This window comes from Pseudomonas sp. W2Aug9, assembly GCF_023127755.1.
GTDB classification, from domain to species: Bacteria; Pseudomonadota; Gammaproteobacteria; order Pseudomonadales; family Pseudomonadaceae; genus Aquipseudomonas; species Aquipseudomonas synxantha_A.
In genome coordinates this window covers 355528-413198 of record NZ_SPKL01000010.1, presented here as the reverse complement: position 1 = coordinate 413198, position 57671 = coordinate 355528, and the positions used below count along the sequence as shown (strand labels likewise).

Here is a 57671-nt window from a genome sequence, read left to right as displayed (position 1 = left end):
TTGGCCAGGCCCGGGATCTGCGCCTGGGCCTTGTGCGGGGCGATCACGCATTGGATATCGACCTTGGCCGAACCCACGCCGTCGATGCCCTCAATGGCCATTTGGAGCATCTGCGCCCAGCCGCGTTTGAACAAGCCTGCGGCATAGCCCAGTTGCATCTGTACCGACACCTGGTCGCCCTGGACCTCGATGCTGCGCACACAACCGGCACTGACCGGGTCCTGGTTCAAATAAGGGTCGGTGTACTGGCGAAGAACGGCTTCCACCGCTGCGCGATTGACGGCGCTCATGGGCTACTCCCGAAAAAAGACTGACTGAAACAGGCGGCTATCCTAACCGTTCCGGCGGTTGAACGGCACGCTTTCGAGGTTCCGGAAGATTCTGAAACAGCGTCACGGGGTGAAATAAATTTCCCGGCGCTTTATAGTGGCCGACCTCCGTTTCATCAAGTAGCCGAGCCCCATGTCCGAGCCACGCAAGATCCTCGTCACCAGCGCCCTGCCCTATGCCAATGGTTCCATCCATCTTGGCCATATGCTTGAGTACATCCAGACCGATATGTGGGTGCGCTTCCAGAAGCATCGCGGCAATCAATGCATTTATGTCTGCGCGGACGACGCCCACGGTTCGGCCATCATGTTGCGCGCCGAAAAGGAAGGTATCACCCCGGAACAACTGATCGCCAACGTGCAGGCTGAACACAGCGCCGACTTTGCCGAGTTCCTGGTGGACTTCGACAACTTCCATTCGACCCACTCCGACGAAAACCGCGAGTTGTCGAGCCAGATCTACCTGCGGTTGAAGGAAGCCGGGCACATCGACCAACGTTCGGTGACCCAGTATTTCGACCCGGAAAAGAAGATGTTCCTGGCCGACCGCTTCATCAAGGGCACCTGCCCCAAATGCGGCACCGAAGACCAGTACGGCGACAACTGCGAAAAATGCGGCGCGACCTACGCACCGACCGACCTGAAGGATCCCAAGTCGGCGATCTCCGGTGCCACTCCGGTGCTCAAGGACTCGCAGCACTTCTTCTTCAAGCTCCCGGATTTCCAGCAAATGCTGCAAACCTGGACGCGCAGCGGTACCTTGCAGGACGCCGTGGCCAACAAACTCTCCGAATGGCTCGACAGTGGCCTGCAGCAGTGGGACATCTCCCGCGACGCGCCATACTTCGGCTTCGAGATCCCGGGCGAGCCGGGCAAGTACTTCTATGTATGGCTGGACGCGCCGATCGGCTACATGGCCAGCTTCAAGAACCTGTGCGACCGCACCCCGGAGCTGGACTTCGACGCGTTCTGGGGCAAGGACTCCACTGCCGAGCTGTACCACTTCATCGGCAAGGACATCGTCAACTTCCACGCGCTGTTCTGGCCGGCGATGCTTGAAGGCTCGGGCTACCGCAAGCCGACCGGCATTGCCGTGCACGGCTACCTGACGGTGAACGGGCAGAAAATGTCCAAGTCCCGTGGCACCTTTATCAAGGCGCGCACCTACCTGGACCACCTGTCGCCTGAATACCTGCGCTACTACTACGCATCCAAGCTGGGCCGGGGTGTCGACGACCTGGACCTGAACCTGGAAGACTTCGTACAGAAGGTCAACTCGGATCTGGTGGGTAAAGTCGTCAACATCGCCAGCCGTTGCGCCGGTTTTATCCACAAGGGCAACGCCGGTGTACTGGTAGCCGAGAACGCCGCACCGGAACTGACCGACGCCTTCCTGGCCGCCGCACCAAGCATCGCCGACGCCTATGAGGCCCGCGACTTCGCCCGCGCCATGCGCGAAATCATGAGCCTGGCCGACCGTGCCAACGCCTGGATCGCCGACAAGGCCCCGTGGTCGCTGAACAAGCAGGAAGGCAAGGAAGCTGAGGTTCAGGCTATCTGCGCCACCGGCGTCAATCTGTTCCGCCAGTTGGTGATCTTCCTCAAGCCGGTGCTGCCATTGCTGGCCGCCGATGCCGAGGCGTTCCTGAATGTGGCGCCGCTGACCTGGAACGATCACGCCACCTTGCTCGGTAATCATCAGTTGAACGCGTTCAAGCCCTTGATGACCCGCATTGACCCGGTGAAAGTCCAGGCCATGACCGATGCTTCGAAGGAAGACCTGGTCGCCAGCCAGACCGATACCGGCCAATCTGCGCCTGCGGGCAATGGCGAACTGGCCAAGGACCCGATTTCTCCGGAAATCGATTTCGACGCCTTTGCCGCCGTGGACCTGCGCGTAGCACTGATTATCAAGGCCGAAGCCGTGGAGGGCGCCGACAAGTTGCTGCGCCTGACATTGGATATCGGTGACGAACAGCGCAACGTGTTCTCCGGGATCAAGAGCGCTTACCCGGACCCGTCCAAGCTCGATGGGCGCCTGACCATGATGATCGCCAACCTCAAGCCACGGAAAATGAAGTTTGGCATTTCCGAAGGCATGGTGATGGCGGCGGGCCCTGGCGGCGAAGAAATCTACCTGCTGAGCCCCGACAGCGGCGCCAAGCCGGGCCAACGCATCAAGTAATTCCTGCAAAATGCCCCGCTGTTGCCACGGCGGGGCTTTTCAGCTTGCCCACCTCCCTGGGCCGGGCGTTAACGCTATGATCACAGCATGAACCTCATTCAACGTATCGACGCGCTGCTGCCGCAGACTCAATGCGGCAAGTGCGGGCACCCGGGTTGCAAGCCTTATGCAGAAGGCATCGCCAGGGGCGAGGCCATCAACAAGTGCCCGCCCGGTGGGCAGGAAACTATCGCCGGGCTTGCGCAACTGCTACACCTGCCAGTGCTGGACTTGGACACCAGCCGCGGGGAAGCGCCCGCGCAGATTGCCTATATCCGTGAGGCCGAATGCATCGGTTGTACCAAATGCATCCAGGCTTGCCCGGTGGACGCCATTGTGGGCGCCGCCAAGCTGATGCACACCGTGATTACCGACGAGTGCACCGGTTGCGACCTCTGTGTCGCCCCCTGCCCCGTCGACTGTATCGAGATGCGTGCGCTCGCTGACGTACTGCCTATCGTGGGCGGCTTGGCAGGCACCGATGACGAGCGGCGTGAACGCGACCTCAAACGTGATCGGGCGCGACGGCGTTTCGAACAACGCAACGCCCGCCTGCAACGTGAGGAAGCCTGCAAGCTCGCCGAACGCCTGACACGGGCCAAACGCGCAGCTGCGGTGGAAACGACACAGGTCAATAATCATCAGGCCGCTCAGGACGCCGCGATCAAGCAGGCCAAAATCAGCGTCACCATGAGTCGCGCTCAATTGCACAAATCGTTGAAGGCGTTTGGGCATCCCCCGACCTTTGAGCAACAGTCGCAATTGATTATGCTGCAACGGCAGTTCGAGGCTTGCGAACAGGCGCTTGCCGCGCTGGAGGCCAACAGTGCGCCGCCGACAACGCCCCCCAAGAGCGCCGACCTCAAGCGTGCAAAAATCCAACTGGCCATGCGCCGAGCCGAGTTGAAAAAGGCCCAGGCCGAGCAGGCTGGCGAGCAGCAACTGGCAGCCTTGAGCGCTGCGTTGAACGCCGCCGAGCAGACGCTGCAGGATGCCGAGGCCAACACCGACGCCTGAACCTGCGCTTTGCATTGCTAACATCACGTCGACCGCCAGCAAGGAAACGTCCGCCCCTATGAATGCCGCAAAACGCCTGGAAATCTTCCGCAGGTTTCATGAAGACAATCCGGAACCGAAAACCGAACTGGCCTACTCCTCCCCTTTCGAATTACTGATTGCGGTGATCCTGTCAGCCCAATCCACGGACGTCGGTGTCAACAAGGCCACGGCGAAGCTGTATCCCGTGGCCAATACCCCGGCCGCGATTTACGCCCTGGGTGTGGAAGGTTTGTCCGAGTACATCAAGACCATCGGCCTGTATAACAGCAAGGCCAAGAATGTGATCGAAACGTGCCGCCTGCTGGTAGAGCTGCATGGTGGTGAAGTCCCGAAAACGCGCGAAGCCCTGGAAGCCTTGCCAGGGGTGGGCCGCAAAACGGCCAACGTGGTACTCAATACCGCATTCCGGCAGTTGACCATGGCTGTGGATACGCACATCTTCCGGGTCAGTAACCGAACCGGCATTGCGCGGGGCAAAAATGTGGTCGAGGTGGAAAAGCAACTGATGAAGTTCGTGCCCAAGCCGTATTTGCTCGACTCCCATCATTGGCTGATCCTGCATGGGCGCTACGTTTGCCAGGCTCGCAAGCCCCGCTGCGGCAGCTGTCGCATCGAAGATCTGTGTGAATACAAGGACAAGACGTCCGACGATTGAGCGACCATTGATTTTTTTGATCAGTCGATTGAAAAAATCTTTTTTACCCGTTCGCAGATTATCGCTATAAGGAGCCCCAATGGCAGTCTTAGCCCGGAGTTAATCTTATGAGCGCTGGCAAAGAACAACTGGAAGTGGAAGACGACCTCGCTGAGTCGGATGAGGACGCGGTAGAGACACCTGTAGAGGTAGCCAAGACCAATTTGAGCAAACGTCGCACTATCGACAATCTTCTGGAAGAGCGACGCTTGCAAAAACAGCTGGCCGATTACGACTTCGATCTGTGATCGATGCGTGAACGACCGGAAGCCTCCCTGACGGAGGCTTTTTTCTGCCGGATACACGGGTTTTGAGCGGTGCAACGTCCTCCTACACCAAGCCGTTGCGCTGGGCCAACTCGATCAGGTCCACAAGGGAGCGGGCATTGAGCTTGAGTAGCAGGCGAGTCTTGTAGGTACTGACGGTTTTGTTACTGAGGAACATGCCGTCGGCAATCTCCTTGTTGGTTTTGCCACGTGCCAGTTGCTGCAGCACCATCATCTCTCGCCCCGACAAGCGTTCAACCATTTCAGCTTCGCTGGCGTTGCCCATGGTTGAACGCACTGAATTGAGCGCCTGGTTCGGGAAGTAGCTGTAGCCGGAGAGCACCGCCTTGATGGCGCTCAACAACTCGGTAAGATCCTGCTGCTTGCAGACATAGCCGGCCGCCCCTGCCTGCATGCAGCGCATGGAAAAATGGCCAGGGGCCTGGGACGTCAGCACCAGCACCTTGAACGATATGGCTTGCTTGGTTGAAGCCAACCGGCAAATCACCTCCAGGCCGTCGAGCTTGGGGATTCCGATATCCAGTATCACAATATCCGGCATGTGTTCCCGTGCAAGTTGCAACGCATCGACACCGTTATCGGTCTCGGCAACGACCTCATAACCATGACGCTCCATTAGCATGCGCACAGCAAGACGAATGACGGGATGATCATCCACGATCAGCACTTTATTCATGAGAAAGTCCAATTTCGCTGTTCGAATTATTTAGAGCAAACACAATAGCCTAGTCGATTACTAGTTGGCATAGCATTCCACCCCGAGCAACGGCAGGGAGAGACCCAACCCACAGGAAGATAGGAATTAGCCTACAAAAAATCGCAAACTTAGATGTATAGGGCTTTATGGATGCTTTCAGACTTTTCTCGACGCGCACATATTTTGAGTGAAATGTCCTTGGCATAAGCCTATGAAGGTAAACGCACCGCACAAGACTTTCAGGAAATACCCCTTGCCTGGAGCCTGGCTGCACGCAGAACGACAAGGAAAGCCCGTCTGTATTAGTTCCATTTAACATATTTATAGATTTCCATAATTCCTACAGAAGATTCAACGAATAACCTCGCTATTGCAGTTACATGAGTGAATTTTCTGTCAGACATAGTTCCTCAGCAGATGTAAAAAATCATTCAGCGTTAAAAACAAAGCGCAAAAAAGTAAAACAACCAGTAAAGTTTCAGAAAAAACACACTCAAGCACCCGCTAAACACTGATAAACATCATTGCCCTATTTATGTTCATCCAATAATAAACAAGCAAAAAAAATGGCCCCTTGGATAAGGGGCCATTTTTCACAACCGAGGCAACACTCAGAACAACGAGCGCCCCTTGTTGGCAGCAATCCGCATACGCAGGGCGTTCAGCTTGATGAAGCCCGCCGCATCCGCCTGGTTATAGGCGCCACCGTCTTCTTCAAACGTCGCAATGTTGGAGTCGAACAGCGACTCATCGGATTTACGACCCGTGACGATCACGTTGCCCTTGTAGAGTTTCAGGCGCACAACGCCGTTCACGTGGGCCTGGGAGGCGTCGATCATCTGTTGCAGCATCAGACGCTCAGGGCTCCACCAGTAACCGGTGTAGATCAGGCTGGCGTACTTGGGCATCAGCTCGTCTTTAAGGTGGGCGACTTCACGGTCCAGGGTGATGGATTCGATGGCACGGTGAGCACGCAGCATGATGGTGCCGCCCGGGGTTTCATAGCAGCCGCGGGACTTCATGCCCACATAGCGGTTCTCGACGATGTCGAGACGGCCGATACCATGCTGGCCACCGATACGGTTGAGGGTCGCCAGCACGGTGGCCGGAGACATTTCAACGCCGTCCAACGCGACGATGTCGCCGTTGCGGTAAGTCAGTTCCAGATACTGTGGCTTGTCTGGAGCGTTCTCCGGGGAGACGGTCCATTTCCACATGTCTTCTTCGTGCTCGGTCCAGGTGTCTTCCAGCACGCCGCCCTCATAGGAGATGTGCAGCAGGTTGGCGTCCATCGAGTACGGCGACTTCTTCTTGCCATGACGCTCGATCGGGATCGCGTGCTTTTCAGCGTAATCCATCAGCTTTTCACGGGAGAGCAGGTCCCATTCACGCCAAGGGGCGATCACTTTTACCCCTGGCTTGAGTGCATAGGCACCCAGTTCGAAACGCACCTGGTCGTTGCCCTTGCCAGTGGCGCCGTGGGAAATGGCATCAGCGCCGGTTTCGTTGGCGATCTCGATCAGACGTTTGGCGATCAGCGGACGTGCGATGGAGGTACCCAGCAGGTACTCACCTTCGTAGACAGTGTTGGCGCGAAACATCGGGAATACGAAATCGCGGACGAACTCTTCGCGCAGGTCGTCAATGTAGATCTCTTTCACGCCCATGGCTTGCGCCTTGGCACGTGCAGGTTCGACCTCTTCGCCCTGACCCAGGTCAGCGGTGAAGGTCACCACCTCACAGTTATAAGTATCCTGCAGCCACTTGAGGATCACCGAAGTGTCCAGGCCGCCGGAATACGCGAGAACGACCTTGTTTACGTCGGCCATGCCATCACTCCACGGGGTTGTACGGAAAGGCAACGATTCTACCGATCAAAACCGCGAAATTACAGGGGCGCGACAGCAAATGAAGATAAAGCGACAGATTATGTCGAGTGGGCGACCGATGGTCGCACCTACGAGGTAGCCGCCGGGTTGCTCGGTACCGTGGCTTGGGATGCCGGTTTCTCGGGGGCAGCGACCCGCTCAAGCTGGATATTCACACGGCGGTTGCGGGCGCGGTTGGCGGCACTGGTGTTGGGTGCCAGAGGGTAGCTCTCGCCGTGGAAACGCAGGGTGATCTGCGATTCCTGAATGCCATTGGCCTTGAAGTAATCCATCACCGCCAGGGCGCGGCGGCGCGAGACGTCGCGATTGGTCAGGCGATTGCCACTGTTATCCGAGTGGCCGTTCAACTCGACATGATTGACGGTAGGGTCGGCCTTCATGAACGCAAGAATCACAGACAGCTTCTTCCTGGCGGCAGCGTCCAGCTCAATGCCGCCACCGGGGAATCCGACTTCAGTCTGCTTGACCTGATCGTAATTCATGGGCAACAGCTTGGCAGTGCACGACTGATAGTCGCTGTAAGCCTTGCTGAACCTCACCGGCAGCAGACGCACCTCCGAGTACCCGCCCTCGCGCGCGTAATGCCGTACGGTCGGGCTGCGCCCCTCAAGCAATCCAGTGAACAGGCGCCCGGCCTGGGCCTGGGAGCTATTGAACAGTACGTCGCCACTGCCGACACGTACCGCCCCGAGGTTGATATCGCCTCGGCCCGGCTGCCAGGGCGCAGCGGCGGCCAACAAGGTTGCCGAGCCTGCGCCAAACGCACCGTTGTAGGCTTTCAGGCGAAACGTCGCCTGCTCGCCGGCCCGGCGCACGAACTCCCCGGAACCAAAGTCGGTGATCGGCTGCGTCAGGCGGCACTCGAACTGGTCGCCCTCTACCTTCCACTCAATATTCTCCAGACGGGTCTGGAACGTGAGGGCCATAGCGGGCAGGCTGGCGAACACACTGAGCAGGGCTAGATAATGCTGGCGCACGGGAGGCTCCACTGGTTTCTACAACACTTCAAAGCGTCATACATCGTTAGGGCATACCCGGGGATATCGGTCGCATCCGGCAAAACTTGATAGCGAGTGCCTGCAAGAGTCTTTTCCGGTAGCATTCCCACCAGATTGACCCGCCTGGAATCCCCAATGTCCGACCGCCTGACCCTGCTGCGTCCCGACGACTGGCATATTCATCTTCGCGATGGTGCTGCGTTACCCCAAACCGTGGCCGATGTGGCGCGCACGTTTGGCCGTGCCATCATCATGCCTAACCTGGTACCTCCGGTGCGCAATGCCGCAGAAGCCGACGCCTATCGCCAGCGTATTCTCGCTGCACGACCGGCCGGCAGCCGCTTTGAACCGTTGATGGTGCTCTACCTGACCGACCGCACCCAGCCTGAAGAGATTCGCCAGGCCAAGGCTAGCGGCTTCGTACACGCTGCCAAGCTCTATCCGGCCGGCGCGACCACCAACTCTGATTCCGGCGTGACCAGTATCGACAAGATCCTGCCGGCGATCGAAGCCATGGCCGAAGTTGGTATGCCGTTGCTGATCCATGGGGAAGTGACCCGTGGCGATGTGGACGTGTTCGATCGCGAGAAAATCTTTATCGACGAACACATGCGTCGTGTGGTCGAGTTGTTCCCGACTTTAAAGGTAGTGTTCGAGCACATCACCACCGCCGATGCCGTGCAGTTCGTCACCGAAGCTTCGGCTAACGTTGGCGCGACCATCACCGCTCACCACCTGCTCTACAACCGCAACCACATGTTGGTGGGCGGAATTCGGCCGCACTTCTATTGCCTGCCGATCCTCAAGCGCAACACTCACCAGGTGGCACTGCTGGATGCCGCCACCAGCGGCAGCCCGAAGTTCTTCCTGGGCACCGACTCGGCGCCCCACGCCCAGCACGCCAAGGAAGCCGCATGCGGTTGTGCCGGATGCTACACGGCGTTTGCCGCCATCGAGCTGTATGCCGAAGCATTCGAACAGCGCAATGCCCTGGACAAACTCGAAGGTTTTGCCAGCCTCAATGGTCCGCGTTTCTACGGCCTGCCGACGAATACCGACCGCATTACCCTGGTCCGTGAAGATTGGACCGCCCCCGCCAGCCTGCCGTTTGGCGAGCTGACCGTTATCCCGCTGCGCGCCGGTGAAACACTGCGCTGGCGCCTGCTGGAGGAAAGCAAGTGAGTGAAGACCATTACGATGACGAACAAGAGCACAGTGGCGGCGGCTCGCGCCACCCGATGGCCGAGCGTTTTCGCGGTTATCTGCCGGTTGTCATCGACGTAGAAACCGGTGGCTTCAACTGCGCCACCGACGCCCTGCTGGAAATCGCCGCAACCACCATCGGCATGGACGAACAGGGTTTCGTGTTCCCGGAACACACCCACTTCTTCCGTGTCGAGCCGTTCGAAGGCGCCAATATCGAAGCCGCGGCCCTGGAGTTCACCGGGATCAAGCTCGACCACCCGCTGCGCATGGCCGTCAGTGAAGAAGCAGCACTGACCGATATCTTCCGTGGCGTGCGCAAGGCGCTGAAGGCCAATGGCTGCAAACGCGCGATCCTGGTCGGCCATAACAGCAGCTTCGACCTGGGCTTCCTGAATGCCGCCGTGGCGCGCCTGGACATGAAGCGCAACCCGTTTCACCCGTTCTCAAGCTTCGACACTGCCACCCTTGCAGGCCTGGCGTATGGCCAGACCGTACTGGCCAAAGCCTGCCAGGCAGCGGGTATCGACTTTGATGGTCGTGAAGCCCACTCGGCGCGCTACGACACCGAAAAGACCGCCGACCTGTTCTGTGGCATCGTCAACCGCTGGAAACAGATGGGTGGCTGGGAAGACTTCAACGACTGAGCCTGCACCGCCCCTCCCATAAAAAAACCGGCCTTTTCAGGCCGGTTTTTTTGTACCTCGACGCAGGCTTACAGCTTGCCGGCGTTCTCGGTCAGGTAAGCGGCAACGCCTTCTGGCGAAGCGTTCATGCCTTTGTCGCCTTTTTTCCAGTTGGCAGGGCAGACTTCACCGTGCTCTTCGTGGAATTGCAGGGCGTCAACCAGGCGGATCAGCTCTTCCATGTTACGGCCCAGCGGCAGGTCGTTGATGATCTGCGAACGCACGACGCCCTTGTCGTCGATCAGGAACGCGCCACGGAAAGCGACGCCGCCTTCAGACTCAACGTCGTAGGCCTTGGCGATGTCGTGCTTCATGTCGGCAGCCATGGTGTATTTGACTTTGCCGATGCCGCCGTCGTTGATGGCGGTGTTGCGCCAGGCGTTGTGGGTGAAATGGGAGTCGATGGACACGGCAACCACTTCTACGTTGCGCGCCTTGAAATCGTCCATGCGGTGGTCCAGGGCGATCAGCTCCGAAGGGCAGACGAAAGTGAAGTCCAGCGGGTAGAAGAATACCAGGCCGTATTTGCCTTTGATGGCTTCAGACAGTTTGAAGCTGTCTACGATTTCGCCATTGCCGAGGACGGCTGGAACGTCAAAATCCGGGGCTTGTTTACCGACGAGTACGCTCATTGGATATCTCCTGATATAGGGGGTGACGATTGAAGTAAAAGGACCGGTCGAGTCTGCCTGTGGAAGCAGACAGAAATATGACGCAATCACGCTTCGTGAAGACCGACCATCATACACCGAAAAAACCGTTCGTCAGCGCACGGGCAATTCCTCTCGGATTGCTGCTGAAACTATTTTGACAATCATTCTCGTTAACATTAAGATCCATCGCACTTAAGCCATAAACCCGCGACGGTTCTCACTTATGTATGTCTGCCTCTGCACTGGCGTCACCGACGGACAAATCCGCGAAGCGATCTACGAAGGTTGCTGCAGCTACAAAGAAGTGCGTGAAACCACGGGCGTTGCCAGCCAGTGCGGCAAATGCGCCTGCCTCGCCAAGCAAGTGGTACGGGAAACCCTGACGCAGCTGCAAACAGCCCAGGCCGCGATCCCCTACTCGACAGAATTTACACACGCCTGATAGACATGTTTTAAAGAGCCGGACCTTGTGTCCGGTTTTTTTATGCCTGTAATTCAATTAGTTAGCGCCAAGACGCGGAACACAAACATTCTTATTCCGATTAATTTTCATTTATTATTCAATAACTTAGGTTTGACACTGGGATTTTCACCGCTCAGACTCCCCCTTATACACAGCTATTACAGGGCAGGACCCCAGTCATGAAAGGCGACATCTCAGTCATCCAGCAACTCAACAAAATCCTTGCCAATGAACTGGTCGCGATCAATCAGTACTTCCTGCATGCGCGCATGTACGACGATTGGGGCCTGGAAAAGCTCGGCAAGCGTGAATACAAAGAATCGATCAAGGCCATGAAGGACGCCGACGCGCTGATCAAGCGCATCCTGTTCCTGGAAGGTCTGCCGAACGTGCAGGACCTGGGCAAGCTGAACATCGGCGAGCACACTCAGGAAATGATCGGCAGTGACCTGGGCTTTGAGCGCAAAAGCCACAGCGACATCAAGGCAGCGATTGCCCACTGTGAGACCAAAGGCGATTTCGGCAGCCGTGAGCTGCTGGAAGACATCCTGGAAGACCAGGAAGAGCATATCGACTGGCTGGAAACCCAGTTGGGCCTGATAGACAAGGTCAGCCTGGAGAACTACCTGCAATCGCAGATGGGTGAATAACCCCTACATACAAAAAAGCCCCGCTCTCGTCAGAGAAGCGGGGCTTTTTATTGCAGGTCAATCAAGCTTCAGTCTTGGCTGCCGCTTTTTCCGCTGCGTCTTTGATCAGCGCTTGCAGCGAACCATCGGCTGCCATTTCAGTGATGATATCGCTGCCGCCAACCAGCTCACCGGCTACCCACAGTTGCGGGAAAGTCGGCCAGTTAGCGTATTTAGGCAGGTTGGCGCGAATTTCCGGATTCTGCAGGATATCCACGTAGGCGAACTTCTCGCCACACGCCATGATGGCCTGGGAGGCTTTTGCGGAAAAACCGCACTGAGGAGCGTTAGGCGCGCCCTTCATGTAGAGCAGAATGGTGTTGTTGGCAATCTGGTCTTTGATCGTTTCGATGATATCCATGGAACACCTCGGCTGGAACTTTGCGACTCACAGGTCGGCACGGTGGCGCATTGTAACGCAAAATCCCAGCGCAGTGCTCGGGCACCTCACGCAGCCGCCACTTGCACCGGCACCCCATTGAGCGCCGCATTACCCGATAACTCATCCAGTTGCCGCTCGTCGGTCAAGTCATTCGCACTCGCACCCGGCTGGCCGCTTGCGATGCTCATCTGCACGCCCGGACGATCATGGCCCCAACCGTGAGGCAGGCTGACCACACCCGGCATCATGTCCGTGCTGGCCACGACTTCCACTTCGATCATGCCGATGCGCGAACTCACTCGCACTCGCTGGCCATCGCTCAACTGCCGACTGGCCAGATCGTCGGGGTGCATCAACAGTTGATGGCGCGGCTTGCCCTTCACCAGCCGGTGATAGTTATGCATCCACGAATTATTGCTGCGCACATGACGGCGACCAATCAGCAGCAGTTCGTCCACCGCAGGCACCGGTTGCGCGGCAAAACGCGACAGGTCCGCCAGGATCACCGGCGGTGCCGCCTGCACCTTGCCATCGGCGGTTTTCAGCCGCGCGCCCAGGTTTGGCTGGAGCGGGCCCAGGTCTACGCCGTGGGGGTGATCGGCCAGCATCGCCACCGACAGCTTATGTACAGACGCATCACCATAAGTGCCGGCGCGCAGCCCGAAATCGATCATTTGCGCGGGCGGCATTGTGGGTTTGAGTGACACGCCGGTCTGCGCCGCAAAGGCTTTGGCCAAGCCGACGAAAATTTCCCAATCGTGCAGCGCGCCTGCGGGTTTTGGCAGGATCGCGCGGTTGAAGCGCGTGACGTTGCGCACCGCGAACATGTTGAAGGTGGTGTCGTAGTGGTCATTTTCCAATGCCGATGTGGACGGCAGGATCAGGTCGGCATAACGCGTGGTTTCGTTGATGTAGAGATCGACACTGACCATGAACTCCAACCCATCCAGCGCCTGCTCCAGTTGACGGCCATTGGGCGTCGACAGGACCGGGTTGCCGGCCACCGTCACCAGGGCACGGATTTGCCCTTCACCTTCGGTGAGCATTTCTTCGGCCAAGGCTGACACCGGCAGTTCCCCGCCGTACTCGGGACGCCCGGACACACGGCTCTGCCAGCGATTGAAATGCCCGCCGCCAGTCGACGCCACCAGGTCCACCGCTGGTGTGGTGCACAACGCACCTCCCACCCGATCCAGGTTGCCGGTCACCAGGTTGATCAACTGCACCAGCCAATGACACAACGTGCCGAACGCCTGGGTCGAGACGCCCATGCGTCCGTAGCACACCGCTTTATCGGCGGCCGCAAAATCTCGCGCCAATTGACGGATCTGCTCGGCAGGCACTGCACATTGGCGGCTCATGGCCTCGGCGCTAAAGTTGGCGATCTCCCGGCGTACGTCGTCCAGGCCTTCAACCGGCAAATGGCTGGCGCGGGTCAGCCCTTCAGCAAACAGGGTGTTGAGCACCCCGAACAACAACGCCGCATCACCGCCGGGGCGTACGAACAAATGCTGATCGGCAATCGCCGCCGTCTCGCTGCGTCGAGGGTCGACCACCACCACTTTACCGCCCCGTGCCTGGATGGCTTTGAGGCGTTTCTCCACATCGGGCACGGTCATGATGCTGCCATTGGACGCCAGCGGGTTGCCACCCAGAATCAGCATGAAGTCGGTGTGGTCGATGTCCGGGATCGGCAGCAGCAAGCCATGGCCGTACATCAGGTGACTGGTCAGATGGTGGGGCAACTGGTCGACGGAGGTTGCAGAGAACCGGTTGCGCGTCTTCAAAAGGCCAAGAAAATAATTGCTGTGCGTCATCAGCCCATAGTTGTGCACGCTGGGGTTGCCTTGGTAAACCGCCACCGCGTTCTGGCCATGCCGGGCCTGGATACCCGCAAGGCGTTCGGCTACAAGCGCAAAGGCACTTTCCCATGAGATCGGCTGCCATTCGTTACCAACCCGCAGCATGGGCTGGTGGAGGCGGTCCGGGTCATTCTGGATATCCTGCAGCGCTACCGCCTTGGGGCAGATGTGTCCGCGGCTGAAGCTGTCCAGGGGGTCGCCCTTGATCGAGGTGATCGCCAGGCGACCGTCTTCGGCTTGAGTCGTTTCCAGGGTCAGGCCGCAGATGGCTTCGCACAGGTGGCAGGCACGGTGATGGAGAGTCTTGGTCATGGCCAGTCTCTTTATAAGGGCTTTGGCCAACTATGGCCCGCGACCGCCCAGGGCGCCAGCAACCTTCGCGCTGTGAATCGACGGGCATAGGCAAAGGCATGGCTAACCATGAGCAAATGTTTCAGAAGCCTCCCGCGCACCGACTAAAACCGACACAACCTGGCCTGGGCCCGCCCCCGCGCATTGCAAAAGGTCTCGGCGCCAGTGTACAAATGGCCCGCTGCTGTCAGGAAATCGTCTTCAAACGCGCGTCAGCGCCCTGCTTGAACACTCTTAAAAACCGTAGCCCTATTGGTAAGACGCGACATTTAATGTCAATATCGCGCCTTCCCCTATTTCGTCGCCCCGTGCGGCTTTCGCCGCAGGTCTCGCCCGTTGTCACAATAAACAAGGCTTTGAGTATCTGCGGTCTGTTGCAAAAAGGTAGTTAATGATGAGCGCAAGGCACTTTCTCTCCCTGATGGATTGCACGCCCGAAGAGCTGGTCAGCGTGATCCGTCGAGGCATTGAGCTTAAAGACCTGCGTAACCGCGGCGTACTGTTTGAGCCCTTGAAAAACCGTGTACTGGGGATGATCTTCGAGAAGTCTTCGACTCGTACACGCCTGTCTTTCGAAGCCGGCATGATCCAGCTGGGTGGCCAGGCGATCTTCCTGTCCCCGCGTGATACCCAACTGGGCCGTGGCGAGCCGATCAGCGATTGCGCCATCGTTATGTCGCGGATGCTCGATGCCGTAATGATCCGTACCTTCGCCCACAGCACCCTGACCGAATTTGCCGCCAACTCGCGCGTGCCGGTGATCAACGGGCTGTCCGACGACCTGCACCCCTGCCAGTTGCTGGCCGACATGCAAACCTTCCTCGAACACCGCGGTTCGATCCAGGGCAAGACCGTGGCCTGGATCGGTGACGGCAACAACATGTGCAACAGCTATATAGAAGCGGCGATCCAGTTCGACTTCCACCTGCGTATCGCTTGCCCTGAAGGCTACGAGCCGAGCGCCGAGTTCATGGCCAAGGCCGATGGCCGCGTGCAGTTGCTGCGTGATCCGAAGGATGCGGTGGTCGGCGCACACCTGGTCAGCACCGACGTCTGGACCTCTATGGGCCAGGAAGACGAAACGGCCAAGCGCCTGGCCCAGTTCGCACCTTTCCAGGTGACACGTGCCCTGCTCGATACCGCAGCGCCGGACGTACTGTTCATGCACTGCCTGCCTGCTCACCGAGGTGAGGAAATCAGCCTCGACCTGCTCGATGACCCACGCTCTGTCGCCTGGGACCAGGCCGAAAACCGCCTGCATGCGCAAAAAGCCTTGCTCGAGTTTCTCGTCCCACCGTCGTACCACCACGCATGAGCCAGCCATTACTGCTGAACCTGCGCAATCTGGCATGCGGCTATCAAGATCAACGGGTGGTGCAGAACCTCAACCTGCACCTCAATGCTGGCGACATCGGTTGCCTGCTTGGCTCGTCCGGTTGCGGCAAGACCACCACCTTGCGCGCCATTGCCGGCTTTGAACCGGTACACGAAGGCGAAATCAGCTTGGCGGGCGAAGTCATCTCCAGTGCAGGTTTTACCCTGGCACCGGAGAAACGGCGTATTGGCATGGTGTTCCAGGACTACGCACTGTTCCCGCATTTGAGCGTGGCAGACAACATCGTCTTTGGTATTCGCAAACATCCGCAAAAGGATCGTGTGGTCGCCGAGCTGCTGGAACTGGTCAACCTCAAGAATCTGGGCAAGCGCTTCCCTCATGAGCTTTCCGGTGGCCAGCAACAACGCGTCGCCCTCGCCCGCGCCCTGGCGCCAGAGCCGCAACTGTTGCTATTGGATGAACCCTTTTCCAACCTCGATGGCGAATTGCGCCGCAAGCTCAGCCATGAAGTGCGCGACATCCTCAAGGCACGCGGCACCAGTGCGATCCTGGTGACCCACGACCAGGAAGAAGCCTTCGCGGTCAGCGACCATGTCGGCGTGTTCAAGGAAGGTCGTCTGGAGCAATGGGACACGCCCTACAACCTTTACCACGAACCGCAGACGCCCTATGTCGCCAGCTTTATCGGGCAGGGTTACTTCATTCGAGGTCGCTTGAACTCACCGGAGTCAGTGAGCACCGAACTGGGAGACCTGCGCGGCAATCGCGCCTATACCTGGCCCACAGGTGGCGCGGTGGATGTATTGCTACGCCCGGACGACATCGTCTACGCACCGGACAGCGCATTGAAAGCCCGGATCGTCGGCAAGACGTTCCAGGGCGCCTCGACCTTGTACCGGTTGCAACTGCCAACGGGCGCTCAGCTGGAATCGATTTTCCCCAGCCATGTTGATCAACAGGTGGGGACGGACGTGGGGATTCGAGTGGCGGCCGAGCATCTGGTGCTGTTCCAGGCGTAAGCGGTTATACATGTGGGAGTGGGCAAGCCCCCTCCCCCATTAGATCTCCACACGGCTGATCATCAGGCCCGGCCGATGGCCGCGAATTTGGCTTGGGTATGTTCAGCCAGCACCGCGGCGGGCAATTCCACCTCCAGCCCTCGCCTCCCGGCACTGACAAAAATCGTTGCAAAGGGTTGCGCAGTTTCGTCGATAAACGTGCGCAAGCGCTTCTTCTGCCCCAGCGGGCTGATACCGCCCAACAGATAGCCAGTAGACCGCTGCGCTGCCGCCGGGTCTGCCATTTCGACCTTTTTTACGCCAGCCGCATGGGCAAGCGCCTTCAAGTCCAAACTTCCGACGACCGGCACCACCGCCACCAACAATTCGCCCTTCTCGCTGCTCGCCAATAACGTCTTGAACACCTGCGCCGGGTCGAGGCCCAATTTCTCCGCAGCTTCCAGACCATACGACGCCGCCTTGGGGTCATGTTCATAACTGTGAATGCGATGTTCGGCGCGAACTTTTTTCAACAAATCCAGTGCGGGCGTCATGGCGTCTCCGGCAGTGAAAACAGGTGCCCAATTCTAGGCCAAGCGCCGGCAAAACGCTCTAGTCCAAGCACTGCTGGGGCACAAGCTCGGTATAAAGGGCGTGATCATTCACCAGACCAATAGTTCGAAAGTGACCAATGGTTCACTTTCGACCTTTGACAGCGGTCATTCTTGTCTATATTTTTTCGTTTCCGAATACTGTAGGAATAGTCCATCAGTGCTCCAGCAGTAAGCCGCGGCTAAGGATGGGGATCCTCGTCACGGTGAAAATCGCGCAACCGCCCGTTGAGGCAGTGCGCCAGACAAGAACAACAACTGAGGTTTTCCATGACAACTGCTCTTCAACAGCCTTCACTTTCGAGCCAATGCATGGCCGAGTTCCTGGGCACTGCGCTGCTGATCTTCTTCGGTACCGGTTGCGTCGCTGCGCTCAAGGTCGCGGGTGCGAGCTTTGGGTTATGGGAAATCAGCATCATCTGGGGGATCGGTGTCAGCATGGCGATCTACCTGAGTGCCGGTATATCCGGGGCTCACCTCAACCCGGCGGTAAGTATCGCCCTGTGCCTTTTTGCCGACTTCGAAAAACGCAAACTGCCCTTCTATATTCTCGCCCAGGTCGCCGGCGCATTCTGCTCCGCCGCACTGGTGTACACGCTCTACAGCAATCTTTTTTTCGATTACGAACAAACCCACCAGATGGTCCGTGGCTCCCAGGCCAGCCTGGAACTGGCGTCGGTGTTCTCCACCTACCCCCATGCATTGCTGAGCACGGCCCAGGCATTCCTGGTGGAAATGGTCATCACCGCAATATTGATGGGCGTGATCATGGCCCTCACCGACGACAACAACGGCCTGCCTCGCGGCCCACTGGCCCCGCTGCTGATCGGTTTATTGATCGCCGTGATTGGTAGCGCCATGGGCCCGCTGACCGGCTTTGCGATGAACCCGGCACGGGACTTCGGGCCCAAGCTGATGACCTTTTTCGCCGGTTGGGGTGAAATGGCCTTTACTGGCGGTCGCGATATTCCTTACTTCCTGGTACCGATATTCGCCCCGATTGTCGGTGCTTGCCTCGGTGCTGCCGCCTATCGCGGGCTGATCGCTCGCCACCTGCCGAGCGCAGCACCTGCTATAGCTGAAACACCTGACACGGCTGTCGACGGCAAGACTCGTATTTCCTGAAAGCGCCAGCCTGGTCCCCTGCCCTTCACGGCCCAGGCTGATTTCTGACTTCCTTATTTCGTTCAAGGCAATTGACATGACCGACCTTCAGAATAAGAACTACATCATTGCCCTCGATCAGGGCACCACCAGTTCGCGGGCGATCATCTTCGATCGCGACGCCAACGTGGTGTGCACCGCGCAACGTGAATTCGTCCAACACTACCCGCAGGCCGGCTGGGTTGAGCATGACCCGATGGAAATCTTCGCCACCCAAAGCGCGGTGATGGTAGAGGCGCTGGCCCAGGCCGGTTTGCACCATGATCAGGTTGCCGCCATCGGTATCACCAACCAGCGTGAAACCACCGTGGTCTGGGATAAAATCACCGGTCGCCCGATCTACAACGCCATCGTCTGGCAGTGCCGACGCAGCACCGAAATTTGCCAGCAACTCAAGCGAGACGGCCATGAGCAGTACATCAGCGACACTACCGGTCTGGTTACCGACCCGTACTTCTCCGGCACCAAGCTCAAGTGGATCCTCGACAACGTCGAAGGCAGCCGCGAACGTGCGCGCAATGGCGAGCTGTTGTTCGGCACCGTCGACAGTTGGCTGATCTGGAAATTTACCGGCGGCAAGACCCACGTCACCGACTACACCAACGCGTCGCGCACCATGCTCTTTAACATCCACACGCTGGAGTGGGATGCGAAGATGCTGGAGATTCTCGACATCCCGCGGGAAATGCTCCCCGAAGTGAAGTCGTCCTCCGAAATCTACGGCCGCACCAAAAGTGGCATCGCCATTGGCGGTATTGCCGGTGACCAACAGGCCGCGCTGTTCGGCCAGATGTGCGTCGAAGCCGGCCAGGCCAAGAACACCTATGGCACCGGTTGCTTCCTGCTGATGAACACCGGCGACAAGGCGGTGAAATCCAAGCACGGCATGCTCACCACCATCGCCTGCGGCCCCCGCGGTGAAGTGGCTTACGCTCTGGAAGGCGCGGTATTCAATGGTGGTTCCACTGTGCAATGGCTGCGTGACGAACTGAAAATCATCAACGACGCCCACGACACCGAATACTTCGCCGGCAAGGTCAAGGACAGCAACGGCGTGTATCTGGTACCCGCCTTTACCGGTCTGGGCGCACCGTACTGGGACCCGTATGCCCGTGGCGCGCTGTTCGGCCTGACACGAGGCGTACGCGTAGACCACATCATTCGTGCGGCGCTGGAGTCGATTGCCTACCAGACCCGCGATGTACTCGATGCCATGCAGCAGGACTCTGGCGAACGCCTCAAGGCCCTGCGCGTGGACGGTGGTGCGGTCGCCAACAACTTCCTGATGCAATTTCAGGCCGACATCCTCGGCACTCAGGTCGAACGCCCACAAATGCGCGAGACCACTGCCCTCGGCGCCGCCTACCTGGCGGGCCTGGCGTGTGGCTTCTGGGGCAGCCTGGAGGAGTTGCGTGGCAAGGCGGTGATCGAGCGCGAGTTCGAACCACAGCTGGATGAAGCGGCCAAAGAGAAACTCTACGCCGGCTGGCAAAAAGCGGTGAGCCGCACCCGTGACTGGGAACCGCACGAAGGCGCTGAATAAGGTTGTAACTGGCAGGGAGCGGATTCCTGCGTCATCATGGGCCACTTTTGTATGGCAGCCCAAAGGACGCCCCATGAATCTGCCTCCACGCCAACAACAAATCCTCGAACTGGTCCGCGAACGCGGCTACGTCAGTATCGAGGAAATGGCGCAGCTATTCGTTGTCACCCCGCAAACCATCCGCCGCGATATCAACCAACTGGCGGACGCCAATCTGCTGCGCCGCTACCACGGCGGCGCGGCCTATGACTCCAGTGTCGAGAACACCGCGTACGCCATGCGGGCCGATCAGATGCGTGACGAGAAGCAACGCATCGGCGAAGCCATCGCCGCTCAGATTCCCGATCATGCCTCGCTGTTCATCAACATCGGCACCACCACCGAATCCATCGCTCGTGCGCTGCTCAATCACAGCCACCTGAAAATCATCACCAATAACCTCAACGTCGCCACCATGCTCAGTGCCAAGGACGACTTCGATGTGTTGCTGACCGGCGGCAACGTGCGCCGCGATGGCGGCGTGGTGGGCCAGGCCAGTGTCGATTTCATCAATCAGTTCAAGGTCGACTTTGCCCTGGTCGGTATTAGCGGGATCGACGAGGACGGCAGCCTGCTGGACTTCGATTACCAGGAGGTGCGGGTTTCCCAGGCCATCATTGCCAATGCGCGGCAGGTGATCCTGGCGGCGGACTCCAGCAAATTCGGGCGCAATGCCATGATTCGCCTGGGGCCGATCAGCCTTGTGGATTGCCTGGTGACTGATCAACAGCCAGTGCCCGCATTGGTGCAAGTGTTGAATGAGCATAAGGTGCGGCTCGAGGTCGTGTAGCGCCTGCACTGCCGCCATCGGGAGCAAGCCCCCTCCCACATTTTGAGCTGTGAACACATACCAAAGTGGGAGGGGGCTTGCTCCCGATGGCGATCTATCCAGCACTCAACCTCTTGAGTCTTCCCCCGACTCATGTTCACAAATTTTCCTTTTCCTGCCCTTCGATGAGTTTTTTCAATCGAAGTCAGCTGGCTGTGCCCGCATTTATCAGCTACCATTTTCGCAAATGAACATTAATGTTCGAATTCCAAGACGAAAAGATCGCGAGGCTAGCCGATGAACCCTTCCACCTTGCCTGCTCCACCGCTTGCCGAAGTCTATGACGTTGCCGTGATTGGCGGCGGGATCAACGGCGTCGGCATTGCAGCAGACGCAGCCGGGCGCGGTTTGTCGGTATTCCTTTGCGAAAAGGATGACTTGGCCAGCCACACGTCTTCGGCCAGCAGCAAGCTGATCCACGGTGGCCTGCGTTATCTGGAACATTACGAATTCCGCCTGGTGCGGGAAGCCCTCGCCGAGCGTGAAGTACTGCTGGCCAAGGCCCCGCACATCGTCAAGCAAATGCGCTTCGTACTGCCACACCGCCCGCACCTGCGCCCGGCGTGGATGATTCGTGCCGGTCTGTTCCTTTATGACCACTTGGGCAAGCGCGAAAAGCTGGCAGGTTCCAAAAGCCTCAAGTTCGGCGCCGACAGCCCGCTCAAAAGCGAAATCACCAAGGGCTTTGAATACTCCGACTGCTGGGTCGACGACGCCCGCCTGGTGGTACTCAACGCCATGGCTGCCCGCGAAAAAGGCGCGCACATCCACACGCAGACCCGTTGCGTCAGCGCCAAGCGCAACAACGGCATGTGGGAAATGAACATGGAACGTGCCGACGGCAGCCTGTTCTCGATCCGCGCACGCGCGCTGGTGAATGCCGCCGGCCCGTGGGTAGCCAAATTCATCAGGGACGACCTGAAGCTGGATTCGCCTTACGGCATCCGCTTGATCCAGGGCAGCCACCTGATCGTGCCAAGACTGTACGAGGGCGCCCACGCGCATATCCTGCAGAACGAAGACCAACGCATCGTCTTCACCATTCCGTACCTGAACCACCTGACCATCATCGGCACCACCGACCGCGAATACACGGGCGACCCGGCTAAAGTAGCGATTACCGAAGGTGAAACCGACTACATGCTCAAAGTGGTCAACGCGCACTTCAAGAAGCAGCTGAGCCGCGAGGATATCGTCCACACGTATTCCGGCGTGCGCCCACTGTGCAATGACGAGTCGGACAACCCATCGGCCATTACGCGTGACTACACCCTGTCGCTGTCCGGCGGCTCCGGCGAAGCGCCGATCCTGTCGGTATTCGGCGGCAAGCTGACCACCTATCGCAAGCTGGCCGAATCGGCCATGGCCCAACTGGCGCCGTACTTTACCCAGATGCGCCCAAGCTGGACCGCCACCGCCAGCCTGCCCGGCGGCGAAAACATGAGCACGCCTGAAGCGCTGGCCGAAGCCATCCGCAACAAGTTCGACTGGGTGCCGAGCGAGATCGCCCGTCGCTGGTCCACCACTTATGGCAGCCGCACCTGGCGCCTATTGGAAGGCGTGCAATCGCTGGCCGACCTCGGTGACCACCTGGGTGGCGGCCTGTATACCCGCGAAGTCGACTACCTGTGCGCCGAAGAGTGGGTGACCCAACCGCAGGACGTGCTGTGGCGCCGTACCAAGCTTGGCCTGTTCACCACACCTCAGGAGCAGGAAAACCTGCAGCGTTACCTGTCCAAGGTCGAGCAGAGCCGCAGCAAGATCGAAGCGGCCTGACCGCCCAATTGTAGGAGCGAGCTTGCTCGCGAAAAACCTGAGAGCGCCGCGTTTATTCAGCATAAACGCGGCGTTTTTGCGTTTTTCGCGAGCAAGCTCGCCCCTACGGACTATTCGGTTTTCCGAACACACCCCTCCACCCTATTCGGTTTGCCGGACCTCCGCCTGAAAATATCGCCGAAACAAAAAGTTAATCTCCATATAAATCATGTAGTTACCCTTTTATTTTCGGTATGGCACGACTCATGCTCTACACTCTCTGACGATTACCTGAGGCGCCTTAGGAGCCGTCACGGGCATTCGCTATACAAGAGAGCCGTTCACCTGGCTTCATAAAAAAAACAAATGTCGAGGAAGTATTGATGCGTATCGTTCCCCATATCCTGGGCGCAGCTATCGCTGCTGCTCTGATCAGCACTCCAGTTTTCGCCGCAGAACTCACCGGCACGCTGAAGAAAATCAACGACTCCGGCACCATCACTCTCGCTCACCGCGACAGCTCTATTCCGTTTTCCTACATTGCGGATGGTTCGGGCAAACCCGTGGGCTACTCCCACGACATTCAGTTGGCCGTCGTTGAACAACTGAAAAAAGACCTGAACAAACCCGACCTGAAAGCCAAATACAACCTGGTGACCTCGCAAACCCGTATCCCGTTGATCCAGAACGGCACCGCGGATCTGGAGTGCGGCTCCACCACCAACAACGCCGAACGCGCCCAGCAAGTCGACTTCACCGTCAACATCTTCGAAATCGGCACCCGCCTGCTGGTCAAGAAAGACAAGGAAGGCAAGCCGTCCTACGCTGACTTTGCCGACCTCAAAGGCAAGAACGTCGTGACCACCGCCGGCACCACGTCCGAGCGCATCATCAAGGCGATGAACGCCGACAAGCAGATGGGCATGAACGTTATCTCCGCCAAAGACCACGGCGAATCCTTCCAGATGCTCGAAAGCGGCCGTGCCGTTGCGTTCATGATGGACGACGCGCTGCTGGCCGGTGAAGAAGCCAAGGCCAAGAAGCCGGATGACTGGGTTATCACCGGCACTCCGCAGTCCTTCGAAGCCTATGCTTGCATGGTTCGCAAAGGCGACCCGGACTTCAAGAAAGCCGTGGATGACGCCATTGTCGCCCTGTACAAGTCCGGCGAGATCAACAAGATCTACGCCAAATGGTTCGAAAGCCCAATCCCACCGAAGGGCCTGAACCTGAACTTCCCGATGAGCGACAAGGTCAAGGAGCTGATCGCCAACCCAAGCGACAAACCAGCGCCAGAAGTAAAAATCTGATACCTGACTAAGCTTATCTCCTGAGGGAGCCAACCCTCCCTCAGGCGTCTGTAATTACCTGCTAGCTTCAACTTGGAACACTCGACCTGGCGGTTTTCGAGCCGATCGCGTGTGCCTGGCATTCATTGTCGGGCGGAAAAGGATCTTCCCAAGCGGGTGCTTGTACATCGATCGATCTCGAGGGGAGACCCTAATGAATTACAACTGGGACTGGGGCGTGTTCTTCAAGTCCACCGGCGTGGGCAGCGAGACTTATCTCGACTGGTACCTCTCCGGGCTGGGCTGGACCATCGCCATCGCCATCGTGGCATGGATTATCGCCTTGCTGCTGGGCTCCATTCTGGGGGTCATGCGCACGGTGCCAAACCGCCTCGTGTCGGGCATTGCGACCTGCTACGTAGAACTGTTTCGTAACGTGCCGCTGCTGGTTCAGCTGTTCATCTGGTACTTCCTGGTACCGGACATGCTGCCGCAAAACCTGCAGGACTGGTACAAACAAGACCTGAACCCGACCACCTCGGCCTACCTGAGCGTTGTGGTGTGCCTGGGCCTGTTCACCGCCGCCCGTGTGTGTGAGCAAGTACGTACAGGCATCCAGGCGCTGCCACGTGGCCAGGAATCCGCCGCGCGCGCCATGGGCTTCAAGCTGCCGCAGATCTACTGGAACGTGCTGCTGCCCCAGGCGTATCGCATCATCATTCCACCGCTTACCTCCGAATTCCTCAACGTGTTCAAGAACTCCTCCGTGGCGTCCTTGATCGGCTTGATGGAACTGCTGGCGCAAACCAAACAGACCGCCGAGTTTTCGGCCAACCTGTTTGAAGCCTTCACCCTGGCCACGCTGATCTACTTCACCCTGAACATGAGCCTGATGCTGCTGATGCGCGTAGTGGAGAAGAAAGTCGCAGTGCCCGGCCTGATCTCCGTGGGGGGTAAATAATGGACTTCGATTTCAGCGGCATCATCCCCGCCATCCCGGGCCTGTGGAACGGCATGGTCATGACCTTGAAGCTGATGGTCATGGGCGTGGTTGGCGGCATCATCATCGGGACCATCCTGGCCCTGATGCGCTTGTCGTCCAATAAACTGCTGTCGCGTGTGGCCGGCGCCTATGTGAACTACTTCCGCTCGATCCCGCTGCTGCTGGTGATCACCTGGTTCTACCTGGCGGTGCCGTTCGTACTGCGCTGGATCACCGGCGAAGACACGCCGATCGGTGCGTTCACTTCCTGCGTCGTGGCGTTCATGATGTTCGAGGCTGCGTACTTCTGCGAAATCGTGCGGGCCGGCGTGCAGTCGATCCCCAAGGGCCAGATGGCAGCGGCACAAGCGATGGGCATGACCTACGGCCAGACCATGCGCCTGATCATCCTGCCCCAGGCGTTCCGCAAGATGACGCCGTTGCTGCTGCAACAGTCGATCATCCTGTTCCAGGACACCTCCCTGGTCTACACCGTGGGCCTGGTGGACTTCCTCAACTCCGCCCGCTCCAACGGCGACATCATCGGCCGCTCCAATGAGTTCCTGATCTTTGCCGGTGTCGTCTACTTCATCATCAGCTTTTCCGCCTCGCTGCTGGTCAAGCGTCTGCAAAAAAGGTTTGCCGTATGATCTCTATCAAGAACATCAACAAGTGGTATGGCGACTTCCAGGTGCTGACCGATTGCAGCACCGAGGTTAAAAAAGGCGAAGTGATCGTGGTGTGCGGGCCCTCCGGCTCGGGCAAGTCCACCCTGATCAAGTGCGTCAACGCGCTGGAACCGTTCCAGAAGGGCGACATTGTGGTCGATGGCACCTCCATCGCCGACCCGAAGACCAACCTGCCAAAACTGCGTTCACGCGTTGGCATGGTGTTCCAGCACTTCGAGCTGTTCCCGCACCTGACTATCACTGAAAACCTGACCATCGCGCAGATCAAGGTGCTGGGCCGCAGCAAGGAAGAAGCCACCAAGAAGGGCCTGCAACTGCTCGACCGCGTGGGCTTGTCGGCACACGCCCACAAGCACCCTGGCCAGCTCTCCGGCGGCCAGCAGCAACGTGTGGCGATTGCCCGCGCCCTGGCCATGGACCCGATCGTCATGCTGTTCGACGAGCCGACCTCGGCGCTGGACCCGGAAATGGTCAACGAAGTGCTCGACGTGATGGTGCAACTGGCCCATGAAGGCATGACCATGATGTGCGTGACCCACGAAATGGGCTTCGCCCGCAAAGTGGCCGACCGCGTGATCTTCATGGACGCCGGCAAGATCATCGAAGACTGCCCGAAAGAAGAGTTCTTCGGCGACATCAGCGCACGCTCCGAACGTGCGCAGCACTTCCTTGAGAAAATCCTGCAGCACTAAGTACTAAACAGCTCCCACTGTAGGAATATGGCCAATGTGGGAGGGGGCTTGCCCCCGATAGCGGTGGATCAGTGACAGATGTATCGACTGACACACTGCTATCGGGGGCAAGCCCCCTCCCACACTGGATCGCACAGGCTGGCAGCTCTGGTTGACCCAAGGCATCTGTGATGAAATGCGACCCCAATCAATATCGCGCCGCGCCGCCATCACTTGCCGTGAAGCCTCGTCTGATACGCCAACTGTTCCTTCCGCCGTTGATCATCGCCCTGATGATCGGCCTGGGTTATATCGGCTTTTGGGTCAGCGAGTACTATGGCATCCGCACCCTCAGCGACAACGGCGAACGCCAGTTGGAGTTGCACGCCCGCACCGTCGAAAGTGAACTGAGCAAATACACCTATCTGCCCAGCCTGCTGGAGTTGGAGTCCAGCGTGTCGCAATTGCTGGCCGAGCCGAACCAGGAAACCCGCAAAACGGTCAACGACTACCTTGAGGGCCTGAATCGTCGCAGTCGCAGCCGAGCCATCTATGTGATGGACACCACCGGCCGCGTGCTGGCCACCAGTAACTGGCGCGATGCCGACAGTTACCAGGGTGAGGACCTGTCTTTTCGCGCCTATTTCCAGAATGCCGTACGCGGCCAGCCCGGCCGTTTCTACGGTATCGGCAGCACCAACGGCGAACCCGGCTATTACCTGGCCCATGGCCTGGAAGAGCACGGCAAGATCATCGGCGTCGCCGTGGTCAAGGTGCGCCTCGAAGCCCTCGAAGAACGCTGGCAGCGCGCCCGTCTCGAGGCGTTCGTGAGCGACGAGAATGGCATCATCATTCTGTCCAGTGACCCGGCGCGCCGCCTCAAGGCTGTACGCCCGCTGAGCGATGACACCAAGGATCGCCTGGCCCACAGCCTGCAATATTACTGGGCGACGCTCAATGAACTGCAACCCCTGGCCCGCGAGCGCCTGAACGAAGGCACCGAGAAACTGACCTTCCCGGCCAATTCGGAAGTGGTCAACGACCAGCACGCCGTCAGCTACCTGGCGCAAACCCGACCGCTCAACGACACGCCGTGGAATTTCACCCTGCTCACCCCGCTCAATGATCTGCGCCGTGCCGCGATCAATCAGGGCATCCTGGTGGCAGTTGCCTTCGGCCTTGTCGCCTTCCTGCTGATTGCCTGGAACGAGCGACGCAAGGTCATCGCCACCCGCCTCGCCGCTCGGGAAGCCCTGCAGGAAGCCAACAGCCAACTGGAGCGGCGGATCGCCGAACGCACCGCCGACCTGCGCGCCAGTAACGAACGGCTCAAGGGCCAGATCCGCGAACGGCGCCAGGCCGAAGAGACCCTGCGCCGCGCCCAGGACGAACTGGTGCAGGCCGGCAAACTCGCCGCCATCGGCCAGATGTCCACCAGCATCGCCCACGAGTTGAACCAGCCGCTGGCCGCGCTGCGCACCCTGTCCGGCAATACCGTGCGCTTCCTTGAGCGCGGCGCCCTGGACACCGCCAGCACCAACCTCAAGACCATCAACGAACTGATCGACCGCATGGGCCGTATCACCGCCAGCCTGCGCTCGTTCGCCCGGCGCGGCGATGACCAGGGCGAAGCCAGCCTGGGCAAGGCCGTGGACGCTGCGTTCCAGGTGCTGGGCGCACGCCTGGACGGTTTGCCACTGACCTTGCACCGCGACTTCGCACCCGCCCAGTTGCAGATCGACCAGACACGCCTGGAACAGATTCTGGTCAACCTGATCGGTAATGCTCTGGACGCGATGCAGACGCAACCGGCGCCGCAATTGTGGTTGGAGGGCCAGAGTACCGAGGGCAAATACCGCCTGCTGGTACGCGACAATGGTCACGGCATCGCCCCTGAGGCACGCAAGCATTTGTTCGAACCCTTCTTCACCACCAAGCCCGGCGAACAAGGCCTGGGCCTGGGCCTGACCCTGTCCGCGAGCCTCGCAGCCGCGACCGGTGGCAGCCTGGCCGTGGAACACCCGGCCGGTGGTGGTACTGCCTTTGTCCTTAACCTGCCGCTGGCGGGCGCTAAAAAAGTTGAGTCGACATGAATACTGATCCCCAAGAACTGACCGTGCTGATCGTCGAAGATGATCCCCACGTGCTGCTCGGTTGCCAACAGGCCCTGGCGCTGGAAGACATCCACAGCGTCGGCGTGGGCAGCGCCGAAGAAGCGCTCAAACGTATCGGCGAAAACTTTGCCGGCATCGTCATCAGCGATATTCGCCTGCCGGGCATCGATGGTCTGGAGCTGCTGACCCGCCTCAAGGCGTTGGATAAAAGCCTGCCGGTGGTCCTGATTACCGGGCATGGCGATATTTCCATGGCCGTCGGCGCCATGCGCAACGGCGCCTACGATTTCATGGAAAAACCCTTCTCTCCCGAGCGCCTGGTCGATGTTGCCCGTCGCGCCCTGGAGCAGCGTGGGCTGGCGCGAGAGGTCTGGTCACTGCGCCGCCAGTTGGCCGAGCGTGATTCGCTGGAAGGCCGCATCATTGGCCGCTCGCCAGCGATGCAGAACCTGCGCGAGCTGATCGCCAACGTCGCCGACACGTCGGCCAACGTGCTGATCGAAGGTGAGACTGGCACTGGCAAGGAGCTGGTTGCCCGTTGCCTGCATGATTTCAGCCGACGCCACTCCCATCAGTTCGTCGCCTTGAACTGCGGGGGCCTGCCGGAAAACCTGTTCGAAAGCGAAATTTTCGGCCACGAGGCCAATGCCTTCACCGGCGCCGGCAAACGCCGCATCGGCAAGATCGAACACGCCCACCAAGGCACGCTGTTCCTCGATGAAGTGGAAAGTATGCCGATCAACCTGCAGATCAAACTGCTGCGGGTGCTGCAGGAACGCACCCTGGAGCGCCTGGGTTCGAACCAGAGCGTGGCAGTGGATTGCCGGGTAATCGCTGCCACCAAGTCCGACCTCGACGAACTGAGCCGCGCCAACCAGTTCCGCAGCGACCTGTACTACCGCCTCAACGTGGTCACCCTGGAACTGCCGCCTTTGCGCGAGCGGCGCGAAGACATCCTGCAACTGTTCGAACACTTCCTGCAGCAATCGTCGCTGCGCTTCGACCGGGCGGTGCCGGAGCTGGACAACCAGACCTTGTCGAGCCTGATGAGCCACGACTGGCCGGGCAACGTGCGTGAACTGCGCAACGTCGCCGAACGTTTTGCCCTGGGGCTGCCCGCCTTCAAGAAAAGCGGCGCCAGCAGCGGCAACCATGGCCTGGCCTTTACCGAAGCGGTAGAAGCCTTTGAGCGCAACCTGCTGGTGGACGCCCTGCAGCGTAGCGGCGGCAACCTGACCCAGGCCAGCCAGGAATTGGGCATGGCCAAGACCACGCTGTTCGACAAGGTCAAGAAATACGGGTTGAGCCACTGATGGATCTGTTCTTGAAGGCCGCACTTGGCGCGGCGGTGGTGCTGATCCTGGCGGCACTGGCCAAGACCAAAAACTATTACATCGCAGGCTTGGTGCCACTGTTTCCGACCTTCGCGCTGATCGCCCACTACATCGTCGGCAAAGGGCGTTCGGTGGAGGATTTGAAGACCACCATCGTGTTCGGGATGTGGTCGATCATTCCGTACTTTGTGTACCTGGCAACCTTGTATGTGATGGTCGATCGGATGCGGCTGGAAGCGTCCCTGGCAGTGGCCGCCGTGGCCTGGTTGATGGCCGCCTCGATCCTTGTCAGCATCTGGGTTCGCCTCCACTCCTGACTCAACTCGGTAAGAAATGTGGGAGGGGGCTTGCTCCCGATAGCGGTGGATCAGGGAAATATGTACTGACTGACACACCGTTATCGGGAGCAAGCCCCCTCCCACATTTTTTAGCTACGCAGCATCAGCGGACTATTTTGTCGACCTGAATGCCCAGTTTCTTCAGTCGATACCAGAAACTGCGTTCGGAAATGCCGATCCGCTGCGCCGCCGCGGCCTGCACCCCGTTGCTCTCCTGCAACGCCGCCAGAATGTAGGCTTTCTCCACCTCGGCCAGCGCCGCATCCAGATCCTGCGGCACGCCCGGGCCGTCGCTGAGGATCGCCGTCACATCGCCCTCGCTCGGTTTTGAAGCAAACAGATAACCCGGCAAATCAATATCCTCGATCACCGGCGACGCTGCCACGATGGTCGCGCGCTCCACGCAGTTTTGCAGCTCGCGGATATTGCCCGGCCAGTGATACGCCGCCATCGCCTGCAATGCCTCGGGGCTGAAGCCGGTAATGCGCTTACCGGCGGTGGCGCTCAAGGTCTGGGCGAAATGCCGGGCCAGGGGCGCGATATCTTCCACGCGCTCACGCAGGGCCGGCAATGGAATCGGGAAGACGTTGAGGCGGTAGTAGAGGTCTTCGCGAAACTCTTTGTTCGCCACTGCGTCCAGCAGGTTCTTGTTGGTGGCGGCAATGACCCGCACATCCACCTTGCGCTCGCGTGGATCGCCCACCGGCTCGATGACCCGCTCTTGCAAGGCGCGCAAAATCTTGGCCTGCAACGCCAGGGGCATGTCCCCCACTTCATCGAGGAACAGCGTGCCCTTGTCGGCCTGCATGAAGCGCCCTACCCGGTCGGCCACGGCGCCGGTGAAGGCGCCTTTGCGATGGCCGAACATCTCGCTTTCCAGCAAACCTTCGGGAATCGCCGCGCAGTTGACGGCCACAAAGGGTTTGTCGGCGCGGCTGCCATGCTTGTGGATGGCGCGGGCGACCATTTCCTTGCCGGTGCCGCTTTCGCCGGTCAGCAGGATGGTTGCGCTGCTGTCACGCACCGAGTCCACGGCTTGCAGCACCTTGCGAAACGCCGGGCTGTCGCCCACCAGGCTGTCGAACTGCGCATGTTCATCCAGCTCGGCGCGCATCCGCGCGTTATCGCGCATGATGTCGCGAAATTGCAGGGCCTTGGCCACGGTGATGTCCAGCTCGTCGATATCGAACGGCTTGGCGATGTAGTCATAGGCACCGTTGCGCATCGACTGCACGGCATTTTTTACCGTGCTGTAGGCGGTCATCACAATCACCGGCACCTGTGGATAGCGCACCTTGATCTCGGCCAGCAATGCCGGCCCGTCCATGCCCGGCATACGCCAGTCGCTGATCACCAGGTCGATGTCCTCCTCGCCCAGCACCTTGAGCGCATGCAGGCCGTTGCCCGCGCTGAACACCTGGATACCGTTCTGGCTCAGGGCCTGGGTCAGCAAATCACAGAGCTTGGGCTCGTCGTCCACCACCAATACGTTATGCGTCATGCCCGTCCTCATCCTCGCCGTCGTCTTCACCGTTAGCCGGAATGTACAGGCTGAAGGTGGCGCCGGCATCTTTCTCACTGGCGCATTCGATGCTGCCGTCGTGACTTTCCATGATCGAATAGACTTTGGCCAGGCCCAGTCCGGTGCCCGATGCCTTGGTGGTGACAAACGGCGTGAAGATACGCTCGACCATATCCGCCGGGATACCCTGGCCCGTATCGGCGATGCTGATCACCGTGTTGTCGCCCACGTTGCGGATGCCCAGGGTCAGGCGCCCGCCTTCGGGCATCGCGTCGATGGCGTTGAGTATCAGATTGAGGCAAGCCTGCTTGAGCTGCTTGGCATCGGCATAGATCGTGGCGTCGGGCGCCTGATCGTCAATCTGTGCATCAATATTGTGAGTGCTCAGCTCCGGGCCGCAGAAACCGAGGATTTCTTCCACCAGGGCACGTGCCGGCTGCAGCACGCGTATCGGTGGATTGGGCTTGGCGAAATCGAGGAACTCGGTAATCAGCTCGTTGATGCGGCTGACCTCGCTGATGACGTACTCCAGGTGACGCTTATCGGTTTCCGCGAGGTCGGCCCGCCGATGCAACAATTGGGTGGCGGTCTTGATGATGCCCAGCGGGTTGCGGATTTCATGGGCCAGGCCCATGGCGACTTCACCCAGGGCATGCAGCCGATCACGCCGGCGTAGTCGGGCTTCCAGGTGGTGCAGTTCGCCGAGGCGCTCGGTCATGTGGTTGAAGGTGCTGCTCAACTGCGCCAGTTCATCACCGCCACTGACCACCACGCGATGCGCGTAACTACCGGAGATCACCGCGTTCACACCTTGGGACAAGTCGCGCAGCGGTTTGGTCAGGCGCTGCGACACCAGCACCCCGGCCGCCAGTGACAGCGCCGAGCTGAGCAGGAAGATCAGCACGAACAGGTTGCTCTGGTTCACCAGCCCTACCAGGCTGGTGTGACGCAACAGGCCGCTGAATATAACGCCTTGCAGTTCGCCGGCATCATTGAAGATCGGCCAGTACAAACCGCTGTACTGGTTAGTGAATTGCTCGCTGGGCTGCTTGGTGCTGCGCAGCGCGGCCTCGACGTTCTTCGGGATGCGCGAAGGGTGATTCTCGAAACGCTGGGTGGAAAATATCTCTGAAAAACCCGCCGGGTTGGCCAGGTACAAACGCAGGTCCAGGGAGTGCACATCGGCCACGCTGGTGAGGAAACTGCTGTCCAGGTAGGTCGCCACCAACAACAGGTAATCAACGCCATCGCGGCTGGTCTCGAAGGTTGACACCACCAGCCCCGTGCTCACCCCCGCGACTTGCACGGTCTGCAGCACGGCATTGCTGGTCAGGTTGATCTGCCTGACGATGTCATCGGCGGCTGTGCTGAACACCACTTTGTGGTCGCTGGTGCGAATCAGCGCGACCACGTCGATATCGGTGGCATCGGCAATGTCGGCGGTCAGCCGGTCATGCTTGGCCGCCTGTTTGGACGACGGTGGGCTGGTATAGCGCAAGAACAGCTTGGCCATGCGCGCGTTGTCATGAAGGATGTCACCGATCTCATCCTTGACGATCTTGGTCGATTCTTGCAGCCAGATACGCACGTTGCTGTCGAAAATCTGCGACAGCGTGGTGGCGGCCAGCTCAGCGGCAATCATGGTCGGAATAACGCTGACCAGCCAGAACGCCAGCACCAGCTTGCGCTGGACGCTCCAACGCGAAATGGCAAAGGGGCGGGCTTTCTGGCGGGTCTTGGTGATCATCAGGTTTCGCTTATCGCAGCAGCCATGGCAGGGTCGGAACGATCCGGTCGAATAAACAGTTTTACAAGCTTGAGCAGGCCGTTGACCAGCCGGTTGCGGTGGCGGAAGAACAGGCTGTTGCCCTCGAACTCGCACCCCAGCCGCAGTTTACTGGCATACCCGGCCTGGCCGCACTCGTACACCGGGATATTGTGCTCAATACAATAGTCGACATTGGTCAGCCAACTGCGAAAGTACAGGTTGTACTCACGGCTGAATTCGATGTCGTGGCCAAAGAACTTATCCACCAGCCGCTGCTCATCCAGCAGGATCAGGTTGAACGCCACCAGGCGTTCGTCCACCCAGTAAAGAACACAGACCGCCCGTTCGTGAAGGTGTTCAAGCACGCCGGTGAAGTAAGCGGCAGGCAGGCGCTCGAACTGTAGATCTGCGCGCGCAAGCGTGGCCTCGTACAGGCGCATGATCTGGGGCAGCACATCATCGACGTTGTGCCGCCACTCGATGCGCGGCCCGGGTGCCCGTAGCTTGCGACGCAGGTCCTTGCGCGTGGATTTGCCCAGCGAGCCCAGGTACGCATCCACCGACCCATAGGGCAACGGCAACACCCCGGTCGGCAAGCTCGGCATGGTCTGAAAGCCGGCCGCACGACAACTGTCGGCCCAATGCGGGTCGTTGGTCGGCGCGTCCTTGACCGCCACCAGCCCAATACCGAAATGGTCGGCATCCCGACGCGCAGCCGCCAGTAACTGGCGCAACAACAACGCGCGGCGGGCCTCGGGCACATGGCTGGCGACCCCCGCATCACAACGCTCAGCCACCGGCGAACCAATGGCGTACAGCGCCAATTGCAAAGCCTGCGGCCACAGGCGAGCCAGGCGTTCGGTCACGCGCTTGCCCGCCCCCGACACCGTGGTGTCGAGGCGATAATGGGTAATGAACGCAGCAGCCACAGCCACTAACGTTTCATCTTCGTAGACCGCCAGGTAACGCCACTGAAAATCATCGATAGCGGCGTTTTCTACAGCCAGGTAATAGTCCCAATCCTCCAGGGCACCGGGAAAACAGTCATTCCAGGCGTCACGCTGGATCGCCCGGATGGTCGGGAAGGCTTGGGTGGTTATCACAGATTGCCCTTATTTCTATGGCGAACGCCGATCAAATGTGAGAGCTGGCTTGCCGGCGATGCAGGCCCCTCGGTGCGTCAGGCAGACCGCAGTGATGCCATCGCCGGCAAGCCAGCTCCCACCTTGACCGGCGTTGACCTGAAGGCTGTGTGCTGCTCGACAAACTCGGCACTCAGCTCGATTACCCGTCGGTATTGCAGGTCGACCGTGATCATGTGGTAGCAGTTATCCAGCAAAATCTTGGTCACCGGGCCGCCGAGGTGGCGTTCCACGTAGTCGGCGTTCCAGCGGCTGGTGATGTCGTCTTCGATCGAATGCAGCACCAGCGCCGGCACCTTGATGTCGGGCATGCGCTTTTTGACCACCGCGTTCATGCGGTGCAATTCGCGCACGGTAATGCCTTCCATGGTCAGTAAACCGGCCTCGCTGCTTTCGCCTTCCTTCATCTGTCGCTCGACGATGGCCCGCAGGCGCTCATTCTTGATGCCGTAGGGCGGCTTTTCTTCGAAGCTGCAAACGTGCACGCCGAATGGAATCTTCATCAGCAACGGCGTGAGGAACGCCAGCTTGTTGATGCTCCAGCCGTCGTACTTCAGGGTGGTGGAGTACATCAGCAGCCCGGCGACCTGGCCTGGGTGTTCGGCGGCCACATACATGGACATCACCGCGCCCATGGACAAGCCGCCGACAAACACCTGCCCGTGGCGTTGCTTGACCTGCAGGAAGGTCTTGCGTACGCCTTCGTACCAGTCACGCCAGCCGGTAGCCTGCAAGTCGCTGTTATCGCCGCAGTGCCCGGCCAACGTGGGCACATACACCGTGCAATTGCCTGTCTTGGCCAGGCCCTTGGCGACCTGGCGCAACTCGGTCGGTGTGCCGGTCAGGCCGTGGATCAACAGGATCCCGACCGGACCTTCACCGAGAACGAAGCCGGCGGTACCTTCACCGAGGTCGATCCCTTGCGCATTCACCGATTGGTCGCTCGCACCAGCAGTTGCTCAAGCAGCTTGAGACCCAATTCGATTTCCGGGTAGCTGATTTCCAGGGACGGTGCCAGGGTGATCACGTTCTTGTAGTAACCGCCCACGTCGAGGATCAGACCCAGCTTCTGGCCGTCCACCACCATGTCGCCTTTCATGCCTTCCTCGACCATGTAATCCAGGGTCGCCTTGTCTGGGGTGAAGCCGTCCGGGCCGCAGATTTCGCAGCGCAGCGCCAGGCCAAGGCCGTCGACATCGCCGATGATCGGGAAGCGTTTTTGCAGGTCCTGCAAGCCTTCCAGGAAGAACTTGCCCTTGGCCATGACCATCGCGCCGTAATCGACTTCGTTGGTCATCTTGAACATTTCCAGGCCGACGGCGGTGCCCAACGGGTTGGAGGCGAAGGTGGAGTGAGTCGAACCTGGCGGAAACACCTTCGGGTTGATCAACTCTTCACGGGCCCAGATACCGCCCAATGGGTTGAGGCCATTGGTCAGGGCCTTGCCGAACACAATCACGTCCGGCTGCACATCGAAGTGCTCGATCGACCAGAGCTTGCCGGTGCGGTAGAAGCCCATCTGGATTTCGTCGGACACCATCAGGATGCCGTGCTGGTCCAGGACGTGCTTGAGCTCGCGGTAGAAGTTCATCGGTGGGATCACGTAGCCGCCGGTGCCCTGGATCGGCTCGACATAGAAAGCTGCGTATTCGCACTGGTTGGTTTTGGGGTCCCAGACGCCGTTGTATTCGGTCTCGAACAAACGGGCGAACTGCTGCACGCAATGGCTGCCATATTCTTCCTTGGTCATGCCCTTCGGGCCACGGAAGTGGTAAGGGAATGGGATGAAGTTGGCGCGTTCACCAAAGTGGCCGTAGCGACGACGATAGCGGAAGCTGGAGGTGATCGACGAGGCGCCGAGGGTGCGGCCGTGGTAGCCGCCTTCAAAGGCGAACATCAGGCTTTTGCCGTTGCTGGCGTTGCGTACCACCTTCAACGAGTCTTCGATGGACTGCGAACCGCCGACGTTGAAGTGCACGCGGCCGTCGAGACCGAACTTCTTCTTGGCATCGACCGCGATCATTTCCGAGAGCTCGATCTTGCCTTTGTGCAGGTACTGGCTGGCAATTTGCGGCAGGGTGTCGATCTGTTGTTTCAGCGCATTGTTCAGACGCGGGTTGGCGTAGCCGAAGTTGACCGCCGAGTACCACATTTGCAGGTCGAGGTAAGCCTGGTCTTCGGTGTCCCACACGTAGGAGCCTTCGCAACGGCTGAAAATACGCGGAGGCTCGATGTAGTGAACGGTGTCGCCGTAGGAGCAATACTTGGCTTCTTTATCCAGAAGGATCTGGTCTTCGGCGGTAGCGATACGGATATCAGACATGATGGAAGAGTTCCTGAGTGTCAGAAGAGGTGTTGAAGGTGGTGGCGTTGGCGGCGATGCCTTGGGGCAGCTTGGCCAGCAGTGCGGTCACTTGCGCAAAGGTGTCGAAGCGCGCGTGAGGAATGTGGTTGGCGACGCAGTACTCGGCGAGGCTGCCCTTGGCGAACACGAAGTCGGCGGTGGAAGCCACGCACATGTCGGACTTGCCGTCACCGATCACCAGTACACGCTTGTTGCGCGGGGTGGATTTGCACTTGCAGTTGCCGGAAGCGGCGCGGCAAGCATCGCTGGCGTAGGGGAAGTCGATACGCCAGCTGTTCTGGTCGATCTGGCGCAGGCGGTTGGCGAGGATCGGCAACAAGGTCACGTAATTGCGCGACAGGATGCGCGCGATGCCCTGCTCGATGCCGTCGCTGACCACCTCGATAGAGGCGCCCAGGTCCATGACGTGATCAACGAAATCCGGGAAGTCCGGGTCGATCTCGACGCTGTCGAAATACGCCAGCAGTTCGCTTGGGGTGGCCTTGATCAGCGCCAGTTGGCGGCTCAGGCATTCGCGTGAACCGATATGCCCGTCCAGCCATTGCTGTTCAATGGTTTCCCACTCGGGGCCGGCGAAGCGTTGGAGGACGTTGTCGATGACATCCGCGGGGGTAATGGTCCCATCGAAGTCACACACGATATGCCAGTGGATCATCTACCTGTACCTGAGAGAGCGCGCTGTATGCGCTTGCAACAGGGATAGAGCAGGGAGTGTGCCAACTAGTCAAAACCCAGTGGGGCTGGGGGTTTGCCGGCAGAGTCGCAGTGATAGGCGTGCTGCAAGCTACAATTTTTGTAGCTTGCTACAAACAACATGAGTGCTTGCGCAGGCGCGAGGGTTTGCGCGTTCATGCGCGCCTGTCACCTCAGGAACGTACACCATGACCAACATCACTTCTGCCGTATTCGCAGGTTTGCTCGGCCTATGGGGCTGCTCCAGTGCCGCCTGGGCAGACGGCATCAGCGGCGACGTGGGCGCGGGCCTGAGCTATCAGCCCCATGACCCCACCGGCAGCCGCTACGAAACCCGGCCCGTGCCCTACCTGGACCTGGATTGGGGCGACGTCAGCCTGAGCACCGACGACGGCTTGACCTGGAGCGCGCTGAACACCCACGGCATCACCGCCGGCCCCTATATCAATTACCTGGCAGGGCGTACCTCCAACGGTGAGTTGCAGGGCTTGCGCAATGTGTCGGACATGGCTGAGGTCGGCGGTTTCATCCAGTACGCCCCGGCCAACTTCTGGCGGGTCTACGCGCAACTGGGCCAGGCCGTGGGCGGCGGGCACTCCCAGAGCGGCACCCTGGGTAAGATCGGCGGCGAACTGGGCTACCCGTTGGGCGGCGGGATTATCGGCAGCAGTGGGCTGGTGGCGCATTTTGCCGATGCACGCCAGGCCAATACCTTCTTTGGCGTAGACAACAACGAAGCCGCCGCCACCGGCTTTCGGCCCTACAACGCCAGCGGCGGCTTCCAGAACGTGATGTTGAGCCAAAGCTTCGCCTTTCCCCTGGCGCCCCACTGGTCGCTGCTGACCAGCGCAAGCTGGGTGCATCTGGTTGGCTCGGCGGCCCGAAGCAGCATCGTCAAGCAGGCCGGCGAGGTGAATCAGGGGCAGGTGCAGACGGCGATCAGCTACACCTTCGATTAGAACCCGATGCAGTTCTGCCTTAAGTAAGCACATCCAAAATGTGGGAGGGGCAAGTCGCATCGTCGCACCGCCCCTCCCACATTTTGCCTGTGATTCGCAGCACAGTTTTCAGTGCTCTTCGCCCTCAGCCAAAAGCGCGATACCACCGATAATCACCCCCACCCCCACCCAATGCAACAGGCTGATGTGCTCACCCAACCCCAACCACGACCCCAGCAGCACCGCCACAAACACCAGTGAACTCAGGGGAAACGCCAGCGACAAACTGCTGCGCCGCAAGATCAGCATCCACACAAAAAACGCCCCCAGGTAACTGGCAATCGCCGCCAGGATCCCCGGGTTACGCGCCACGTCGGCCAGCCACTGCCAAGTGAAATCCATCTGCCCCAATTGATCACCGGCCACCTTGGTAAACAATTGCCCGGCGCTTTCGGTGGCAATCAGCAGCGCCCACAGCACCAGGGTGCCCAGGCGCCCATGTAACCAACCGCTATCGACTGTCTGCGTCGTCATGCCTGGCTCCCCGCAATCGCGACCAACATCACACCCAAGGTAATCACCAGCGTGCCCAACCAACGCCTTGGGCTGACCCTTTCCTTGAGCACCACCCTGCCCGCCAGAACCACCAGGCAATAGGCCAAAGCCGCCAACGGAAACAGCAGACTCAATGGCGCACGGGACAGGGCTTCGAGCCAGACGAAAAACTCGATGACATAGGCGCCCACACCGGCCCAGAGCAACGGTGCATTGAACACCTGGCCCCAGAATGCGCGCAGGCTGAACCCGCCATCGAGTTGCGGTAAGCGGTCCACGCCCAGTTTGAAACACAGCTGGCCAATCACATCGAGAACAATGGAAAACGCCAGCAGCAACACCACGGTCAGGGTCACGGGAACAGCTCCTCAAACAGGTTGATCAAGGCCTCATTGGTCGCGGCATTGCGCTGCAAATCTTGCACGCTCCAGCGCTGCGGCGGCGGCTGGTCGGACTTGGCTTCCCAGCGCTTGAACGCGTTGCTGAACTCCGGCGTGGCGAACTCACCGCACACGTCGATGCCAATGATGCGTTTGTGCGCCGCCAACGCCCGCAGGGCCTGGAGCAGATGGGTCAGGCGCATACCGCCCTGATCCCAATTGGTGGCGGCGTCTTCGCTGGCCAGCACATCCTTGTCGATGGTGATCCAGATCGCTTCGGTGGGCAGGCTGGCGATCATCTGGTCGAGGAATTTCGCCCAATCGAGCTCTGCCAGGTTGCGCCAGTGCAGGTGGTTTTCCTGCTGCTGGTGACCCGCTCCATCACCGACCCGACCCCAGACCTTCGACGGCGGGTGCTGCCAGGGAAACAGCTGCAATTGCCCGCGTTTGAGCGCGCCAAGGTTGCCGCCACGCAGTTGTGGGTTATGCAGGTCATCGCTGCACGGGCCGAGGGTGACGATGCGCTTGATCGCCGGCATCTTCAGTGCGCGGTTGACCCAAGAACCACAGTGGCGCTTGGGCGCAAAGCGTACCCAGTCGGGGTGGTTGTCGAAGTGGATCAGGCTGACGGGCTCTTTCAAATCAGCCAAAAAGGCCGGCGTAAGGTGGTGATAGTCACCGGAGCCGACAAACAGGATTTCCGGGCGCGCATCCCTGGGCCGAGGCCGTTGGGCCAGGCGTTCGGTGAATCGTTTCCAGGTTTTTTCTGTGGACCACAGGCGCAGTTTCGGCCCCAGATCGAGCAGGTCCAGACGCGTGGCCCGGCCGTTGGCCAACCGTCGGGCAATGGGTGCCTGGCCGGTAAGGCTGTGGTCGAGGTCAAGTATGTTCAAGGTAGTGTTTCACCCCTAATGGCAGCGCCCAACCGCAGGCCGGCCGGGCTTTAGGGGGGTAATGCAAGGGATGGGCCAGCGTTTGGATGAGCGCCGTTTTTGAAAACAATGAGTATCAAGTGTGGGAGCTGGCAAGCCAGCTCCCACATTAGAGCGGCGTCAGGATCGCGCTTCGGCAATGATCTGGCGAATCGCGCCCACAAAGGCTTCAGCCGGCTGGCCGCCGCTGACAGCGTACTGGTCGTTGAACACTATGGTCGGCACCGAGGTCACTCCGCGGGTGATCCACAGTTTTTCCTGCTCGCGCACTTCGGCGGCATATTCATCAGAGGCGAGAATTTCGGCGGCGCGCTTCAAGTCCAGGCCGACGCTTTCGGCAATGATCGCCAGGGTCGCGTGGTCGGACGGGTCCTGGCCATCGCTGAAGTACGCCTTGAAGAGTGCTTCCTTGAGGTTGTACTGCAAGCCTTCCAACCCGGCCCAATGCAACAGGCGATGCGCATCGAAGGTGTTGTAGATGCGGCTCTGGCCGTCGGTGCGAAAAGCGAAGCCCAACGCTGCGCCCATGTCGCGGATGCGCGCACGGTTGGCCTGGGATTCTTCGGCGGTGGAGCCGTATTTTTCAGTGATGTGCTCGACGATGTTCTGACCTTCGGCGGGCATGTTCGGGTTCAGCTCGAACGGCTGGAAATGAATCTCGGCCTGCACCTCGGCACCAAGCTGGTCGAGGGCTTCGGTCAGGCCGCGCAGGCCGATGATGCACCAGGGGCAGGACACGTCGCTGACGAAATCGATTTTCAGGGGAGTACTCATGGTAGGCAACCTCGCTGGCTTGAATGCGCCGCAAAGGTTGCACGATACACCAACTTCACAACACCTTCGAAGGCTCACCCAAGTCGATCTGCGCCCAGTGCGCGGTATCTTCACGATGAGACTGCAGGTAGGGCAACACCGCCGCCAGCAACGGCGCCTTGAACGCTTCCTGGAAACGGTGGGCCAGGCCGGGTATCAGTTTCAACTGGCTACCCTGGATATGCGCGGCCAGGTGCACGCCGTGCATCACCGGCAACAACGGATCGGCCGTGCCGTGCACCACCAGGGTCGGCACGCGCAGTTGGTTGAGCAACGGCACGCGGCTGGGCTCGGCGAGGATCGCCATGATCTGGCGCTTGACGCCCTCGGGGTTGAACGCACGGTCGTAGGACAGCGCCGCCTGATGCAGCAACGCTTGACGATCATCCTTCACATTCGGGCTGCCCAGCGCCGCAAGCAAATCGGCTTGCTGCTCCAGGGCCACCTCACGATTGGGCGCGCTGCGCCGTGACAATAATTGCACCAGCGCCGCGTTCGGGGCGGGCAGGCCCTCGGCGCCGGAGCTGGTCATGATCAACGTGAGGCTTTCCACCCGCTGCGGCGCCATTGCCGCCAGGTGCTGGGCGATCATGCCGCCCATGCTTGCGCCAAGGACATGGAATTGCTGCACCTGCAACGCATCCATCAAGCCCAGCGCGTCGTCGGCCATGTCGGTCAATGTATACGGCGCAGCCACCGGCAAACCGAGCTTGTAGCGCAGCACCTCGAAGGTCAGGTTGGCACTGGCCGGCGCTTGCCGCCAGGTGGACAGGCCGACGTCACGGTTGTCGTAACGGATCACCCGAAACCCTTGCTCGCACAGGGCGACCACCACTTCATCCGGCCAATGGATCAACTGCCCACCCAGGCCCATCACCAGCAGCAAGGCAGGGTCCGACGCCCGCCCGATACTTTGGTAGGCGATGCTCACCTGTTCCAGGTCGACGGTTTGGGTCGGGACATTGACATCACATCGAGAAGCCGCAAAGGACGGCAGGCCGAATAGCAGAGCGGCCAGTAAAAGCAACACACGCATGAAAAACACCGAAACGCAGAACCCCAGTAGAGCGCGAGTCTGATGAAGTTTGTTCAAGCGCGCTGCCACAGTTGCGTGACAATTTGATGAATGACGCCGAGCGGTCATCGGCCTCTAACTATGTAGGCCACAACCTTCCTCTTGCTCAACGTTAATGAGGCTCTCTTTTTTCGTGAGCACCGTCCCCTTTGGGTCGCCAGCGAATAAAGCTTGTTCACTTCAGCACAGTCCGCAACGTAGCGGCCTGTGCGCTCCAACGCCCTACTTCAAGGATTGAAACCATGACCCACACTACAGGCCCCACCGATTTCGGCGTCTGGTCTCCACTGCCGCTACCGAGCATTGACGAAGACCTGTTGGTCGACGCCACCCAACGCTGGCAAGACTGCCGCCGCGATATGCTCACGCTGATGGCCGGCATTCCGACGGTTCGCAGTTCGATCAACCGCCTGCTCCAAACCGATCTGCAACTGGACGGCGAGCGCGTGATGCTGCAATTCCCCGCTACCGAACAACGCAGCCGCAGCCTGATCAGCCTGACCGATGCCTGCCTCTACCTGCAACAACACCCAAACCTGGACACGACGCAAATACCGGAATGCAACCTGCTTTACCTGCCGGCGCAACCGCCCCTGGCGCAACACACCGTTGCCCAACTGCTCGATGAGCTTAAAACCCTGGATCTGGAGCAAGCGATCGAGGACAACTGGTTGCGCTATTGGCGCACGGAGCGGGCCCCCAATACGCCTCTGACCTGCCTCAACCGGGCGATCGAACTCTACCGGATCCACTTCGAAGCCAGTGGTGAACACTTGCTGGCCGAAAAAAAGATCCATCCCGAAGTGCTCACACCGTTGTTCTCGCTGATCAACCCGGTAGCGCCCACGGCCGACGCGCCAAAATTCTGCGCCGAGCAGCTGTTGCTCAAGCGCACCGGGGCCAATGCCATCGCGCTGCCCGGCGCCTGGGTCCTGACCCTGGATACAGAACAACCGGTCAGCCAACTGGTGTACCTGCCGACACAGGCGCCTGCCTGGCATACCTTTAGCCGGCGCCTGGACCTGGAACGTTGGTTGCTCGACCGGCAAACCACATTGTTCGCAGCCAGCGACATCGATCCCCTGGCCAGTATCGAGTACAAGATCAACAACAACCCGCTGGAAGCCGGCCTCAACCTTTGGCTCAAGCAGTTGGCCAACCAGCAATACCAGGACGCGATCAAGCCGTTGGCCCACGTCAAGATCCACAATGCCTACCAGGCCAGCCAGCATATTGACCAACGCGATGTTCAGCGCCGGGCCCAGGCACTCTTTGCGCAAGCGCCCGACCAACCGGGGACGACCGTCGATGCACAAGTCGACAGCAACCTGCCACAGTTCGGCCTGCTGCATAACGGCATGCACGCCAGCCAACGCAAGGTCCTGATAAGACAGCACCGCCGCGCCCTGGAAAAACTGTTCGGCAGCAACACCCCGACGAGCCCAGCCTGGCAATCGTTCAAACAGCAACTGGACAACCTGAAAGTGCAGCAACGCGCCGCTGAAGACGCGGCACGCGCCATGCTGAACCGTAGACACTTGGATTTCGCCGCACTCAACACCCACTACTCCGCGCTCTACCAGGCGCGCCTGCAGGGGCTGCGGATCGAGGCGAACATTCAGCGGGCTCTGGACCAGATCACCGAAGCCGAACTGCTACAGATCACCAGTGCCCTGGATACGCCTGAGCCTGACGTCATGACGTTGGTGTTGTCGGTCAAGCGGCCCGGCGATCTCCAGCCGACACACACCGAACTCAACGGGCCGCTGGTCTTGCTTCCCCCCCAGGACCCGCAAACCCCAACCACCGGCAGCGGCACGCATTTCGTCTACTGGCCCGGTAACGACGGCGGCTTGCAACGCTTCGCCTCCCGACAGGCGCTGGAAGAAGCTTTGTTCGCCATCCATCCCCAAGATGAGGTACTGGCCCTGCAGTTCAAGCCATTGGCCCAAGATCCCTTCGAGTACAGCCTGAGCAGTCAACAAACCGCCTTCGAAGAAAAAGCCGCGAGACTGCGCCAAACCTGGTCCGCCCCGGAAGACGCCGCAACGCTAGCCGGTGAGTTGGAAAGACTGCGTGCACAAACGCTGCCGAGCTTGCTGATCCCGGATAACGCGGCACGCGAGGCCGCGTACCTGCAACTCATCGAGCAGTACAATGCCCAGGTGCTGGCCAACGACATGCAACCGTGGATGCGCCTACAGTCCACAGAAAAACACGAAACCCTAAAGAAACTGCTGAGCGCCTATATCCCCGCGCTGACCCGTTCACAGGCCTTGTTTGGACGCTCGCTGCCAGCACGTGACGTGTTTGTCAGCCAACAGCTGGATGCACGCTTGCGCAAGGATTTCGGCATTAAAAAAGGTTTTACCCTGGAGCTGGAGCTGCCCGACTCGGTGGCGCAAAAGCGCGATATCGTTGCCGGTGCCGCGCCGGGCTCGCCAATCAAAATGATCGATGTCCCCAGCGCTAAACGCAGCAAGATGCCCCTGGATACCCTGGCCTTACTCAACATCGGCTCTGATATAAGTCTGCGCCTGGGGTTCGTGAGCGTCGAAGTGACGGCCGATGATCCCCTCGAAGGCAACACCCTGAAGGCGGGTGTCACCAGCCACTATCTGGCGGCCATGGTCAAGGACCTCAATCTGGCGCAACGCTATGAAACGCGGATTATCAGGGCCTTCGATGGTTCACCGGAGGAGTCTACATTCCAAAAACAGTACCGCCGCGAATGCCTGGTCGAGCCCCTGCGTCTGATGCTCAAGGCCCAAGGCCTGCTGGCGGTCATGCAAAACCATATCAACAACGACGAACTGAGTACCCTCAATACAGCGATCGATGCCGATACCCAGAGCGCCTGGGATGTCGATGGCAAGCGCATCCGCCTGTTGCCGGCCCACCTGAGCATAGGCGGCAAGGACACAAACCAGGAAAGCCCGATCACACTATCGGGTATCACATTCATTGAGGAACAGAACAGCGGGAGCATCGTGCTCTACCTACCCGACGCCCCCGACCAACGCTACCTGCGCGGTTATGCCAGCCTTGAAAAGGCGCGCCTTGCTCTGTTTGAACTGTGCCGGCTCGACAGCATGTTGGAGTATGTCGCGGGCCGTGCAATCAAGGGGGACGTACGGGCACACATCAGCCGCATCGGCCAGGCCATCGACAAAGACCAAAACGCGATGATCCAGTCAGGCTTTGCTTGGCCGGCCACCACTTCGCTGGCTGTCCATCAGTTGAATGCCCATAGGGGCCGCCTGCTCGAAGCCCATCGTAATGACTCGCGCTCCAACGATGATCTGGCCAATGAGAGGTACCATCTTCAAAGCGCCAAGGTGTTCAACGGCATCAAAATTGCCCTGAGTATTGTCCCGGTGGTTGGCACCGCCGTATCCCTGGTAGACGCTCGCATCAGCCTACATCAGGCGGTTGCTGCGTTCCGGCGCGGTGATATCGACGATGGCATCGACCTGCTGGCCTCGGTGTTCGAAAGCCTGTTGTATGCGGCCATGGATGCCCTGGCCATGGCCGCAGTGCCCAGCGCACGCGCCAGCACCGCCCGCCAACTGACCGCAGCACGCCAAGGCAAACAGGCGCCAAGCCCAAGCTTCTGGCGATCCTTGAAACGCCGCCAGGGCACCACCACTCGCCAGCGCTTCGCTGGCTTCGAACACCCAGCCCCCCTTGCAAGCGGCAGCCTGCAACCGGTGTTGACCGGGCCCTATCGCCACACCTTGCGCCATAACGTGTCCGGCGATTACTTCATCTTCAGTGAAGGGCGTTATTACAGAGTCAGGTACGACGCCGGCACCGGAGAAATGCGCCTGATTGCCAGAAACAGGTACGACAGTGTGGTCGTCGAGCTGGACCCTGCCCTGCAATGGGACACTTACGGAGCGCTGCATGGTGGTCGCAACACCGTTTATGGCGGTGGCAGCCGGCGCAGAGGGCGTGGGGAAGCCCAGCCGGGCAGCGTTCCACCGGCGGTCAATCGGCAACTCCCGGCACCCGCGCTGGAGGTCAATACGCAGCGCGCTACGCTCGGTAACGATGTGACAACCCAATACAACAACCTTAAGACCCAAGTCGATGCCAGCACCGCAAAGTTAAGAAAATACGCAAGCGACTATCCAACCCCCTCAACCACGTCCACTCAAAGAACAACAGACAGCAAAGCCCTGGATGTCGACCTGGCCAGGGACATCGAAAGCGCCAAGAAGATGTATACGTCGCTCGAACTGGCCCAGCAACAGCAAGTCCGCCTACCCGACTTCAACTATGCAGCAGAACTGAGTAAAACAGCCCACATTGTGTCGGACCGACTCAATCACCTGATTCACCATGCCAGCAACCGTTCCGTGGCGTCACTTGACCGATCCATCGCGATCACCCAGCAACTGGATAACCTGTCTCCAGCCTCCCCCATCACTCAAACACTGCTCAATGAAGTGAGGCAATGCCGCCTGAACATACTTGATGATCTTAACGTGATAGAGCGCTCGATGAAGGACATGGGCACCTGGAGCAAACGCATTACCGCCAGAGCGGCGCGCACAGAGGTCGCGGCCAACCTGGCTCATTGGAAGCAGAAATTTACCGACCTGCGCATTACCAGTATGCGCAGCGGCCAACTGTTGCACCCCATCACCCGCCGACAGCAAACCGTGGGCATTGACTGGATCTACCAGGAAACTGCGGTGAATCAGGCCAGGCACAACGTCAGCCGCGCTCTAACCGCGCACATGACCCTACCCGAAGCCAATATCAGCCGGGTCGAACGCAATCGAATATTGCAGAACTGCATCAAGGTCTATGAAGAATTCTCACGTGATCTGAGTGCCTGGAACGAGAGGTCACCAGATCATTTCGATCCGAACTTTTTCCAACTCATGCAAAAAGACCTTGACCGCTTGATTCGAAAAGCCGAACGGGCCATCAAGAAACCCGCCTCCGAGCCCAATCCAAACGCTACTCGGAAGGCCTTTGAAACCGAGGACGGGCAACTATTGATAGGCACCGAAAAACCCGCCGGGCAACAATCACCGCGACAATTCATCATCAGCGACGCCGACGGCAATCCCACTGAGGTATGGGATAGGGTTGGCGACAGCAACACCTACCGTTTGAACCCGACCCAGAGCCAACCTGCCGCCGCCCCGCCTGCGCTGCCCACCGACCGCCGCGCCACGCTTGCGGATGCCCGTACCCGCCTGGACGCAGTGGATGCTTTTGAAAAGCAGGTGCGAGGGTACAAAACCATGGAGCCGATCAACCTCGAACACAGGCTGGTCACCGAAGCCAAACAACTCAGGATTCGCGCCAACAACGTGCAAAGCCTGGACGCGGGCAACCCGATTGTCGATCAATTACGCACTCGTGCAACTGCGCTTGAACAGGCAGGCGAAGCCTTACGGATCCAACGCAGCCTGGAAAGCCCAACGCCGACTGAAGGCTACCTGGACTATCTGGCCGGTAAAGGCCGAGTGGTGATTCGAAAAATCGGCGCGCGTAAAAAGCTCAGGGACAAACGCCCTGACGGCAAAGACGACTACCTGCAGGAATCGACTCGAACCGGCAGGCTAAGGCTGACCAACCGATCTGGTACGCGCACTTTCACTATGACGCGCTGCAGTCCTCGTTCGACAGTTTCCCCAAGGCGCATTTAAAGCGCTTTGAACAACGCTACCTGGGAATGAAATGGCAAGCCGCAGCAGAGGGACTGGCATTTGCAGACACTAAAATCTGGCGTGGGTCTATCGAAAAGCCCTTCGCCAGAATGCACTTCCAGGCGCTGAAGTAAGCCCAATAGGTGGGCGGCCAACATGAAGAGCTTTCAATGAATTATCATTGTGCGCAAATACTATTCATGGAGGCGACAGTGCTGGAAATCCGTCATCTAAAAACACTGCATGCCCTGCGTGAAGCCGACAGCCTGGTAGAGGCAGCCGAGCGCCTGCACCTGACACAGTCCGCCTTGTCCCACCAGTTCAAGGAACTGGAAGAGCGCCTGGGCATGCCGCTGTTCGCGCGCAAGACCAAGCCTGTGCGCTTCACCAGCGCAGGACTGCGTCTGCTGCAACTGGCGGACGCCACCCTGCCCTTGCTGCGTGGCGCCGAACGCGACATCGCACGGCTGGCAGGCGGCACCGCCGGGCGCCTGCACATGGCCATCGAATGCCACAGCTGCTTCCAGTGGCTGATGCCGACTATCGACCAGTTCCGCGATGCGTGGCCGGAGGTCGAGCTCGACCTGGCCTCCGGCTTTGCCTTCGCCCCCCTGCCGGCCCTGGCCCGTGGCGACCTGGACCTGGTGGTGACTTCCGACCCGCTGGAGCTGCCGGGTATCACCTATGTGCCGCTGTTCACCTACGAAGCCATGTTGGCCGTGGCCAACCAGCACCCGCTGGCGAACAAGTCATACATCGTGCCGGAAGATCTACTGACGGAAACCCTGATCACCTACCCGGTGGAAAGAGACCGCCTGGACATCTTCACCCGCTTCCTGGAACCGGCCGACGTGGAACCCGCCCTGGTACGCACCTCGGAGCTGACGGTGATGATGATGCAACTGGTGGCCAGCGGCCGAGGCGTCTGCGGTATGCCCCATTGGGCGCTGCATGAGTACAGCTCACGCGGGTATGTGAAGGCCAAGCGCCTGGGCGAGAAAGGTCTGTTCGCCACGCTGTACGCGGGCATTCGGGCGGACATGCTGGATGCGCCGTACATGCGCGACTTCTTGCTGACGGCCAAGGACACGTCGTTTTCCACCCTGGATGGGGTCAGCGCAGTGCGTTAAGCGACTTCGCAGCCGCCAACGGTAACCACGATGCGAAGCGAGCCGCTCTTGATCCTGATCTGCTTTTGATCTGCTTTTGATCTTGATCTTAAGCGCCCCGTCAAACCACGCTGGCCGTAATCCGACATGGATTTGGGGGGTAAACCGGCAGGGATGCCGGTTTAGCCGCCCCGCGCCATGGATGGCGCGTGGCGGCGGCCCCCCAAATCCATGGCGGATTACGGGCACACCGAGCCTAAGCGAGGTGCCGAGTGGTGGGGCAAGAGCCCTTTTGGTTACTTTTGGCTGGGCCGGCATTCCGGGCTCTTTTCCAAAAGTGACCCGCTGTAAAAGCGGAACCAATAGCAGCCGTTACCCAAATAACGGATATGTACTCAGTCTGATCCAGCATCCCAACCAACCCTGAGGCCGCCATCGGGGGCAAGTCGAACCGTCGCACCGCCCCTCCCACATTGGATATCACTGATCTTTTAACTCACGCCACATGTGGATCTTGTCGAAATACTCCTCACCTACCCGCACCGCCAACGGCTCCAAGCCGTACTGAATGAAGCCGCAACGCTGGTACAGCGCAAACGCTGCCTCATTCCCGGCAGTGACAGTCAGTTGGATCAGCTCCAGCCGCGGGTGCCTACGGGCCTCCTCCAGCGCGGCCTCTACCAGTTGCCGGCCCAAGCCTCGCTGTTGATAAGCCGCGCTCACATACATGCCGAATAATGTCGCCTTGTGCCACGCCTTCTCCCGCGGTTCGAACGCCAGGCCGACGATACCCGCCAATTGGTCGCCCTCGAATGCGCCAAGCAGGTGATCCAGCGCGCTGCTCACGCGTTTTTCCCACCAGCTGAGGGGCATCGCGGCGCGCTCGGCAACACTGGAGGTAAACGCCTGGGGATAAGCGCCATAAGCCTCAAGCATCAACGCCCGATACGCCAGGGCATCGCTAGCCTGCAGCGGGCGAATCATCATGCGCTGAGCAAGGAAGCACGATAATGCGGCAGGATGAACTCACGCGTCAGCGGCGCCAACTCCAGGCCACCGTCGCCCATGGGGTCGATCCAGCATATTTCTTCTATTTCAGCCGCCGGTTCGACCGCCACGTCGATATGCAGCTGGTACATATCGGCCTGCACCATAAAACCCGGCTCGTTTGCGGCCCGGCTCGAGAATTGGCCGAGGTACACGGCTTCTTGCGGATTGATGTGCAGGTTCAGCTCTTCGTGCAGCTCACGAGCCAACGCCTGGAGCGGGGTTTCGTCAGCGTCGATCTTGCCGCCAGGCTGCATGAAGGCCCGGGTGCCGCGCTTGCGTACCAGCAGGGTTTGGCCGTCTTTATCGATCAGGACGGCGGCGGCGATGCGGATAGTTGAATGGCTCATGAAGGAATCGAGGTCTCGTCCGGTTGTTTGATGAATATGCTGTATTTGGCACCCTCCATGGCTTCGAAGGCAATCAGCTTGTCTACCAGCGGCAGGTTCAACACCTTGCCGGCGTTGAGCAGCAACATGCCGTTGTCGGCATTGAGGTTGCGGGCCAGCACCATCCCGGCTTCAAGTTCGCGGGTAGTGAGGACTTTGACCGTGGGGTCGCCCAGGGTCACGTCACTGAGGAAAGTCGCGCAGGCCAGCACAAAGTCTTCCACCAGCGTCGGGTCATACAAACGCCCGGCGTATTTGCGGATATACAGCAGCGCTTCGTCGCTGTTCAGGTGCCGCTCCAGGATCAAGCCCTTTTGCAGCTCGATGAAATCCACCGCCAGCTTCAACAACCGCGCCCCCGCCGGAATGGCCTCGCCCTTGAGGTGGTCGGGAAACCCCGAGCCGTCCCACCGTTCCTGATGATGACGAATGATCCGCGCTGCATCCTTCATCGGCTCCAGGGTCATCAACAGTGATTCGCTTTGCGTCGGGTACTCGCGATACTGCGCGCGGTCGGTGCTGTGCAGCTTGTCCGCCGGCGACACCATCATGCTGTCGCTCCAGCTCAGCTTGCCGATGTTGTACAGCGCGGCGGCCATGGTCAGGTCGCGGGTGCTGGCTTCGTCCAGGGACTGGGCGGCGCAGCACACGCGGATCAGCTCGATCAACGCGCGGTTGGTCTGCTTGTTCTTGGGCAAGCGCAGGTTGGCCAACAGCGAAAACACTTCAGTGCCGGTCACGTAGCTGCGCTTGAGCTCGTCATAGGCCAGGTCGAGCATATCGGCGGTCTGCTGCAACTCGGCGGTGCGCGCGGTCACGCGTTTTTCCAGGGTGGCGTTGAGCGCTTTGAGCTGCTCGTTCTGCTCGCGGGTCAGGCGTTGGAGCCGCTGGTGTTCGAGGCACTGCTGCAGCACCAGTATCAGCTCTGCGTCATTCCAGGGCTTGCTGATGTAGCGGTGGATCTGCCCATCATTGATTGCCTTGATGATGGTGTCATGGTCTGCGTAACCGGTGAGCAGGATGCGGCCGGTGGCGGGATACAGGCGGTGAACCTGCGCCAGAAGCGTGGCCCCGTCCATACCGGGCATACGCGCATCGCTCATCACCAAATCCACGGGCCGACTGGCCATGATCTCCAGCGCCTGGGTGCCGCTGGTGGCCAATAACACCTCGTAAGGCTGGCCGCGCAGCAAGCGGCGCAGGCTATTGAGGATCGATTCCTCATCGTCAACCAGCAAAACGGCAGACTTCGTAGCGAGTTGTTCATCCATGGTGACTCTGCCTTCAAATTGAACGAAGTTAAGCTAGATTGACGCGGGGGCGTGCCGTACCGGCTCCCGGCGCACAGCGCTGTTGATTTGACGCCAAGTGGCCGTCGATATCAAGGAGTTCGACTATGCTGTCACTGCCAGTTGGCACCGAGCTACGCAGTCCAGCCAGGGAAGGAATCGCTATGCAATCAAATCTTTTGCCTAGGCCAGACGCGCCATGAACACCCAAGGTGAACGGGCCAACCGTCGCATCCTCATCGTCGATGACACCGCCTCGATCCATCAGGACTTTCGCAAGATCCTCTGCGCCGATGAAGACGGCAAGCCCTCCCTCGACACCCTGGAGTCGACCCTGTTCGGTACCACTGCACCGTTGCGCCAAGCGTTCGAGCTGGATTCCGCCTACCAGGGTCAGGAAGCGCTGGCGCTGGTGAACAAGGCGCTGGCGGACAACGCCCCCTACGCCATGGTGTTTATCGACATGCGCATGCCGCCCGGCTGGGACGGGCTGCAAACCATCGAACAGCTATGGAACGTCGACCCCAACCTGCAAATCGCCCTGTGCACCGCCTACTCCGACTATTCCTTTGAGGCCATCGAAGCGCGACTGAAATACAGCGATCAGTTGCTGATCCTGAAAAAACCTTTCGACCCCTTGGAAATCCGCCAGATGGCCAGCGCACTGACCTGGAAATGGCAACTGGCCCAGGACGTGGCCCACAAGGTGCTCGGCCTGGAACGCATCATTGAAGAACGCGTGCAGGAACTGCTCAAGGTCTCGCACCTGTTGCAATACGATGCCCTCACCGAGTTGCCCAACAGCACGTTACTCGGCGACCGGCTGACCCAGGCCATCGCCCTGGGCCGGCGGCATGACTCGCAACTGGCGGTGATGTTTATCGGGCTGGACCGCTTCAAACGCATCAACAACGCCCTTGGCTATCCGGTGGGCGATGAAGTGCTGCAGCACGTCAGTCGCAGCCTGGTGGCGACGGTACGCGCTTCGGATTCAACGTTTCGCTACGGAGCCGATGAGTTCGTGATCCTGCTCAACGATATCCAGCACCCTCAGCAAACCCAACACATTGCGCAAAAACTGCTCAGCGCCGTCAGCGCAACGCGTCATATTGCGGGGCACGACCTGAACGTCACCGCAAGCCTGGGTATCAGCATTTACCCCAATGACAGTACCAATGCGGTGCAACTGATCAAGCACGCCGAAACCGCCATGCGCACCAGCAAGGAACGTGGCCCCAACGACTTCAGCTTTTACACCGAAGACATGAACCGCCGCGCCCAGCACCAGCAAAACCTGGAGAGCGCGATGCGCCAGGCCCTGGAACGCCATGAGTTCGTCCTGCATTACCAACCCAAGCTGGATCTGGCGTCCGGGCGGATCGTCGGCGCCGAGGCGTTGACCCGCTGGTTTGAACCGCAGTCAGGCTGGATCAGCCCGGCGCAGTTCATTCCGGTGGCCGAAGACAGCGGGCTGATCGTGCGCCTGACCCAGTGGGTGTTGCGCCAGGCCTGCGAGCAAGCCCAAGCCTGGCGGGATCTGGGCCTGGCGCCGCTGCGCATGTCGGTGAACATCTCGGCGATCGACTTTCGCCAACGGGACTTCGTCGACAACCTGGCCGCCATCCTCAAGCAAACCGGCCTGCCGCCTGCCCAGCTGGAGCTGGAAATCACCGAAAGCGTACTGATGCAGAATGTCGACGAGACCGTAGACACCCTGCGCAGAATCAAGGCCATGGGCGTGCGTCTGGCGCTGGACGATTTCGGCACCGGCTATTCGAGTCTGAGCTACCTGCGGCGCTTTCCCATCGATGTGCTGAAAATAGACCAGTCCTTCGTGCGCGGCCTCAGCGTAAATAACCAGGACGAACAACTGATCAGCGCTATCATCGGCATGGGCAAGAGCCTGGAGCTGAACATCATTGCCGAAGGCGTGGAAACCGTCGAGCAACTCAATTTCCTCAAGGCCCACAAGTGTGAAGAGGGCCAGGGTTTTCTCTTCAGCAAGGCCTTGCCCCCCAAGGATTTCGTGCAGTTGCTGCAAGTGGGTTGCGCGACACTGATGCCCCATCCATAGCCCTAGGCCTGCAAGGAGTGCTCGCTTGAGCAACGTTTCAACTACCCGATTCAGCCTTGTGCTCGCGTTGGGCCTGTGCACCGGCGCAGTACTCGCGGCCGCACCGCTGGACGAAGCCCTAAAGCCGTTGCCGAGTGTTCCCCTACAGGATCCGGCCAAGGTTGAGCTGGGCCGTCGGCTGTTCAATGATCCGCGCTTATCGGCCAATAACAGCTTGTCCTGCGCCAGCTGCCATCACCTGGAAACCGGCGGCGCCGACAACAAACCTTTCTCCCTTGGCCTGGATGGCAAGCCGGTGCCACTCAATACGCCCACCGTGTTCAACGCCAGCCTGAACTTCAAGCAGTTCTGGAATGGCCGGGTCGACACCCTTCAAGCGCAGATCGAGCACGCGGTCATCAGCCCGGTGGAAATGGGCAGCGACTGGAAAGCTGTGGAATACAACCTGTCCGCCTACCCTGATTACCAGCGCGCCTTCGCGCAGGTGTATGCCGATGGCGTCAGTGCCGCCAACGTGCAGGATGCGCTGGCGAGTTACGAGCGCACGCTGCTGACGCCCAACTCGCGGTTCGACCAGTACCTGCTGGGCAACACCGAGATACTGACGATCAAGGAAAAATACGGCTACCAGCGTTTCAAGGAGTACGGCTGTATTGCCTGCCATCAGGGCGTGAATATCGGCGGCAATATGTTGCAGAAATTCGGCGTGATGGACGATTACTTCAAGGCACGAGGCAACCCGGTCGAATCGGACCTGGGCCGCTACCTGCTGACCGGCGATGAAGAGGACCGCCACGTGTTCAAGGTGCCCAGCCTGCGCAATGTGGCCGTCACCGCACCTTACTTCCACGACGCCTCGGCCAAGACGCTTGAAGAGGCGGTTGACGTGATGTTCAAGTATCAGTTGGGGCGCAATCCTTCTCAGGAAGACAAGGAGCTGATTATCCAGTTTCTCAGAACCTTGACCGGCGAATGGGCGGGCAAGCCGCTATGAGACGTTTCTCGCGCCGTCGTGCCAGCCAGATGCTGCTGGGCCTGATAGCCTTGTTATTGGCCTCTACACTGGTGTTTTTGTACCTCAAATCTTCCCGCGACCAAACAGCCACTTATACCCAGTCCCGGGACCTGATCCGACAGCTTCAGCAACTCAATGCCCAATGGGACAGTGAAGTGCTCAAGGCCCGGATCGCGATTACCCACAACTACGATCCGCTGGTCACGCCCCTCTCGGACATGACCCGTATCTGGTCTGAACTACAAGGCCGCGACACCTACCACAACCCTGCCGACCTGCCGAGTTGGCAAGCCAGCCAGGCAGCGTATGTGGCCGCCATCCAGGAAAAAGCCCGACTGGTGGATCAGTTCAAGTCCCACAACGCCGTGTTGCGCAACTCGCTGGCGTTTTTGCCGACCGCCGAAGACGACATTCAAGCCCAATTCAACCAGATTGACGATCAAGGCCGGCTGCAACTGCAAGGCGTGGCCACCGACACTTACGACCTGCTGCTCAGCAGCCTGGAGTTTGCCCAGGTCACCAGCGATGAACGCGCCGCCGATATCCTGGTGGGCCTGGGCAAACTGGCGATCAACAAACAGAGCCTGCCCAGTGAGTTCCAGGCGCCGGTGGATATCCTCAGCAACCATATTTCGCTGATCCTGCGCGAGCAGCCGCTGGTCAACAGCCTCCTCGAACGCATTGCCGCCGTGCCGGTGGCCGAGCGCCTCGATGACCTGACCACCCACCTCAATCAGGACCAGCAGACCGCGGACCTCGTTGACCATCAATATCATCGCTACCTGCTGATCTTCTCGACGCTGCTGGTGGTGCTGTTGCTCTACCTGGCGGTGCGTCTGCTGCGCAGTTTCGCCGAGATCAACCGCGTCAATCGCGCCTTGCAATCGGCCAACGAAACCCTGGAGCAACGGGTAGAACGGCGCACCCAACAACTCAAGGATGCCCAGAGCGAACTGCTGGACAGCGCCCGCCAGGCAGGCATGGCAGAGATCGCCACCAACGTGCTGCACAACGTCGGCAACGTGCTCAACAGCGTGAATATTTCTGCCGAGCTGGTCAGCCGTAAACTGCGCGGCAGCAAAGCGCTGGGCCTGGGCAAAGCGATGCAATTGATCAACGCACACCAGGGCGACCTGGGCACCTTTCTCACCGAAGATGCAAAGGGCAAATTGCTGCCCGGCTACCTCAACCAACTGGTGGAAGCGATCGCCGTGGAGCAACAGGGCATGAGCGATGAGCTGGCGCAACTGAGCAAAAGCATCGATCACATCAAGGACATCGTCTCGACCCAGCAATCCTATGCCGGCGCCGCCACATTGCTGGAGCCGATCAATATCGGCGCCTTGATGGACGATGCCCTGCGCATGAACGCCGGCGCGCTGAGCCGTCACCACGTCACTGTGGTCAAGGAATACGCACAGGTACCGCAGATCCTCGGCGACAAGCATCGCCTGCTGCTGATCATGGTCAACCTGATCAGCAACGCCAAGTACGCCATGTCCAACCTTTCCGAGAGGCCACGGCAAATCACGCTGAAGGTCGAGGCCCAGGGTGAAGATACCTTGAAGATCAGTGTGAAGGACGATGGCGAAGGCATACCCCCCGAGAACATGACACGGATCTTCACCCATGGTTTTACCACGCGCAAAGAAGGCCATGGCTTCGGCCTGCACAGCTGCGCCCTGGCCGCGGTGCAAATGCACGGCCAGCTCAGTGCTCACAGCGACGGGCCGGGCCTCGGCGCGGTATTCACCTTGACCATTCCCCTGACCCTTGCCGGAAGCAGCTCATGAACCAACCTCCCAACCGGCGCGTCCTGCTGATCGATGACACACCGTCCATTCATGAGGATTTTCGCAAGATCCTGATGCCGGATACTGCGCCCAACCAGGCGCTGGATGACATGGAGTCGGCACTGTTTGGTGACGCGGCCAAGCCCCAGGCCCAGGCGTTCGAACTGCATTCGGCCTATGGCGGCGAGGAGGGTCTGGGCTTGCTCACCAGCGCCATGGCGCAGCAGCGTCCTTATGCACTGGCGTTCGTTGATATGCGCATGCCCCAAGGCTGGGACGGCGCGAAGACGATCGAGGCGTTATGGCAGGTCGCACCCGAGTTGCAAGTGGTGGTATGCACCGCGTACTCGGATTACTCCTGGGAAGACCTGCTGTTGCGCCTGCAGGCCCATGACCGTTTGCTGATCCTGAAAAAACCGTTCGACAATATTGAAGTGCAACAGATGGCCAATACCCTGGCTAATAAATGGGACATGGCCCGGCGTGCGTCGCTGCAAACATCTCTGCTGGAACAACTGGTTGAAGAACGCACCCAGGCGCTGCAATTGGAAATCAACGAGCGCAAGCATCTGGAAAGCCAACTGGTGCAGTCGGAAAAGCTCGCCTCCCTTGGGCAGCTCGCCGCCGGCGTCGCCCATGAAATCAACAACCCGGTGGGGTTTATTTCCTCCAACCTCAGCACGCTCGACAGCTACTTCACGCAGCTGCAACAGATGCTCGACGCCTATCAACGCAGCGAGGAACACCTCGCGGCGCCAGAACAGCGGGATCAGCTAAAGGTTTTGCGCACCGACCTGGAACTGGATTTCCTCAAGGAAGACATACCGATCCTGATCCGCGAATCCAAGGAAGGGATTGGCCGTGTCGTGCAGATCGTCAAAGACCTGAAGAACTTCTCACGCGTGGATAACGACCAGACCTGGCAACTGGCTGACCTGCAGCAAG

General features: G+C 59.5%; 50 protein-coding genes (2 of these 50 only partly in view). 28 read left to right on the top strand and 22 right to left on the bottom strand.

The features are described from left to right. Positions 1-290 carry the 5' portion of an iron-sulfur cluster carrier protein ApbC gene (gene apbC / locus E3O56_RS08685; protein ID WP_032877523.1) on the bottom strand. It extends 805 nt beyond the left edge of the window, so 290 of the gene's 1095 nt are visible here — the first part of the coding sequence; its start codon is at positions 288-290; its stop codon lies beyond the left edge, outside the window. A gap of 172 nt (positions 291-462) precedes the next feature. On the opposite strand from apbC, the gene metG reads away from it, so the two are divergent. From metG to E3O56_RS08665, 4 genes are all read left to right on the top strand, one after another. Next, positions 463-2514 carry a methionine--tRNA ligase gene (metG, locus tag E3O56_RS08680; RefSeq protein ID WP_103733413.1) on the top strand — a complete coding sequence of 684 codons (2052 nt, stop codon included), beginning with the start codon at positions 463-465 and terminating at the stop codon, positions 2512-2514. Between the two features lie 87 nt (positions 2515-2601). Beyond that, on the top strand, positions 2602-3570 hold the full coding sequence (gene rsxB, locus E3O56_RS08675) for an electron transport complex subunit RsxB (RefSeq protein ID WP_032877526.1): 969 nt from the start codon (positions 2602-2604) through the stop codon (positions 3568-3570). 58 nt (positions 3571-3628) lie between these two features. Beyond that, entirely contained in the window at positions 3629-4267 is a 639-nt protein-coding gene (nth, locus tag E3O56_RS08670; protein WP_032877527.1) for an endonuclease III, read from the top strand. 107 nt (positions 4268-4374) lie between these two features. After that, positions 4375-4554, top strand: a complete 180-nt coding sequence (locus E3O56_RS08665) for a hypothetical protein (RefSeq protein ID WP_005785279.1) — start codon at positions 4375-4377, stop codon at positions 4552-4554. Positions 4555-4636: 82 nt separating this feature from the next. On the opposite strand, the gene E3O56_RS08660 is transcribed toward E3O56_RS08665, so the two are convergent. From E3O56_RS08660 to E3O56_RS08650, 3 genes are all read right to left on the bottom strand, one after another. Further along, on the bottom strand, positions 4637-5269 hold the full coding sequence (locus E3O56_RS08660) for a response regulator transcription factor (RefSeq protein ID WP_005785278.1): 633 nt from the start codon (positions 5267-5269) through the stop codon (positions 4637-4639). Between the two features lie 632 nt (positions 5270-5901). After that, positions 5902-7119: an argininosuccinate synthase gene (locus E3O56_RS08655; protein WP_005785276.1), complete on the bottom strand. Its 1218-nt coding sequence runs from the start codon at positions 7117-7119 to the stop codon at positions 5902-5904. Positions 7120-7247: 128 nt separating this feature from the next. Next, positions 7248-8156 carry an OmpA family protein gene (locus tag E3O56_RS08650; RefSeq protein ID WP_032877528.1) on the bottom strand — a complete coding sequence of 303 codons (909 nt, stop codon included), beginning with the start codon at positions 8154-8156 and terminating at the stop codon, positions 7248-7250. Positions 8157-8312: 156 nt separating this feature from the next. Here E3O56_RS08650 and pyrC point away from each other — a divergent pair, with 156 nt between their 5' ends. Both pyrC and rnt read left to right on the top strand, forming a co-directional pair. After that, a complete protein-coding gene (gene pyrC, locus E3O56_RS08645; protein WP_223017644.1) occupies positions 8313-9359 on the top strand; it encodes a dihydroorotase in 1047 nt (348 codons plus the stop codon). Continuing rightward, positions 9356-10027, top strand: a complete 672-nt coding sequence (gene rnt, locus E3O56_RS08640; protein ID WP_005785271.1) for a ribonuclease T — start codon at positions 9356-9358, stop codon at positions 10025-10027. Before pyrC ends, rnt begins: the two co-directional genes overlap by 4 nt. A 68-nt stretch (positions 10028-10095) precedes the next feature. Here rnt and E3O56_RS08635 read toward each other — a convergent pair whose 3' ends face one another. Beyond that, positions 10096-10698 (bottom strand): peroxiredoxin, encoded by a 603-nt coding sequence (locus E3O56_RS08635; protein ID WP_003172097.1) that lies wholly within the window; start codon positions 10696-10698, stop codon positions 10096-10098. 244 nt (positions 10699-10942) lie between these two features. On the opposite strand from E3O56_RS08635, the gene E3O56_RS08630 reads away from it, so the two are divergent. Further along, the gene (locus tag E3O56_RS08630; RefSeq protein ID WP_005785268.1) at positions 10943-11161 is read left to right on the top strand and encodes a bacterioferritin-associated ferredoxin; all 219 of its coding nucleotides are present in this window, start codon (positions 10943-10945) and stop codon (positions 11159-11161) included. A 200-nt stretch (positions 11162-11361) separates the two neighbouring features. After that, positions 11362-11832, top strand: coding sequence for a bacterioferritin (bfr, locus tag E3O56_RS08625; protein ID WP_005785266.1), 471 nt, complete (start codon positions 11362-11364; stop codon positions 11830-11832). A 61-nt stretch (positions 11833-11893) separates the two neighbouring features. Here bfr and grxD read toward each other — a convergent pair whose 3' ends face one another. Together grxD and E3O56_RS08615 are read right to left on the bottom strand one after the other, a co-directional pair. After that, a complete protein-coding gene (gene grxD / locus E3O56_RS08620; protein ID WP_005785264.1) occupies positions 11894-12232 on the bottom strand; it encodes a Grx4 family monothiol glutaredoxin in 339 nt (112 codons plus the stop codon). 86 nt (positions 12233-12318) lie between these two features. Then, positions 12319-14427, bottom strand: a complete 2109-nt coding sequence (locus E3O56_RS08615) for a molybdopterin oxidoreductase family protein (RefSeq protein WP_032877531.1) — start codon at positions 14425-14427, stop codon at positions 12319-12321. Positions 14428-14860: 433 nt separating this feature from the next. On the opposite strand from E3O56_RS08615, the gene argF reads away from it, so the two are divergent. Together argF and E3O56_RS08605 are read left to right on the top strand one after the other, a co-directional pair. Beyond that, a complete protein-coding gene (gene argF, locus E3O56_RS08610; RefSeq protein ID WP_057701405.1) occupies positions 14861-15781 on the top strand; it encodes an ornithine carbamoyltransferase in 921 nt (306 codons plus the stop codon). Next, positions 15778-16821, top strand: coding sequence for an ABC transporter ATP-binding protein (locus E3O56_RS08605; protein WP_078820412.1), 1044 nt, complete (start codon positions 15778-15780; stop codon positions 16819-16821). The genes argF and E3O56_RS08605 overlap by 4 nt, the downstream gene beginning before the upstream one ends. A 62-nt stretch (positions 16822-16883) precedes the next feature. On the opposite strand, the gene ybaK is transcribed toward E3O56_RS08605, so the two are convergent. Then, on the bottom strand, positions 16884-17354 hold the full coding sequence (ybaK, locus tag E3O56_RS08600) for a Cys-tRNA(Pro) deacylase (RefSeq protein WP_005785257.1): 471 nt from the start codon (positions 17352-17354) through the stop codon (positions 16884-16886). 327 nt (positions 17355-17681) lie between these two features. Here ybaK and E3O56_RS08595 point away from each other — a divergent pair, with 327 nt between their 5' ends. The 11 genes from E3O56_RS08595 (at position 17682) to E3O56_RS08545 (ending at position 30137) form a co-directional block, all read left to right on the top strand. Continuing rightward, positions 17682-18536: an MIP/aquaporin family protein gene (locus E3O56_RS08595; RefSeq protein ID WP_032877537.1), complete on the top strand. Its 855-nt coding sequence runs from the start codon at positions 17682-17684 to the stop codon at positions 18534-18536. A gap of 76 nt (positions 18537-18612) precedes the next feature. Next, complete coding sequence (gene glpK / locus E3O56_RS08590; RefSeq protein ID WP_005785253.1) at positions 18613-20118, top strand: glycerol kinase GlpK; 1506 nt, start codon at positions 18613-18615, stop codon at positions 20116-20118. Positions 20119-20191: 73 nt separating this feature from the next. Then, positions 20192-20947, top strand: a complete 756-nt coding sequence (locus E3O56_RS08585; RefSeq protein WP_003188962.1) for a DeoR/GlpR family transcriptional regulator — start codon at positions 20192-20194, stop codon at positions 20945-20947. 276 nt (positions 20948-21223) lie between these two features. After that, positions 21224-22762, top strand: coding sequence for a glycerol-3-phosphate dehydrogenase (gene glpD / locus E3O56_RS08580; protein WP_248128098.1), 1539 nt, complete (start codon positions 21224-21226; stop codon positions 22760-22762). A gap of 362 nt (positions 22763-23124) precedes the next feature. After that, positions 23125-24051, top strand: coding sequence for a glutamate/aspartate ABC transporter substrate-binding protein (locus tag E3O56_RS08575; protein WP_005785249.1), 927 nt, complete (start codon positions 23125-23127; stop codon positions 24049-24051). A 193-nt stretch (positions 24052-24244) separates the two neighbouring features. Further along, positions 24245-24991: an amino acid ABC transporter permease gene (locus tag E3O56_RS08570; RefSeq protein ID WP_003188956.1), complete on the top strand. Its 747-nt coding sequence runs from the start codon at positions 24245-24247 to the stop codon at positions 24989-24991. Then, positions 24991-25662: an ABC transporter permease subunit gene (locus tag E3O56_RS08565; protein WP_003188954.1), complete on the top strand. Its 672-nt coding sequence runs from the start codon at positions 24991-24993 to the stop codon at positions 25660-25662. The genes E3O56_RS08570 and E3O56_RS08565 overlap by 1 nt, the downstream gene beginning before the upstream one ends. Beyond that, entirely contained in the window at positions 25659-26393 is a 735-nt protein-coding gene (locus E3O56_RS08560) for an amino acid ABC transporter ATP-binding protein (RefSeq protein WP_003188952.1), read from the top strand. The genes E3O56_RS08565 and E3O56_RS08560 overlap by 4 nt, the downstream gene beginning before the upstream one ends. A 170-nt stretch (positions 26394-26563) precedes the next feature. After that, positions 26564-28465 carry a sensor histidine kinase gene (locus E3O56_RS08555; RefSeq protein ID WP_032877539.1) on the top strand — a complete coding sequence of 634 codons (1902 nt, stop codon included), beginning with the start codon at positions 26564-26566 and terminating at the stop codon, positions 28463-28465. After that, positions 28462-29799: a sigma-54 dependent transcriptional regulator gene (locus tag E3O56_RS08550; RefSeq protein WP_032877540.1), complete on the top strand. Its 1338-nt coding sequence runs from the start codon at positions 28462-28464 to the stop codon at positions 29797-29799. Before E3O56_RS08555 ends, E3O56_RS08550 begins: the two co-directional genes overlap by 4 nt. Continuing rightward, a complete protein-coding gene (locus E3O56_RS08545) occupies positions 29799-30137 on the top strand; it encodes a GlpM family protein (RefSeq protein ID WP_034118321.1) in 339 nt (112 codons plus the stop codon). The genes E3O56_RS08550 and E3O56_RS08545 overlap by 1 nt, the downstream gene beginning before the upstream one ends. A gap of 124 nt (positions 30138-30261) precedes the next feature. Here the strand turns inward: E3O56_RS08545 and E3O56_RS08540 are convergent, their stop codons facing one another. The 6 genes from E3O56_RS08540 to E3O56_RS08515 form a co-directional block, all read right to left on the bottom strand. Further along, a complete protein-coding gene (locus E3O56_RS08540; RefSeq protein WP_005785239.1) occupies positions 30262-31659 on the bottom strand; it encodes a sigma-54 dependent transcriptional regulator in 1398 nt (465 codons plus the stop codon). Continuing rightward, positions 31649-33427 (bottom strand): HAMP domain-containing sensor histidine kinase, encoded by a 1779-nt coding sequence (locus E3O56_RS08535; protein WP_248128097.1) that lies wholly within the window; start codon positions 33425-33427, stop codon positions 31649-31651. The genes E3O56_RS08540 and E3O56_RS08535 overlap by 11 nt, the downstream gene beginning before the upstream one ends. Continuing rightward, positions 33427-34551: a GNAT family N-acetyltransferase gene (locus tag E3O56_RS08530; RefSeq protein ID WP_032877545.1), complete on the bottom strand. Its 1125-nt coding sequence runs from the start codon at positions 34549-34551 to the stop codon at positions 33427-33429. Before E3O56_RS08530 ends, E3O56_RS08535 begins: the two co-directional genes overlap by 1 nt. A 77-nt stretch (positions 34552-34628) precedes the next feature. After that, entirely contained in the window at positions 34629-35522 is an 894-nt protein-coding gene (locus E3O56_RS08525) for an alpha/beta fold hydrolase (protein WP_005785233.1), read from the bottom strand. Next, positions 35519-36913 (bottom strand): aminotransferase class III-fold pyridoxal phosphate-dependent enzyme, encoded by a 1395-nt coding sequence (locus tag E3O56_RS08520; RefSeq protein ID WP_005785231.1) that lies wholly within the window; start codon positions 36911-36913, stop codon positions 35519-35521. The genes E3O56_RS08525 and E3O56_RS08520 overlap by 4 nt, the downstream gene beginning before the upstream one ends. Then, positions 36906-37610, bottom strand: a complete 705-nt coding sequence (locus E3O56_RS08515; protein WP_248128096.1) for an MtnX-like HAD-IB family phosphatase — start codon at positions 37608-37610, stop codon at positions 36906-36908. The genes E3O56_RS08520 and E3O56_RS08515 overlap by 8 nt, the downstream gene beginning before the upstream one ends. Before the next feature lie 226 nt (positions 37611-37836). On the opposite strand from E3O56_RS08515, the gene E3O56_RS08510 reads away from it, so the two are divergent. Then, the gene (locus tag E3O56_RS08510) at positions 37837-38607 is read left to right on the top strand and encodes a MipA/OmpV family protein (RefSeq protein WP_248128095.1); all 771 of its coding nucleotides are present in this window, start codon (positions 37837-37839) and stop codon (positions 38605-38607) included. 108 nt (positions 38608-38715) lie between these two features. Here E3O56_RS08510 and E3O56_RS08505 read toward each other — a convergent pair whose 3' ends face one another. The 5 genes from E3O56_RS08505 to E3O56_RS08485 form a co-directional block, all read right to left on the bottom strand. Continuing rightward, positions 38716-39120, bottom strand: a complete 405-nt coding sequence (locus E3O56_RS08505) for an EamA family transporter (RefSeq protein ID WP_078820405.1) — start codon at positions 39118-39120, stop codon at positions 38716-38718. After that, positions 39117-39497, bottom strand: coding sequence for an EamA family transporter (locus tag E3O56_RS08500; protein ID WP_032877549.1), 381 nt, complete (start codon positions 39495-39497; stop codon positions 39117-39119). Before E3O56_RS08500 ends, E3O56_RS08505 begins: the two co-directional genes overlap by 4 nt. Next, on the bottom strand, positions 39494-40414 hold the full coding sequence (locus tag E3O56_RS08495; RefSeq protein ID WP_032877551.1) for an arginase: 921 nt from the start codon (positions 40412-40414) through the stop codon (positions 39494-39496). The genes E3O56_RS08500 and E3O56_RS08495 overlap by 4 nt, the downstream gene beginning before the upstream one ends. A 159-nt stretch (positions 40415-40573) precedes the next feature. Further along, positions 40574-41227 carry a DsbA family oxidoreductase gene (locus E3O56_RS08490; protein WP_032877552.1) on the bottom strand — a complete coding sequence of 218 codons (654 nt, stop codon included), beginning with the start codon at positions 41225-41227 and terminating at the stop codon, positions 40574-40576. Positions 41228-41282: 55 nt separating this feature from the next. Further along, the gene (locus E3O56_RS08485) at positions 41283-42302 is read right to left on the bottom strand and encodes an alpha/beta hydrolase (protein ID WP_032877553.1); all 1020 of its coding nucleotides are present in this window, start codon (positions 42300-42302) and stop codon (positions 41283-41285) included. Between the two features lie 281 nt (positions 42303-42583). On the opposite strand from E3O56_RS08485, the gene E3O56_RS08480 reads away from it, so the two are divergent. Together E3O56_RS08480 and metR are read left to right on the top strand one after the other, a co-directional pair. Further along, positions 42584-48010, top strand: coding sequence for a DUF6543 domain-containing protein (locus E3O56_RS08480; RefSeq protein ID WP_248128094.1), 5427 nt, complete (start codon positions 42584-42586; stop codon positions 48008-48010). 212 nt (positions 48011-48222) lie between these two features. Then, positions 48223-49140, top strand: coding sequence for a transcriptional regulator MetR (gene metR / locus E3O56_RS08475; protein ID WP_005785216.1), 918 nt, complete (start codon positions 48223-48225; stop codon positions 49138-49140). A gap of 459 nt (positions 49141-49599) precedes the next feature. Here metR and E3O56_RS08470 read toward each other — a convergent pair whose 3' ends face one another. The 3 genes from E3O56_RS08470 to E3O56_RS08460 are packed head-to-tail and all read right to left on the bottom strand — an operon-like array spanning position 49600 to position 51826. Beyond that, on the bottom strand, positions 49600-50106 hold the full coding sequence (locus tag E3O56_RS08470; RefSeq protein ID WP_032877554.1) for a GNAT family N-acetyltransferase: 507 nt from the start codon (positions 50104-50106) through the stop codon (positions 49600-49602). Next, the gene (locus E3O56_RS08465; protein WP_005785212.1) at positions 50103-50516 is read right to left on the bottom strand and encodes an NUDIX domain-containing protein; all 414 of its coding nucleotides are present in this window, start codon (positions 50514-50516) and stop codon (positions 50103-50105) included. The genes E3O56_RS08470 and E3O56_RS08465 overlap by 4 nt, the downstream gene beginning before the upstream one ends. Beyond that, on the bottom strand, positions 50513-51826 hold the full coding sequence (locus tag E3O56_RS08460; RefSeq protein ID WP_248128093.1) for an HD domain-containing phosphohydrolase: 1314 nt from the start codon (positions 51824-51826) through the stop codon (positions 50513-50515). The genes E3O56_RS08465 and E3O56_RS08460 overlap by 4 nt, the downstream gene beginning before the upstream one ends. A gap of 217 nt (positions 51827-52043) precedes the next feature. On the opposite strand from E3O56_RS08460, the gene E3O56_RS08455 reads away from it, so the two are divergent. The 4 genes in view from E3O56_RS08455 to E3O56_RS08440 are tightly spaced (at most 58 nt apart) and all read left to right on the top strand, a layout consistent with a single transcriptional unit that may run on beyond the window. Further along, the gene (locus tag E3O56_RS08455) at positions 52044-53918 is read left to right on the top strand and encodes a GGDEF and EAL domain-containing protein (RefSeq protein WP_032877557.1); all 1875 of its coding nucleotides are present in this window, start codon (positions 52044-52046) and stop codon (positions 53916-53918) included. Between the two features lie 58 nt (positions 53919-53976). Further along, the gene (locus E3O56_RS08450; protein ID WP_228309894.1) at positions 53977-54912 is read left to right on the top strand and encodes a cytochrome c peroxidase; all 936 of its coding nucleotides are present in this window, start codon (positions 53977-53979) and stop codon (positions 54910-54912) included. Then, on the top strand, positions 54909-56726 hold the full coding sequence (locus E3O56_RS08445; RefSeq protein ID WP_032881082.1) for a DAHL domain-containing protein: 1818 nt from the start codon (positions 54909-54911) through the stop codon (positions 56724-56726). Before E3O56_RS08450 ends, E3O56_RS08445 begins: the two co-directional genes overlap by 4 nt. After that, positions 56723-57671: the 5' portion of an ATP-binding protein gene (locus E3O56_RS08440; RefSeq protein ID WP_032877560.1), read on the top strand. The gene runs 431 nt beyond the window's last position; 949 of the gene's 1380 nt are visible here — the first part of the coding sequence; its start codon is at positions 56723-56725; its stop codon lies beyond the right edge, outside the window. The genes E3O56_RS08445 and E3O56_RS08440 overlap by 4 nt, the downstream gene beginning before the upstream one ends.

Bases quoted from the DNA above. Each gene is read 5' to 3' on its own strand.
- pyrC (WP_223017644.1), top strand. From the start codon at position 8,313: ATGTCCGACCGCCTGACCCTGCTGCGTCCCGACGACTGGCATATTCAT.
- E3O56_RS08665 (WP_005785279.1), top strand. From the start codon at position 4,375: ATGAGCGCTGGCAAAGAACAACTGGAAGTGGAAGACGACCTCGCTGAG.
- E3O56_RS08655 (WP_005785276.1), bottom strand. From the start codon at position 7,119: ATGGCCGACGTAAACAAGGTCGTTCTCGCGTATTCCGGCGGCCTGGAC.
- E3O56_RS08550 (WP_032877540.1), top strand. From the start codon at position 28,462: ATGAATACTGATCCCCAAGAACTGACCGTGCTGATCGTCGAAGATGAT.
- E3O56_RS08460 (WP_248128093.1), bottom strand. From the start codon at position 51,826: ATGGATGAACAACTCGCTACGAAGTCTGCCGTTTTGCTGGTTGACGAT.
- E3O56_RS08605 (WP_078820412.1), top strand. From the start codon at position 15,778: ATGAGCCAGCCATTACTGCTGAACCTGCGCAATCTGGCATGCGGCTAT.
- E3O56_RS08570 (WP_003188956.1), top strand. From the start codon at position 24,245: ATGAATTACAACTGGGACTGGGGCGTGTTCTTCAAGTCCACCGGCGTG.
- E3O56_RS08535 (WP_248128097.1), bottom strand. From the start codon at position 33,427: ATGATCACCAAGACCCGCCAGAAAGCCCGCCCCTTTGCCATTTCGCGT.
- E3O56_RS08635 (WP_003172097.1), bottom strand. From the start codon at position 10,698: ATGAGCGTACTCGTCGGTAAACAAGCCCCGGATTTTGACGTTCCAGCC.
- E3O56_RS08540 (WP_005785239.1), bottom strand. From the start codon at position 31,659: ATGACGCATAACGTATTGGTGGTGGACGACGAGCCCAAGCTCTGTGAT.
- E3O56_RS08490 (WP_032877552.1), bottom strand. From the start codon at position 41,227: ATGAGTACTCCCCTGAAAATCGATTTCGTCAGCGACGTGTCCTGCCCC.
- E3O56_RS08565 (WP_003188954.1), top strand. From the start codon at position 24,991: ATGGACTTCGATTTCAGCGGCATCATCCCCGCCATCCCGGGCCTGTGG.
- E3O56_RS08445 (WP_032881082.1), top strand. From the start codon at position 54,909: ATGAGACGTTTCTCGCGCCGTCGTGCCAGCCAGATGCTGCTGGGCCTG.
- metG (WP_103733413.1), top strand. From the start codon at position 463: ATGTCCGAGCCACGCAAGATCCTCGTCACCAGCGCCCTGCCCTATGCC.
- E3O56_RS08455 (WP_032877557.1), top strand. From the start codon at position 52,044: ATGAACACCCAAGGTGAACGGGCCAACCGTCGCATCCTCATCGTCGAT.
- grxD (WP_005785264.1), bottom strand. From the start codon at position 12,232: ATGGATATCATCGAAACGATCAAAGACCAGATTGCCAACAACACCATT.
- nth (WP_032877527.1), top strand. From the start codon at position 3,629: ATGAATGCCGCAAAACGCCTGGAAATCTTCCGCAGGTTTCATGAAGAC.
- E3O56_RS08560 (WP_003188952.1), top strand. From the start codon at position 25,659: ATGATCTCTATCAAGAACATCAACAAGTGGTATGGCGACTTCCAGGTG.
- E3O56_RS08630 (WP_005785268.1), top strand. From the start codon at position 10,943: ATGTATGTCTGCCTCTGCACTGGCGTCACCGACGGACAAATCCGCGAA.
- rsxB (WP_032877526.1), top strand. From the start codon at position 2,602: ATGAACCTCATTCAACGTATCGACGCGCTGCTGCCGCAGACTCAATGC.
- argF (WP_057701405.1), top strand. From the start codon at position 14,861: ATGAGCGCAAGGCACTTTCTCTCCCTGATGGATTGCACGCCCGAAGAG.
- E3O56_RS08585 (WP_003188962.1), top strand. From the start codon at position 20,192: ATGAATCTGCCTCCACGCCAACAACAAATCCTCGAACTGGTCCGCGAA.
- E3O56_RS08555 (WP_032877539.1), top strand. From the start codon at position 26,564: ATGAAATGCGACCCCAATCAATATCGCGCCGCGCCGCCATCACTTGCC.
- E3O56_RS08480 (WP_248128094.1), top strand. From the start codon at position 42,584: ATGACCCACACTACAGGCCCCACCGATTTCGGCGTCTGGTCTCCACTG.
- E3O56_RS08595 (WP_032877537.1), top strand. From the start codon at position 17,682: ATGACAACTGCTCTTCAACAGCCTTCACTTTCGAGCCAATGCATGGCC.
- E3O56_RS08470 (WP_032877554.1), bottom strand. From the start codon at position 50,106: ATGATGATTCGCCCGCTGCAGGCTAGCGATGCCCTGGCGTATCGGGCG.
- E3O56_RS08615 (WP_032877531.1), bottom strand. From the start codon at position 14,427: ATGACCAAGACTCTCCATCACCGTGCCTGCCACCTGTGCGAAGCCATC.
- E3O56_RS08505 (WP_078820405.1), bottom strand. From the start codon at position 39,120: ATGACGACGCAGACAGTCGATAGCGGTTGGTTACATGGGCGCCTGGGC.
- E3O56_RS08465 (WP_005785212.1), bottom strand. From the start codon at position 50,516: ATGAGCCATTCAACTATCCGCATCGCCGCCGCCGTCCTGATCGATAAA.
- bfr (WP_005785266.1), top strand. From the start codon at position 11,362: ATGAAAGGCGACATCTCAGTCATCCAGCAACTCAACAAAATCCTTGCC.
- E3O56_RS08520 (WP_005785231.1), bottom strand. From the start codon at position 36,913: ATGTCTGATATCCGTATCGCTACCGCCGAAGACCAGATCCTTCTGGAT.
- E3O56_RS08485 (WP_032877553.1), bottom strand. From the start codon at position 42,302: ATGCGTGTGTTGCTTTTACTGGCCGCTCTGCTATTCGGCCTGCCGTCC.
- E3O56_RS08510 (WP_248128095.1), top strand. From the start codon at position 37,837: ATGACCAACATCACTTCTGCCGTATTCGCAGGTTTGCTCGGCCTATGG.
- glpK (WP_005785253.1), top strand. From the start codon at position 18,613: ATGACCGACCTTCAGAATAAGAACTACATCATTGCCCTCGATCAGGGC.
- E3O56_RS08660 (WP_005785278.1), bottom strand. From the start codon at position 5,269: ATGAATAAAGTGCTGATCGTGGATGATCATCCCGTCATTCGTCTTGCT.
- glpD (WP_248128098.1), top strand. From the start codon at position 21,224: ATGAACCCTTCCACCTTGCCTGCTCCACCGCTTGCCGAAGTCTATGAC.
- E3O56_RS08515 (WP_248128096.1), bottom strand. From the start codon at position 37,610: ATGATCCACTGGCATATCGTGTGTGACTTCGATGGGACCATTACCCCC.
- E3O56_RS08545 (WP_034118321.1), top strand. From the start codon at position 29,799: ATGGATCTGTTCTTGAAGGCCGCACTTGGCGCGGCGGTGGTGCTGATC.
- E3O56_RS08575 (WP_005785249.1), top strand. From the start codon at position 23,125: ATGCGTATCGTTCCCCATATCCTGGGCGCAGCTATCGCTGCTGCTCTG.
- ybaK (WP_005785257.1), bottom strand. From the start codon at position 17,354: ATGACGCCCGCACTGGATTTGTTGAAAAAAGTTCGCGCCGAACATCGC.